Annotated in this window: 38 protein-coding genes; 28 read left to right on the top strand and 10 right to left on the bottom strand. The window is 71.7% G+C overall.

The window, feature by feature from the left end; genetic code table 11:
* Positions 1-558: 558 nt before the first annotated feature.
* The 15 genes from ACFVYN_RS17285 (at position 559) to ACFVYN_RS17215 (ending at position 26,084) form a co-directional block, all read left to right on the top strand.
* The gene (locus tag ACFVYN_RS17285; RefSeq protein ID WP_389998811.1) at positions 559-783 is read left to right on the top strand and encodes an MbtH family protein; all 225 of its coding nucleotides are present in this window, start codon (positions 559-561) and stop codon (positions 781-783) included.
* A 70-nt stretch (positions 784-853) separates the two neighbouring features.
* Positions 854-2,149, top strand: coding sequence for an MFS transporter (locus tag ACFVYN_RS17280; protein ID WP_389998808.1), 1,296 nt, complete (start codon positions 854-856; stop codon positions 2,147-2,149).
* Positions 2,150-2,232: 83 nt separating this feature from the next.
* The gene (locus ACFVYN_RS17275; protein ID WP_389998805.1) at positions 2,233-7,965 is read left to right on the top strand and encodes an amino acid adenylation domain-containing protein; all 5,733 of its coding nucleotides are present in this window, start codon (positions 2,233-2,235) and stop codon (positions 7,963-7,965) included.
* A gap of 23 nt (positions 7,966-7,988) precedes the next feature.
* Positions 7,989-15,608 carry an amino acid adenylation domain-containing protein gene (locus ACFVYN_RS17270; RefSeq protein ID WP_389998802.1) on the top strand — a complete coding sequence of 2,540 codons (7,620 nt, stop codon included), beginning with the start codon at positions 7,989-7,991 and terminating at the stop codon, positions 15,606-15,608.
* Positions 15,609-15,633: 25 nt separating this feature from the next.
* Entirely contained in the window at positions 15,634-16,191 is a 558-nt protein-coding gene (locus tag ACFVYN_RS17265) for a DUF6817 domain-containing protein (RefSeq protein WP_389998838.1), read from the top strand.
* Entirely contained in the window at positions 16,191-19,316 is a 3,126-nt protein-coding gene (locus tag ACFVYN_RS17260; protein WP_389998800.1) for an amino acid adenylation domain-containing protein, read from the top strand. Before ACFVYN_RS17265 ends, ACFVYN_RS17260 begins: the two co-directional genes overlap by 1 nt.
* Positions 19,310-20,329 carry a TauD/TfdA family dioxygenase gene (locus ACFVYN_RS17255; RefSeq protein WP_389998797.1) on the top strand — a complete coding sequence of 340 codons (1,020 nt, stop codon included), beginning with the start codon at positions 19,310-19,312 and terminating at the stop codon, positions 20,327-20,329. Before ACFVYN_RS17260 ends, ACFVYN_RS17255 begins: the two co-directional genes overlap by 7 nt.
* Entirely contained in the window at positions 20,326-21,612 is a 1,287-nt protein-coding gene (locus ACFVYN_RS17250) for a phenylacetate--CoA ligase family protein (RefSeq protein WP_389998794.1), read from the top strand. The genes ACFVYN_RS17255 and ACFVYN_RS17250 overlap by 4 nt, the downstream gene beginning before the upstream one ends.
* Positions 21,609-22,841 carry an aminotransferase class V-fold PLP-dependent enzyme gene (locus ACFVYN_RS17245; protein ID WP_389998791.1) on the top strand — a complete coding sequence of 411 codons (1,233 nt, stop codon included), beginning with the start codon at positions 21,609-21,611 and terminating at the stop codon, positions 22,839-22,841. Before ACFVYN_RS17250 ends, ACFVYN_RS17245 begins: the two co-directional genes overlap by 4 nt.
* Positions 22,842-22,868: 27 nt before the next feature.
* Entirely contained in the window at positions 22,869-23,615 is a 747-nt protein-coding gene (locus tag ACFVYN_RS17240; protein ID WP_389998788.1) for a thioesterase II family protein, read from the top strand.
* Between the two features lie 32 nt (positions 23,616-23,647).
* Positions 23,648-23,899, top strand: a complete 252-nt coding sequence (locus tag ACFVYN_RS17235) for a hypothetical protein (protein ID WP_389998785.1) — start codon at positions 23,648-23,650, stop codon at positions 23,897-23,899.
* Positions 23,900-24,188: 289 nt separating this feature from the next.
* On the top strand, positions 24,189-24,392 hold the full coding sequence (locus ACFVYN_RS17230) for a hypothetical protein (protein WP_389998782.1): 204 nt from the start codon (positions 24,189-24,191) through the stop codon (positions 24,390-24,392).
* Complete coding sequence (locus tag ACFVYN_RS17225; protein WP_389998780.1) at positions 24,389-24,883, top strand: cysteine dioxygenase; 495 nt, start codon at positions 24,389-24,391, stop codon at positions 24,881-24,883. Before ACFVYN_RS17230 ends, ACFVYN_RS17225 begins: the two co-directional genes overlap by 4 nt.
* Before the next feature lie 273 nt (positions 24,884-25,156).
* Positions 25,157-25,345, top strand: coding sequence for a hypothetical protein (locus tag ACFVYN_RS17220; protein ID WP_389998777.1), 189 nt, complete (start codon positions 25,157-25,159; stop codon positions 25,343-25,345).
* A gap of 166 nt (positions 25,346-25,511) precedes the next feature.
* Entirely contained in the window at positions 25,512-26,084 is a 573-nt protein-coding gene (locus ACFVYN_RS17215) for a GNAT family N-acetyltransferase (protein WP_389998774.1), read from the top strand.
* A gap of 346 nt (positions 26,085-26,430) precedes the next feature.
* Here the strand turns inward: ACFVYN_RS17215 and ACFVYN_RS17210 are convergent, their stop codons facing one another.
* Both ACFVYN_RS17210 and ACFVYN_RS17205 read right to left on the bottom strand, forming a co-directional pair.
* Positions 26,431-28,911, bottom strand: a complete 2,481-nt coding sequence (locus ACFVYN_RS17210) for an ABC transporter permease (protein ID WP_389998771.1) — start codon at positions 28,909-28,911, stop codon at positions 26,431-26,433.
* A complete protein-coding gene (locus ACFVYN_RS17205) occupies positions 28,905-29,672 on the bottom strand; it encodes an ABC transporter ATP-binding protein (RefSeq protein ID WP_389998835.1) in 768 nt (255 codons plus the stop codon). The genes ACFVYN_RS17210 and ACFVYN_RS17205 overlap by 7 nt, the downstream gene beginning before the upstream one ends.
* Before the next feature lie 351 nt (positions 29,673-30,023).
* Here ACFVYN_RS17205 and ACFVYN_RS17200 point away from each other — a divergent pair, with 351 nt between their 5' ends.
* The 5 genes from ACFVYN_RS17200 to ACFVYN_RS17180 all read left to right on the top strand — a co-directional run bounded on the left by ACFVYN_RS17200 (position 30,024) and on the right by ACFVYN_RS17180 (position 34,822).
* Positions 30,024-31,331 (top strand): sensor histidine kinase, encoded by a 1,308-nt coding sequence (locus ACFVYN_RS17200; RefSeq protein ID WP_389998832.1) that lies wholly within the window; start codon positions 30,024-30,026, stop codon positions 31,329-31,331.
* Entirely contained in the window at positions 31,331-31,963 is a 633-nt protein-coding gene (locus ACFVYN_RS17195) for a response regulator (protein WP_389998768.1), read from the top strand. The genes ACFVYN_RS17200 and ACFVYN_RS17195 overlap by 1 nt, the downstream gene beginning before the upstream one ends.
* A gap of 109 nt (positions 31,964-32,072) precedes the next feature.
* The gene (locus ACFVYN_RS17190) at positions 32,073-33,557 is read left to right on the top strand and encodes a DUF2252 domain-containing protein (RefSeq protein ID WP_389998765.1); all 1,485 of its coding nucleotides are present in this window, start codon (positions 32,073-32,075) and stop codon (positions 33,555-33,557) included.
* A 63-nt stretch (positions 33,558-33,620) separates the two neighbouring features.
* Positions 33,621-34,436 (top strand): hypothetical protein, encoded by an 816-nt coding sequence (locus tag ACFVYN_RS17185; RefSeq protein ID WP_389998763.1) that lies wholly within the window; start codon positions 33,621-33,623, stop codon positions 34,434-34,436.
* Positions 34,437-34,492: 56 nt separating this feature from the next.
* Positions 34,493-34,822 (top strand): rhodanese-like domain-containing protein, encoded by a 330-nt coding sequence (locus tag ACFVYN_RS17180; RefSeq protein WP_389998829.1) that lies wholly within the window; start codon positions 34,493-34,495, stop codon positions 34,820-34,822.
* A 263-nt stretch (positions 34,823-35,085) separates the two neighbouring features.
* On the opposite strand, the gene ACFVYN_RS17175 is transcribed toward ACFVYN_RS17180, so the two are convergent.
* From ACFVYN_RS17175 to paaA, 6 genes are all read right to left on the bottom strand, one after another.
* Positions 35,086-36,228 carry an acyl-CoA dehydrogenase family protein gene (locus ACFVYN_RS17175; protein WP_389998761.1) on the bottom strand — a complete coding sequence of 381 codons (1,143 nt, stop codon included), beginning with the start codon at positions 36,226-36,228 and terminating at the stop codon, positions 35,086-35,088.
* A gap of 136 nt (positions 36,229-36,364) precedes the next feature.
* On the bottom strand, positions 36,365-37,423 hold the full coding sequence (locus tag ACFVYN_RS17170) for a 2Fe-2S iron-sulfur cluster-binding protein (protein ID WP_389998759.1): 1,059 nt from the start codon (positions 37,421-37,423) through the stop codon (positions 36,365-36,367).
* Positions 37,423-37,947 (bottom strand): 1,2-phenylacetyl-CoA epoxidase subunit PaaD, encoded by a 525-nt coding sequence (gene paaD / locus ACFVYN_RS17165; RefSeq protein ID WP_389998756.1) that lies wholly within the window; start codon positions 37,945-37,947, stop codon positions 37,423-37,425. The genes ACFVYN_RS17170 and paaD overlap by 1 nt, the downstream gene beginning before the upstream one ends.
* Positions 37,941-38,648, bottom strand: a complete 708-nt coding sequence (gene paaC / locus ACFVYN_RS17160) for a 1,2-phenylacetyl-CoA epoxidase subunit PaaC (RefSeq protein ID WP_389998826.1) — start codon at positions 38,646-38,648, stop codon at positions 37,941-37,943. The genes paaD and paaC overlap by 7 nt, the downstream gene beginning before the upstream one ends.
* Before the next feature lie 74 nt (positions 38,649-38,722).
* Positions 38,723-39,010, bottom strand: coding sequence for a 1,2-phenylacetyl-CoA epoxidase subunit PaaB (gene paaB / locus ACFVYN_RS17155; protein ID WP_389998753.1), 288 nt, complete (start codon positions 39,008-39,010; stop codon positions 38,723-38,725).
* Positions 39,007-40,020, bottom strand: a complete 1,014-nt coding sequence (paaA, locus tag ACFVYN_RS17150) for a 1,2-phenylacetyl-CoA epoxidase subunit PaaA (RefSeq protein ID WP_389998750.1) — start codon at positions 40,018-40,020, stop codon at positions 39,007-39,009. Before paaA ends, paaB begins: the two co-directional genes overlap by 4 nt.
* Positions 40,021-40,543: 523 nt before the next feature.
* Here paaA and ACFVYN_RS17145 point away from each other — a divergent pair.
* From ACFVYN_RS17145 to ACFVYN_RS17135, 3 genes are read left to right on the top strand one after another with little or no spacing between them, the layout of a single operon-like run.
* A complete protein-coding gene (locus ACFVYN_RS17145) occupies positions 40,544-41,374 on the top strand; it encodes a DUF5819 family protein (RefSeq protein ID WP_389998747.1) in 831 nt (276 codons plus the stop codon).
* Positions 41,371-42,735, top strand: coding sequence for an HTTM domain-containing protein (locus ACFVYN_RS17140; RefSeq protein WP_389998745.1), 1,365 nt, complete (start codon positions 41,371-41,373; stop codon positions 42,733-42,735). The genes ACFVYN_RS17145 and ACFVYN_RS17140 overlap by 4 nt, the downstream gene beginning before the upstream one ends.
* A complete protein-coding gene (locus ACFVYN_RS17135) occupies positions 42,732-43,478 on the top strand; it encodes a TrmH family RNA methyltransferase (RefSeq protein WP_389998743.1) in 747 nt (248 codons plus the stop codon). The genes ACFVYN_RS17140 and ACFVYN_RS17135 overlap by 4 nt, the downstream gene beginning before the upstream one ends.
* Here the strand turns inward: ACFVYN_RS17135 and paaN are convergent.
* Positions 43,475-45,166: a phenylacetic acid degradation protein PaaN gene (paaN, locus tag ACFVYN_RS17130; protein WP_389998740.1), complete on the bottom strand. Its 1,692-nt coding sequence runs from the start codon at positions 45,164-45,166 to the stop codon at positions 43,475-43,477. The two genes, ACFVYN_RS17135 and paaN, sit on opposite strands and share 4 nt — an antisense overlap.
* A 160-nt stretch (positions 45,167-45,326) precedes the next feature.
* On the opposite strand from paaN, the gene ACFVYN_RS17125 reads away from it, so the two are divergent.
* Positions 45,327-46,844 (top strand): 3-hydroxyacyl-CoA dehydrogenase, encoded by a 1,518-nt coding sequence (locus ACFVYN_RS17125; RefSeq protein ID WP_389998738.1) that lies wholly within the window; start codon positions 45,327-45,329, stop codon positions 46,842-46,844.
* Positions 46,841-47,431 carry a TetR/AcrR family transcriptional regulator gene (locus tag ACFVYN_RS17120; protein WP_389998736.1) on the top strand — a complete coding sequence of 197 codons (591 nt, stop codon included), beginning with the start codon at positions 46,841-46,843 and terminating at the stop codon, positions 47,429-47,431. The genes ACFVYN_RS17125 and ACFVYN_RS17120 overlap by 4 nt, the downstream gene beginning before the upstream one ends.
* A 2-nt stretch (positions 47,432-47,433) precedes the next feature.
* Here ACFVYN_RS17120 and ACFVYN_RS17115 read toward each other — a convergent pair whose 3' ends face one another.
* The gene (locus ACFVYN_RS17115) at positions 47,434-47,934 is read right to left on the bottom strand and encodes an Lrp/AsnC family transcriptional regulator (RefSeq protein ID WP_389998733.1); all 501 of its coding nucleotides are present in this window, start codon (positions 47,932-47,934) and stop codon (positions 47,434-47,436) included.
* A gap of 174 nt (positions 47,935-48,108) precedes the next feature.
* On the opposite strand from ACFVYN_RS17115, the gene pdhA reads away from it, so the two are divergent.
* From pdhA to ACFVYN_RS17100, 3 genes are all read left to right on the top strand, one after another.
* The gene (gene pdhA / locus ACFVYN_RS17110) at positions 48,109-49,254 is read left to right on the top strand and encodes a pyruvate dehydrogenase (acetyl-transferring) E1 component subunit alpha (RefSeq protein ID WP_389998730.1); all 1,146 of its coding nucleotides are present in this window, start codon (positions 48,109-48,111) and stop codon (positions 49,252-49,254) included.
* Positions 49,251-50,255 (top strand): alpha-ketoacid dehydrogenase subunit beta, encoded by a 1,005-nt coding sequence (locus tag ACFVYN_RS17105; RefSeq protein WP_389998727.1) that lies wholly within the window; start codon positions 49,251-49,253, stop codon positions 50,253-50,255. Before pdhA ends, ACFVYN_RS17105 begins: the two co-directional genes overlap by 4 nt.
* The coding region (locus ACFVYN_RS17100; RefSeq protein WP_389998724.1) for a dihydrolipoamide acetyltransferase family protein at positions 50,255-51,155 on the top strand (901 nt) is incomplete at its 3' end. The genes ACFVYN_RS17105 and ACFVYN_RS17100, both read left to right, overlap by 1 nt.

Genomic DNA, 51,155 nt, shown 5'->3' with positions numbered 1-51,155 from the left:
TTGCCCCACCCACCCCCCCATCCCTGCCCTGGGTGTGGGGGGGGGGGCCCCCCGGTGACGCCGCCCCCCCCCACCCCCATGTCACCGACAGTTTGGCAGTTGCCAGAGCAATTGTCAATTTTTGGCAATGACCCATGAGTCGGGTGGCAATGCCCAGGCATCCGTTACGGATTTTCGATCATGTCGGCGGTCACGGCCAGTCGATTACCGGAGCACCCGAATGTGCCAGCGAGGCCGTCTGGACCGGACTGGTCGCCCCCGTCGCGGCCTGGCCGTGGCTGATGGTGAAGGTGAGCGCGACCAGAGCGAGAACGGCGCCAAGTCGGTGCAAACATCGCATTCGGTGGATCCCCTCGTAGGCATGGGAGAGCGTTGCTGCTGTGGTGTCCGAGCCGGACGTGACGTCAAGCTAGCGGCTAGGCACAGGATTTGACAAGGTGTTGCCAAAATTCCGAGCATTGTGGAAAGGTGATGCCATCAGCGTGACAATATGTGGTTGGCAAAGCGGTCCGCTGCGGCTCGCCGCTGGGGCGATCGGGCAATCCGAGGAGTGAACCGATGGTGAATGCGCTGGAAGATCCCGGGAGCCGTCTGGTCGTGGTGGTGAACGGCGAAGGGCAGCACGCGCTCTGGCCGGACCACTGCGCCGTGCCCGTCGGCTGGACTGCCGTACACGGCCCGGCGGACCGGTCGACATGCGTCGCCTACGTCGACGCGCACTGGACGGACATGAGGCCGCTGAGCCTCCGCTTTTCCATGGAGCGACGGCCACCCGTGGAGTGACGGCCACCAGTCCCGCCGCCCTCTCCGCCTCTCCCTCCCATCCCACTCCCGCCGAAACCGGAGGTACGCCGTGCAGGCACCCCATCCGCCCGGCCCCCTCTTCCGGAACAGGGCGTTCGCCTTGTTCTGGTCGAGCCAGTCGATCTCTTTCCTGGGCACACAGGTCACCTATGTGGCACTGCCCCTCACCGCGGTCGTCGTCCTGCATGCGTCACCGATGGAGGCCGGTCTGCTGAGCGCCCTGGAGACGCTTCCCTTCCTGCTGTTCGGGCTCTTCGTCGGTGTCCTGGTGGACCGACGGGCCCGGCGGCCCATCCTGATCACGGCGAACGCGATCAGGTTCGCCGCGCTCGCCTGGATCCCCGTGGCCTACTCGCTCGACGTGCTGACGGTCCCCCAGCTCCTCGTCGTGACCTTCCTCGTGGGCGTCATGACCGTCTTCTTCGAGATCGCCTACATGTCCTATCTCCCAGGACTGGTCGGTCGTGAGCGGCTGATGGAGGCCAACGGCAAACTTCAGGCCTCCGCCTCGACCGCCGAGGTCGCGGGTCCGGGCATCGCCGGCGGACTGATCGGCGTGATGAGCGCTCCCGTGGTGATCGCCATCGACGCCGTGAGCTATCTGATCTCGGCTCTCGCCCTGATCAGACTGCCTGCGGACGCCGCACCCCAGGCCGAGGGGGAGGCCGAGGGCAAACAGTCGGTCTGGGCCTCGCTCCGCGAGGGATTCGCCGTCGTCGGGCGCAGCCCCCTGCTCCGCTGGTGCACCGTCGCGGTCTTCTTCCTCAGCCTGTTCTTCAGCTCGATCATGGCTGTCTACTTCCTCTACCTCATCCGTGAGGTGGGACTCGCTTCGACGGCGGTGGGACTGATCGTGGCCGGCGGCAGCGTCGGCGGCCTCGTCGGCGCCCTGCTGTCCGAGCGGCTGAACGCCCTGCTGGGCATCGGCCCGACCCTGGCGGCAGCCGTGGCTTTGCCCGGCGTCGGCTTTCTCCTGCTCGCCACCGTGGACGGGGACTCCCTCGGTTCCGCCGCGCTGGCCGGAGTCGCCACCTTCATCGGGTTCTTCGGCATTCCCGTGTGGGACGTGACCGTGATCAGCTTCCGTCAGTCGATCACCCCCGAGCATCTGCAGGGCCGGGTGAACGCGACTGTGCGCTCGCTCTCGTGGGGAACCCTGTCACTGGGCTCCCTGATGGGCGGTGCCCTGGCCAGTGCCTGGGGCCTGCGCGAGACGGTCGTCGTGTCCGCGGTCGGACTGTTCGTGCCCTCCCTGGTCGTACTCCTGTCCCCGGTGCGCGCGATGCGGCACCTGTCCGAGCAGGTGGACGGGCCGGCGCAGCCGAGCCCGGTCAGCACCTCCTGAGAATCCCGTCCGGCGAGCAGGCCGGATCCGAATCCTCGGCTCCGTCCCCCGGTGAGCCATGTCCTTTGAAGGAGAAGCCCGACGTGGCGGACATCGCACACGAGCGGTACCGGTCCGACGAAGCGCCCTCGTTGCCCGGATTCCCCGCCGACCGCCCGCGGTCCTCGACGCGCCGTGAACCGCGCGACTCGGTGAGGGTCACACTCGGCGCCCTGATCGCACGGCGTCTGGGCCGGGTCGCCGCCGCCCACGACACCGACCGGTTCACCACGCTGACGGCGGTGTTCACCCTGCTGGCGGGCCGTTGCGCGGGAGTGGCCGACGTCTGCGTCGGTGTGCCGGTCGGGGCCCACCCGTACGACCCGCTGGTGCTGCGTTCCCGTTGGGAGGACACACGGACCTTCGGGGAGTTCCTGACGGAGGTCCGGGACGGCTTGCGGGACGCCGCCGAGCGCCCGCACGAGCGCGACGACTCCACCCGGACGGCGCCGTTCCGGCTGATGACGGCGATGCGGGACGCGTACCCCGCCCAGTCCCCCCGCCCCGCCCAGCCCTCGTCCCCCACCCCCACCTCCGACCTCACCCTGTTCTGGAACGGGCTGTCACCTGACGGCACCCTGTGCGGCACGATCGAGTACGACACCGCCCTCTTCGACCGGGCGACCGTGGAACGGTTCGCGGACCACTTCACGGCCCTGCTGGAGTCCGCCCTCGACTCGCCCGCGTCGCCCCTGTACCGGCTCGTGCACACGACCGCTGAGGAGCGGGCGCAGCTCGCCGCGTGGGGATCGGAACCGGTACGGACGGCCGCCGTCAGCGTGGTCGAGGCACTACGCGACCGGTCCCGGACCGCCCCGGACGCCGTGGCGTTGGTGTTCCGGGACGGAACCCTGACCTATGGAGAGCTCCATGCCCGGGCCGAGCGCATGGCGACAGCCCTCCTGGAACGCGGAGTACGGGCGGAGAGCGCCGTCGGACTCGCCATGGAGGCCTCGGCCTCGCTGGTCGTCGCGATGCTGGCGGTGCTGCTGGCCGGCGCCGCGTACGTGCCGCTCGACCCGGGGCATCCCGACGCACGGCTGGCCCACATGGTGGCGGACAGCCGTACCTGCCTGGTGATCGCCGACCGCGACGTCTCCTTCGGAGGCGACGTCCCCGTGGTCCCGGTCGGCGAACTGCGGGCGGGGCCTGTAGGAACGGCGCAACTCCCGCCGCCGCATCCCGACCAACAGGCCTGTGTGCTCTACACCTCGGGCTCGACCGGCCTCCCCAAGGGCGTCGCCATCACCCACCGCGGGATCGTGCGCCTGGTCCGCGACACCGACTACCTCGGCTGGGACTCCTCCGACGTGGTGGGCCAGGTCGCCAACACCTCGTTCGACGCGGCCACCTTCGAGATCTGGGGGGCACTGCTGAACGGCGCGCGGCTGGTGGGCGTCCCCAAGGACGACGTCCTCTCACCCCCGGCGCTCCGCCGGCGCATCGAGGCCGACGGACTCACCTCGATGCTGCTCACCACCGCCCTGTTCCACAAGTGCGCCGACGCGGACCCGGCGATGTTCCGGCCGCTGCGCACGCTCTTCTTCGGCGGCGAGGCCGCGGACGTGCGCAGGGTGCGGGCGGTGCGGAGCGCGGCTGAGGGCGTCCGGCTGGTGAACGCGTACGGCCCGACCGAGGGCACCACCATCGCGAGCTGCCACGACGTCGGCACCCCGCGCGCCGACGCCCGGGTCCCGATCGGCCGGCCGATCGCCGGAACCGACCTGTACGTCCTCGACCCCCATGGCGAGCATGCCGGCATCGGTCTGCCCGGTGAGCTCCACATCGGCGGTCCGGGCCTGGCCCGCGGATACACCGGACGCCCCGGCCTGACCGCGGAGCGGTTCGTCCCGAGCCCGTTCGGGAACGGGGAACGCCTCTACCGCACCGGGGACATCGTCCGCTGGCGGGCGGACGGCGTCCTCGAGTACCTCGGCCGCGCCGACTCCCAGGTGAAGCTCCGCGGGGTCCGTATCGAGCCGGACGAGATCGCGAACGTGCTCCGCGCCTGTCCCGGCGTGCGCGAGGCGGTCGTTGCGGTGAAGGGGGAAGGCGAGCGGCGCGCGCTGGCCGCGTATGTGGTCATGACGGACAGGGTGCGGGCCGAGCCCCGCGTCCTGCGGTCCTTCCTCGTGGAGCGGCTTCCCGCGGCGATGGTCCCGACCTGGTACGTGCCTCTTGACGAGCTGCCGGTCACACCGAACGGCAAGGCGGACCTGAAAGCGCTCCCCGAGCCGGACGAGCGGGACGGCGTCCGGTCCGGGACCCGGGTCCTGCCACGGGGCGCGACCGAGAAGCTGGTCGCCCGGGTCTGGTCGGAGCTGCTGCGGGTGGCGGAGGTCTCCGCGCACGACGACTTCTTCGTGCTCGGCGGGAACTCACTGCTCGCGGCTCAGGCGGTCACCCGCGTCGCAGCCGAACTCGGCGCCGAGCTCGGCATCCGGGACATTTTCGAGGCGCCCTCGGTGTCGGCGTTCGCGCGGCGCGCCGCAGCTGCCCGTTCCGTGCGCGCCGCCTCGCCCCTGGTCCCCGCCGGCGCGGGACCCCAGCCCCTCTCCTTCGCCCAGCGGCGCCTGTGGTTCCTCGACCGGCTCGACCCCGGCAGCCCGCTCTACAACGTCCCACTGGCCGTGACGCTCACGGGCGTCCTCGACCTGACGGCCCTGCGCCACGCCCTGCGGGCACTGGTGCGGCGCCACGCCTCGCTGCGCACCCGGCTGGTGGGAATCGCGGACGGCGACCCCGTCCAGGTGGTCGACGAGACCGGTGACGTCCGGCTGGTGGCCGAGGACCTCGGCCACCTGCCCGAGGCCGCACGGACCGCGACGGCCGCCGAGCGCGCCCGGACGGAGTCCCTGCTCCCCTTCGACCTCTCGGAGGGCCCGCTCGTCCGCTTCCGCCTGCTGCGTCTGCACGAGCGGCGGTCCGTGCTGCTGGTGACGATGCACCACGCCGTCTGTGACGGCTGGTCGGTCGGTGTACTCCTGCGCGACCTGGTGGCGCTGTACCGGGCGGGGCTCGACGGCGCGGGCGAACCGCCGGAGCTCCCGGTCCAGTACCCGGACTACGCCGTCTGGCAGTGCGCGCTCCTCGACGATCCCGACCAGAGCGGACGACTGGGCTACTGGACCGACTGTCTGGCGGGCGCGCCGCCTGTCCTCGACCTGCCCACCGACCGCCCTCGTCCCGCTTCCCCCCGCCACGTCGGCGACACGGTCGAGGTGCGGCTGTCGAGCGAACTGACGGCCCGGCTCGGCGAGGTGAGCCGACGCTTCGGCACCACCCGCTTCATGACCCTGCTCGCCGTCTTCACGCTGCTGCTGGGCCGGTACGCGGGGGTCCGGGACGTCAGCGTCGGCACGCCGGTGTCCGGCCGGACCCGTCCGGAACTCGAGGACATGATCGGGTTCTTCGTCAACACGCTGGTGCTGCGCTCCCGCTGGGACGAGGAGCAGACGTTCGCCGAGTTCCTCGCCGTCGTACGGGAGAGCGCGCTGAGCGCCTTCGAGCACCAGGACGTCCCCTTCGAACAGGTGGTGGAGGCCGTCCGGCCGCCCCGTGACCCCAGCTGGACGCCCCTGTTCCAGGTGATGATGGCGATGCAGAACGTGCCGGGGGACGCCGTCGTCGCGCCGGGGCTGTCCATGACGGTGGACGAGTCCGTCAGCCCGGTGGCGAAGTTCGACCTCACCCTGGTCTGGGAGGAGTCCTCGCTGGAGTCGGGGGCTCTGCGCGGTGCGATCGAGTATGACGTCGACCTGTTCGACCGAGCCACCGTGGAACGGCTCGCGGGCCACCTCACGACCCTGCTGGAGTCCGCGCTGGCCGCCCCCGAAGCTCGGCTCGACGAGCTGTCCCTGCTCGGCGCGGCCGAGCTGGAGGCCCTGGCGGCAGGCGCCGGTACGACGTCCGGGGCGGCGGCGGACACGCTGGTGCGGCTCCTGGCCGAGGCCTGCGCCCGCTGGGGCGAGCACACCGCGGTCAGTCAGGACGGCCGGTCCCTGACCTATGCCGAACTGGCCGCCCACTCGGACAGGATCTGCGCCCACCTGCGGGCCCGCGGCGTCCGGCCGGGCAGTACCGTCGTCGTGCGCATGGAGCGCGGACCCGCCTGGCCGGCCGCGCTGATCGGGGTCATGAAGGCCGGGGCCGCCTACGTCCCGGTCGACGTCGCAGCCCCGCAGGACCGGTTCGAACAGGTACTCGTGGACTCGCGAGCGGTCCTCGTAGTGGGCTCGTCGGAGACCGGTCGGCCCGGGTGCGGTGACCTTCCCTTCGTCTGTGCCGAAGAGGCGCTCCGCGCGGACGGGCCCGCCCCGGACGACGCGCCCTGCGCCACCTCCCCGACGGCGACGGCCTACGTCCTCTACACCTCGGGGACCACCGGCACCCCCAAGGGGGTGTGCGTGAGCCAGGGCAACCTCGCCCACACGCTGCGGGCGATCGCGGACCGCTACGGGCTGCACCCCGACGACCGGGTGCTCCAGTTCGCCTCCACCGCCTTCGACGTGGCGGCGGAGGAGCTCTTCGCCACCCTCATCCGGGGCGGCCAGGTCGTCCTGCTCCCGGCGGGACCGGTGCCCGGGATCGCGGAACTGACCGGACTGGCCCGACGGGAACGGCTGAGCGTGCTCAACCTTCCGGCGTCGTACTGGCACGAATGGGTGGCCGTGCTCGACCGGTACCCGGCGGGCGCCTGCCCCGCTCTCCGGCTCGTCGTGGTGGGCAGCGAACGGGTCGACGCCGGGCGGCTCGCGCAGTGGCGGGCCGCGGTGCCGGCCGGGGTGCGCTGGCTGAACGCCTACGGCCCGACGGAGACCACCATCACGGCCACCCTGCACGAACCGGGTCCGGGGCAGTCGTACGAGGGGACGACCGTGCCCATCGGCAGACCCCTCCCAGGGGTCCGCGCGTACGTGCTCGACGAGCGGCTCCGGCCCGTCCCGCCTGGCGTTCACGGCGACCTGTACCTGGCAGGCCCCGGAGTGGCCCTGGGCTACCTGGGAGACCCCGGGCGGACGGCGGCGTCGTTTCCGCCCGACCCGTGGGGACCGCCGGGCGAGCGCATGTACGCCACGGGCGACCGGGCCCGCGCCGCCGCCGACGGGACGCTCGAGTTCCTCGGTCGCGACGATCACCAGGTCAAGCTCCGCGGCTTCCGCATCGAACTCGGCGAGATCGAGGCCGCCCTGAACGCGCACCCGCGCGTCATGGACGCGGCGGCGGTGCTGCGCGAGGACGTTCCCGGCAGACCCGTACTGGTCGGCTACGCCGCCCGCTCCGGCGCCGTCACGGCGGCCGAACTGCGTGAGCACCTCGAACGGAAGCTGCCGGAGTACATGGTGCCCGGCCCGATCGTCCTCATGGACGCGCTGCCGCGGGGCGAACGCGGGAAGACCGACCGGCGCGCCCTGCCGCCTCCCGACCGGGCGGCAGACACCTCTGCCCGTCTACCGCTCGCCGGCGCGACGGAACGCCTTGTGGCCGCCGTGTGGAGCGAGGTCCTGGTGGTCGAACAGGTGGGCGCCGAGGACAACTTCTTCGAGGTCGGCGGGCACTCGCTGCTTCTGCTTCGGGTGCAGGCCCGGCTGACGGAACGGCTCGGACGGCAGATCCCGGTGGTGGACCTGTTCGCGTTCCCCACCGTCCGGAGCCTGGCTCGCCATCTCGCCGAGGAGGGGCGGGGCCCCTCCTCGACGGGTGACGCGGGACGCCGCCGGGCGGCCGCACGCAAGGCGCGTTCGCGCGCACAGACACCGCGGAGGACCGCGCGGTGACTTCCGACATCTTGGAGACAGGAATGACGAACGACATCCCGGACGACGGCGGAACGCCCGCCGGAGCGGTCGCCGTCGTGGGCATGGCCCTGCGATGTCCCGGCGCGGACACCCTGGACGCCTTCTGGCGGAACCTGAGCGACGGCATCGAGTCGGTCACCACGTTCACCGACGGGGAACTCCTCGCCGCGGGCGTCGCGCCGGACGAGGCCGCCCGGCCGGACTACGTGCGCCGGCTCGGTGTGCTCAGCGACATGGAGGGCTTCGACGCGGCCTTCTTCGGCTTCTCCCGGCGCGAGGCCGAGATGCTCGACCCGCAGCACCGGCTGCTGCTGGAGTGCGCCTGGGAGGCCCTGGAGCACGCCGGCAGTGCCCCGGGCGCCACGGACAAGGTCACCGGCGTCTACGCGGGCGTCGGCGAGAGCGCCTACCTGCACCGCAACCTGCTGCCCAACGGTGACCTGGTCGCACGAGTGGGTGAGTTCCAGACGGCCCTCGGCAACGACAAGGACTTCGTGCCGACGCGAGTCTCCTTCAAGCTGGACCTGCGGGGGCCGAGCGTCAGCGTCCAGACGGGGTGCTCGACGTCCCTCGTCGCCGTGCACATGGCGTGCCAGTCCCTGAACAACGGCGAGTGCGACGTGGCGCTGGCCGGCGGTGCCACTGTGATCCCGCAGCGGCGGGGACAGCTGCACGAGAAGGGCGGCATCAGGTCGTCCGACGGCCACTGCCGCGCGTTCGACGCCGCCGCGGACGGCACCGTGGCCGGCAGCGGCGCCGCCGTCGTCGCGCTCAAGCGGCTCGACGACGCCCTCGCCGACGGCGATGTGATCCACGCGGTGATCCGGGGGTCCGCCGTCAACAACGACGGCGCGCGCAAGGTCGGCTTCACCGCACCCAGCGTCGAGGGTCAGGCGGACGTGATCGCGGAGGCGCTCGCCGTCGCCGACGTCGACCCGTCCACGGTCTCGTACATAGAGACCCATGGCACCGGCACCCCGCTGGGCGACCCCGTGGAGGTGGCCGCGCTCAAGAGCGTCTTCGGCACGGACTCCACCGGCCCCTGCGCCCTCGGCTCGGTGAAGACGAACATCGGACACCTGGACACGGCGGCCGGTGCGGTCGGCCTCATCAAGGTGGTCCTCTCGCTCCGGGCCAGGAAGATTCCGCCGTCCCTGCACTTCACCGAGCCGAACCCGCGACTCGGACTGGACGACAGCCCGTTCCACGTCAACACGGCCCTGGTGCCGTGGGAGGGCGAGCGACTGCGGGCGGGCGTCAGCTCGTTCGGCATCGGCGGCACCAACGCCCACGTCGTCCTCGAAGAGGCCCCCGCGCGCACGCCCGCCGGCACAGGCCGTACCCGGCACGTCCTGCCGGTCTCCGCCGCGACTCCCACCGCGCTGGCGACGGCCGTCGACCGGCTCGCCGGTCACCTGCGGGCCAACCCGCACGAGCGCGTCGACGAGGTCGCGTACACCCTGCAGCGAGGCCGCCGCAGGCTCGCGCACCGCGGGTTCGTCGTCGCCGGCGGCGTCGACGAGGCCGTCGAGGCGCTGGCCTCCGGCGTCCCGGCGCGGCACGGTGCGGCCGGCCCGTCCCAGGACCGCGAGGTGGTCTTCGGCTTCCCCGGACAGGGCACCCAGCGTGCGGGCATGGGCCGGGCGGCCTACGCACAGGAGCCGGTGTTCCGTGCGGAGGCCGACCGGGCCGCGGCCCTGCTGCGGTCGCTGACCGACGGCGCCATCGACGTCCGGCCGGTCCTCGGTCTCGACGGCCCGGTGCCCGACGACGATGGAGCGACGGTCGACCGGACCTCGGTCGCGCAGCCGGCGCTCTTCGTCCTGGAGTACGCGCTCGCCCGGCTCTGGGAGTCCTGGGGCGTGCGCCCCGTCGCGATGGTCGGGCACAGCCTCGGCGAACTGGTGGCCGCCTGTGTCGCCGGAGTGATGTCCTTGGAGGACGCGCTGCGTCTGATCGCCGTGCGCGGCCGGCTGATGCAGTCCGCGCCATCCGGCGCGATGACGGCCGTCCCGCTGCCGGAGAGCGAGGTGGTGGCGCTGCTCGACGGTGTGGACCTCGCCGCCGTCAACGGACCACGCGAGTGTGTGGTCTCCGGCCCGGCCGACGCGATCACGGCCTTCGAGGCGCGGCTCGCCGGGCGCGGCATCGTCTCCAAGCGGCTGCGCACCTCCCATGCCTTCCACTCGCGCCTCATGGACGGCGCGGCGGCCGCGTTCGAGGAAGAGGCCGCCCGCGTGAGGCTCTCGCCTCCGCGCATTCCGTTCGTCTCCGACGTGACGGGCGACTGGATCACCGACGAGGAGGCCACGAGCCCGGCGTACTGGGCACGGCAGATCCGCGCCACGGTCCGCTTCGACGACGCCCTGAGCGCCGTCCGCGACACCGGGGCGGTGCTCCTGGAGGTCGGTCCCGGTCAGGTGCTGACCCGGCTGGCCCGGGCCGCCGGCTCCGCCGCGGTCGCGTGCCTGCCCGCCGGGGCCGGGACCGACGGGCCGCCGGAACTGCTGTCGGCCGTCGGCGAACTCTGGTGCGAGGGCGTCGCGGTGGACTGGGAGGTGCTGGCCGGCGGGGTCCGGCCGCACCGCACGGTTCTGCCGGCCTACCCCTTCGAACGCGAGCGGTGCTGGATCGACCCGCCGTCCGCCGACGCCACCGGCGGCTGCCGCTGCGGCGGCCGGACCGACCAGAGCGTGGCGGAGGAGCCCACGACACGGGAGCCGGCACAGACCGCCGCACCCGGCTACCAGGACCCGACCGAGCGGGAGGTCGCCGCGGTCTTCGCCGACCTCCTCGGCGCCCGCGCCATCGGCCCGGAGGACGGCTTCTTCGAGCTGGGCGGGCACTCGCTGCTCGCCACCCAGCTCGTCTCCCGGGTACGGGCCCTCTTCGGCGTCGACATCCCGCTGCGCACCTTCATCGAGTCGCCGACGATCCGCGGCCTGGCGCGTGCGCTGGTCGCCGCCCGCGACGAGTCCGGGGACGGCGCCCCCGCGGCACTGCCGGTCGCCGTGGCCGACCCGGCCGCCACGGCGGAGCCCTTCCCGCTGACCGATGTGCAGCAGGCCTACTGGATCGGCCGCACCGGGGTCTTCGACATCGGCAACGTCGGCATGCACGGCTACGAGGAGTTCGAGGTCACCGGCCTCGACCTGCCCCGGCTCGAGCACGCGTTCCGGCGGCTCGTCCGGCGGCACGGCATGCTCCGCGCGATCGTGCTGCCCGGGGGTGAGCAGCAGATCCTCACCGATGTACCCGACTACGTCATCGCCGCCCAGGACGTGCGGGGGCGACCGGACGACGAGGCGCGCGAGATCCTGGAGGCCACCCGCGACGCCATGTCCCACCAGGTGTTCGCGCCCGAGAGCTGGCCGCTGTTCGAGCTGCGCGCCACCCTCCTGGACGGTGACCGCACCCGCCTGCACTACAGCATCGACGGTCTGATCACCGACGCCCGTAGCTCGAACCTCCTGCTCCGCGAACTCGCCGACCTGTACCGGGACCCGGACCTCGACCTGCCCGAGGTCCAGCTCTCCTTCCGGGACTACGTCCTGGCCGAGCAGAGTCTGGAGGAGACCGACCTGTACCGCCGTGCGCAGGCGTACTGGTGCGAGCGGGTGCCGGAATTCGCCCCCGCCCCCGAGCTGCCGCTGGCCCGTGAGCCGCGCACCATCGACACGCCCCGCTTCAGCCGGGTGAGCGGAACGCTGGACGAGGAGCGCTGGAGCCGGCTCAAGGCGGTCGCGGCCCGCCGCGGCATCACCCCCACCGCGCTCACCATCGCTGCCTACAGCGAGGCGATGGCGACCTGGGCCACGCACCGCAGGTTCACGCTCAACCTGCCCATGGCCAACCGGCTTCCGCTGCACCCGGGCGTGGACGCCGTCGTCGGCGACTTCACCTCGGTGACGCTGTTGGAGGTCGACGCGGCCGGCACCGGCTCGTTCGGTGAGCGGGCGCGGGCGGTGCGGGATCAGCTGCTGACCGACATCGACTACCGCCTGTTCAGTGGTGTCCGTGTCCTGCGCGAGATCAAGAAGGTGCGCCCGGACGCGGCGATGCCGGCGGTGTTCACCAGTCTCTTCCTCGACCACGGCCAGGACACCGGCCTCGGCCGGGAGGTGTTCAGCATCTCCCAGACACCGCAGGTGTGGATCGACGCCCAGGTCTTCGAGTCGGAGGGCTCCCTGGCCCTGGACATCGACGCGGTCGACGAGCTCTTCCCCGACGGGCTGGTCGCCTCGATCCACGCCGCCACCCTGGACCTGCTGCGGTGGCTGGCCGACGACGAGGCACGGTGGAACCTGCCCCTGCCGTCGCTGCTGCCGGCCGCGGTCGCGGCGGCGCGGGATGACTACAACCGGACGGCGGGCCACCTGCCGTCGGGCCTGCTCCACGAGCCGTTCTTCGCCATGGCCGAGCGCGCTCCGGACCGTCCGGCCGTGATCACACAGACCCGGACGATGAGCTACGGCGAACTCGCCGGCCGCGCCCGGGTGATCGCCGCCCGGCTCACCGCGCTGGACATCCGGCCGAACGACCTGGTCGCCGTGGTCATGGAGAAGGGCTGGGAACAGAGCGCCGCGGTGCTCGGCATCCTGGCCTCGGGCGCGGCGTACCTGCCGGTGGACGCGGAGCTGCCCGAGGAGCGGATCCGCTTCCTGCTCGCCCAGGGGCAGGTCCGGGCCGTGCTGACCCAGTCGTGGATCGCCGGGCGGCTGACCGGGCCGCTGGGGCCGGACGGCACGGTGTTCCCCGTGGACACGCTGCCCTCCGACCCGGGCGCGCCGCCCGCCGTCCGGCCGGCCACGGAGGCCGGCGACCTCGCCTACGTGATCTTCACCTCGGGCTCGACCGGTGTGCCCAAGGGCGTGATGATCAGCCACCGTGGCGCCCTCAACACGGTCGTCGACGTGAACGACCGCTTCGGCGTCGGGGAGGACGACCGGACCCTGGCCCTGTCGTCGCTGAGTTTCGACCTGTCGGTCTACGACATCTTCGGTCCCCTGGCCGTCGGCGGCGCCGTCGTCGTCCCCGACCCGGCCTCGCACCGTGACCCGGCGGTCTGGCTCGACCTGGCCGAACGGGCCGGGGTCACCGTGTGGAACTCCGTACCGGCGCTGATGGAGCTGCTGGTCGAGCACATGACCGTGGGCGGTGCGCAGAGCGACGCGCTGCGGCTGGTGATGCTCAGCGGTGACTGGTTCCCCGTCACCTTGCCGGAGCGCATCCGACGGGTCCTGGGAACGCCGGAGATCGTGAGCCTCGGCGGTGCCACGGAGGCGTCCATCTGGTCCATCCTCCACCCTGTGGGCGAGGTGCCGGCGGACTGGCCGTCGATCCCGTACGGCCGCCCGATGCGCAACCAAACCCTCCACGTCCTCGACGAGGCGTTCGGGCCGCGGCCGACCGGTGTTCCGGGGCAGCTCTACATCGGCGGCGCCGGCCTGGCGGAGGGCTATCTGCGCGACGAGGCGAGGACCGCCGCGAGTTTCGTGCGCCACCCCGTGACGGGCGAACGCCTGTACCGTACGGGCGATCTGGGACGGTTCCTGCCCAGCGGCGAGATCGAGTTCCTCGGCCGCGAGGACTTCCAGGTCAAGCTCCAGGGGTACCGCATCGAGCTGGGCGAGATCGAGTTGGCGCTGCTCCAGCATCCCGCCGTGCGCGGCGCGGTGGCCGTCGTCCACGGCCGCCCCCAGGGAGCCAAGCGGCTGATCGCATTCGTCGTGCCCGAGGAGGGCCGGCAGGTCCCGTCGGACGTACGGGAGTTCCTCGGCGCGAAGCTGCCGGGCTACATGGTGCCCAAGACCGTCGTCGGGATCTCCGGGCTTCCGCTCACGGCCAACGGCAAGGTCGACCGGAAGGCCCTCGTGGTGCCGGACGAGCCGGACGAGCCGACGGTGTACGAGGCACCGGCCACGGTGGTCGAGAAGATCGTCGCGGACGTGTGGGTGAGCATGCTGAAGGTCGAACGGGTCGGTCGGCGGGACCACTTCTTCGAGCTCGGCGGCGACTCGCTCACTGCCATGCGCACGGTCGTGCGGCTACGCAAGGCCCTCGACGTCGAGATCCCCATCCGAGTGATCTTCGACAACCCTACGCTGGAGCGCATCGCGGCCGCGATCGACTCCGACTCCGCCCGCGCCTGTGCGGACGGCGGCGGCACGTCACGTCCGGTGGCCGGACCCGTCCGCGCGGACCACGGTGGGGCTCCGGTTCCCCTGACGTCCGCTCAGGCCCGCCTCTGGTTCCAGGACCAGCTCGTTCCGGGCAGCACCACGTACAACCTGGTCCAGCCGTTCCGCCTCGCGGGTCCGCTCGACGTCACCGCCCTGCGCGGCGCCTTCGAGATGTTCGTCGACCGGCACGACGTCCTGTCGCTGTCGTTCGAAGAGGCCGGGGACGCCCCCCACCAGATGCCCGGCACCGGCAAGCCGCTGGACTTCCAGCTCATCGACGTGTGCGACGACCCGGAGAAGCTCGCTCCGGAGCGGGTGATCACCGAGGAGGCACGCACCCCCTTCGACCTCGCGAGCGGACCGCACTTCCGGGTGAGGCTGCTGCGGATCGCACCGCGGGAGCACGTCCTGGTCGTCTCCGTGCACCACATCGTCTGGGACGCCTGGTCGACCTCTGTCATGGTCCGTGAGATCAGCGAGCTGTACCGCGGCGGGAACGCGTCCGTCCTCCCGGAACCCGGTGTGCGTTACGCCGACGTCGCTCTGTGGGAGGCCGAGCAGGCCGGCTCGGGCGAGTTCCGGCACCAGATCGACTTCTGGCGCCGCGAACTGGCCGCTCCGCTGCCCGTACTGGCCCTTCCCACCGAGGGGACGATCGAAGACTCCGAGGTCATCGAGGGGGCCCGCGCGCCGCTCGCGGTCGACCCCGTGGTGGCCGCCGGCTTCAGGGACGTCTGCACGGCCGAACGCGCGACCACGTTCATGGGGTACCTCGCCGCATGGAAGGTGCTGCTCCAGTGGTGGTGCCGCCAGCAGGACATCGTCGTGGGCGTTCCGGCCGGCCACCGCGCCCACCCGCAACTGGAGAACACGATCGGGTTTCTGGTCAACAGCCTCGCCATCCGGACGCGGTTCACGGGCGACCCCACCTTCACGGACGTGCTCAGGGAGGTCCGTGAGAAGGCGCTGGAGGCGTACGCGAACCAGGACGTGCCGTTCGACCACGTCGTCCAGGCCGTCAGGCCGGAACGCCGCTCGGGCGAGTCGGCCCCGGTGTACCGCACCTGGTTCCTGCTGGAGGACGTCCCGCTGTCCGACTGGGACATCCCCGGCGTACGTGCCGAGGAGATCGACGCGGAATTCCTTCTGTCGGTGCACGACATCAAGCTCACGCTCGTGGCCACCGCGGAAGGCGGAATGGAGGGCGGAATCGACTACCGCGTCGGCCTTTTCTCCGATTCCACCGTCCGCCGTCTGACGCACTGCCTGACTGAACTGGTGAAACTCCTGTCCACCGAACCGGACGCGAGGCTCAGCCTCGTCAACCGCACTCTGGAAAACCTGTGGGAAGGAAAGGAAGAGGCGCGGAAAAAGCGGTCATGGAACGACATCCGGTCGCAGCGGCGACCGCAGGACAACCGAGGAATGCTGAATGCTTGACGCCGAACGATATCGAAGCGATTTGGTGCAGCTGGGCCTGCACAAGATCGCGCACCAGGACGAGACCCTCCTGGATCACATGTTCCGGGCCTGCGCCATCCTCCAGGACATGAAGGCGGGGGAGCACGTCTGCCTCGCGGGACTGTTCCATGGCGTCTACGGAACGGAGGGGCTGCACAACGACAATGTCGAATCCATTCCCGAGGAAAGACGCGTCGAAGTCCGAGCGTTCGTCGGACCCCGGGTGGAGGAGATGATCCACACCTTCTCCGTCATGAACTACGGCTCCCTCGGCAAGAGCTTCCGCAACATCATGCGCCCGAAAGGGGAGCCGGCCCTGAAGGACCGGCGGACCGGTGAGGACATCCCGCTGGACCGGGACGAATTCGAGGACCTCCTCCGCATGAAACTCGGCGACGTCCTGGCGCATATGCCGCAGCAGGTCAGCCACTCCCATCTCAACCTCCCGGCCGAGTACGCGGGTTTCTGGCAGATCGCCGCCGAATACCTCGGTCCGGACGCAGTCAACACATGGAACACATTCACGAAGGGGCAGCTGTGGATCGAGCCGGAGCAGAACTGATGTCTCAGGCCTGGGAAGGCTTCCGTCTGTCGAAGCAGCAGGAGCATGTCCTGGGGCTCGTGGCGGGCGGACGGGCCGACCGTACGGTGGCCGTGGTGGGCCTCGGCACCCCGCTGGACCGCGAGGTGCTGGAGCGCGCGGTGCACGACGTGGTGTCGGCGCACGAGAGCCTGCGCACCGTCTACCGCAAGGTGCTCGGCGAGAACAGCACCGCGCTGATGGTGATCGAGGACCGTCCGCGGTTCCACGTGTCGGAGCGTTCCGGCGACGAGGCCGCGCTGACCGCCCTCGTGCGGGAGGAGGCGCGGGCGCGGACCAGCGAGGAGGACGCGGACCCGCTGCGCCTTACCCTCTTCACCCACGCCGGCGGCCGGCGGTCGCTCGTGGTGTCGGCGCCGCGGATGAGCATGGACGCCCTCTCGGCCGAGGTTTTCCTCCGGGACCTCCGGCAGGCCTGCGCCGCGCGGCTGCACGGCACCCCGTGGAGCCGCGACGGCATCGTCCAGTACGCCGACTACACCCAGTGGCAGGTCGAGGAGGGGTCGGCGAGCCCGCGCCAGAAGGAGCTCGCGGCCGACCGCGCGGCCCTGCTGACGGAGCTGCCTCCGCTGAACCTGCCGCTCGAACTCCTCTCCGACGACACCTCTCTCGCCGACCTGCGGTGGACTGTCCCCGCGCCCCTGGCACAGCGGCTTCGAAGCCTCGGCGACGACTGCGACGGCGGTCTGCGCAGCGTTCTGCTGACCGGCTGGTTCGTCGCCCTGTGGCACGCCGCCGGACGGCCGGACCGCCTGGCGGTCAACGCGCTGCTCACCCGTCGGCCGTTCCCGGAGCTCCGGACCTCGATCGGCCTGTTCGAGACTCCCGCGCCGGTGTTCGCCGCGGTCTCCGACGAGACGACGCTGACCGATCTGCTGCGCTCGGTGGACCTGGAGCTGGACGCCTTCGAGCAGGCGGACGAGAGCTCCATGGACCCGGCCGGGCAGCACGTCGTAGGCATACCGGGGTTCGCCTTCCACGACGTCACGGAGTTCGGCTCACCACAGGAGCCGGCCTTCCGCGACCTGTGGATCGAACCGTCCGACGACACGCGCAAGGTCGCGCTCTGTGCGCAGGTCCTGGACGGGGAGATCCGTCTCACCCTGCGCCACCAGGCCCTCGGCATGGCGGAGGGTGGCATCGAGGCGCTGCTCGCCTGTCTGCGCGCCGCCCTGGCGGCGCTGGGCGGCGATCCGGGGGTCGCCGTGCCCGACCTGGCCATGCTGGACGAGGACGCCGCGCGGGAGCTCGTCGCGGCCACGAACCCGGCGCAGCCGCCGGAGCGCCCCGCGGAGCACTGGCACCGCCAGGTCGAGCGGACCGCGCGGTTCGCCCCCGACGCCCCGGCGCTCAGGACGGCCACGCGCTCCTGGACGTACCGGCAGCTCGACGAGGCCGCAGGCCGGCTGGCCAACGAGCTGGTCGGGCGCGGGGTGCGCGGCGGCGAGCTGGTCGGTCTCTGCCTCGAACGCTCCGACCTGGCCGTCGTCGCCATGCTGGCGATCGCCAAGGCCGGGGCCGGGTATGTGCCGATCGACCCGAGCCTGCCCGCCAAGCGCCGGTCCGCGGTCATCGAGGCGGTCGGTCTCTGCCACGCCGTGGCGACCGAGGAGACGGCCCCGACTCTTCCGCGGGACTGCGACACCGTCCTCCTGGACGCGGACCTCACAGTGTGCGCCCACCACGCGAGCGACAGCCCTTTGGTGGCGACCACCGATGACGATCCGGCCTACGTGATCTTCACCTCGGGCTCCACCGGCGCGCCGAAGGGCGTCCTCGTCGGGCACGGGCACCTGGCGGCCTACCTCGACGGTGTGCTCGACCGGCTGCGCCTGACCGGCCCGGTCGACTCGGTCGCGCTGAGCACCCTGGGCACCGACCTCGGCAACACCGCGCTGTTCCCGCCGCTCGTCACCGGGGGCGAGCTGCTGGTCGTCGCGCCGGAGGTCTCCGCGGACGCGCAGGCGCTCGCCGAACTGCTCTCCCGCGAGAGCTACGACCTCCTCAAGATCACCCCCTCGCACCTGGAGGCCGTCTTCACCGTGGCCGAGGCACCGGAGCGGCTGATGCCGCACCAGGCCCTGGTCGCGGGCGGTGAGCCGTTCGGCTGGGGCTGGTACAACCTGTTCAAGGACTACCTCGGCGACTGCAGGCTCTTCAACCACTACGGCCCGACCGAGACGACCGTCGGCGTGCTCTGCGGGGAGGCCACCGCCTCCCACGACCTGGCCGCCCTGGCCTCCAGCGTCCCGCTGGGCACCCCGATGCGGCACGCCCGCGCCTACGTCCTGGACTCCCGGCGCCGGCCGCTGCCGGTCGGTGTGCCGGGCGAGCTCTGGATCGGCGGATCGTCCGTGTCGCACGGCTACCTGTCCCCGACCGAGGATCAGAGCGCCCGGTTCGTCGCCGACCCGTTCAGCCCGGACCCGTCAGGGCGGATGTACCGCACCGGAGACAAGGCGCGCCTCCTTCCCGACCGCACCGTCGAGTTCCTCGGCCGGGTCGACCGTCAGATCAAGCTGCGCGGCTTCCGCGTGGAGCTGGGCGAGATCGAGGCGGTCATGCGCCAGCACCCCCGGGTGACCGGCAGTCTGGTCGTGGAGGCTGGTGAGAGCACGGGCGCCCACCTCGTGGCATACCTCATCGACGCCGAGGGCGGCCGGGGCGGCGCGGAGTGGCTCCGCGAGTTCCTGGCCGAGCGCCTCCCGGACTTCATGCTGCCCGCCCACCTGGTGGCCCTGGACGCCTTCCCCCTGACCAGCACCGGGAAGGTCGACGCCTCGATGCTTCCCGAACCGGGCTTCTACACCCAGGGATCCACCGCCTACGTCGAGCCCCGGACCGAGACCGAGCAGCGGGTCGCCGACATCGTCGCGCAGCTCCTGCTGCTGCGTCAGGTCGGCGCCGACGACGACTTCTTCGAGGTGGGCGGGCATTCGCTGCTCGCGACCCAACTGGTCGCCAGGCTGCGGGACGACTTCAAGGTGAGTTTCAAGCTGCGCAACCTGTTCGAGTTCCCCGTCGTGTCGGAGCTCGCCGAGTTCATCGACCAGCTCCTCGAGAAGAAAGCGGCAGAGGCATGTTGACCCAGACGACCGGCACCGGCACGAACGGGCGCTTCACCAGGGCCCGGAGGTCCGTCGCGGTCAGCAGCGATACGCTGGTCCGCGTCGCCCCGCTGATCGACGGAACGCGCGCGGTGTCCTGCACACCGACCCTCACCGGCCTCGACGCACGGGAGTGGCTCGCGGGCTCGGGGAACGCCCTGGCCCGGCTGCGCGACGAGCACGGCGCCGTCCTGCTGCGCGGCTTCGCACCGATGGACGCCGCGGGCCTGGCCGAACTCGCCACCGGGCTCGACGGCGAGCTGCGCGACTACGACAACCGCTCCACGCCGCGCCGGCGGGTTGACGGCAACGTCTTCACGTCGACGGAGTACCCGGCCGACCAGACCATCCCCCAGCACAACGAGATGTCGTACACGGACTCGTGGCCGGCCACCCTGTTCCTCACCTGTGTCGTCCCGGCGGCCACGGGCGGCGAGACGCCCATCGCGGACAGCGCCCGCGTCCACGCCCGGCTGCCGCGCGCCACGCGTGAGCGCTTCGAACAGCACGGCGTGATGTACGTGCGCAACTTCGGCCATGGGATGGACCTGAGCTGGCAGGAGGCCTTCCAGACCGAGGACCGCGCACAGGTCGACGCCTACTGCGAGCGGCACGGCATCCAGGCGGAGTGGCTGGGCGGCGAGCGGCTGCGCACCCGGCACGTGGTGCAGGCCACCGTCAAGGCGAGGGCGACCGGGGAGACGGTCTGGTTCAACCAGGCGAACCTGTTCCATGTCAGCTCGCTTCCCGAGCACGTCGAGCGGGAGCTGCGCGAGAGCTTCGCCGAGGACGAACTGCCCCGCAACGCGCTCTACGGTGACGGCACGCCCCTGGACCCGGAGGATCTGGCGCAGATTCGCGCCGCCTACGCGGCGGAGGAGATCGCCCTGCCCTGGCAGACCGGCGACATCATGATCGTCGACAACGAGCAGTTCTCGCACGGAAGGAACCCCTACACCGGGTCCCGCACCGTCCTGGTGGCCATGGCATGAGCGACTTGACGACGTTCGAAGCCGTGCGGGAAGAGATCGCCTACGCGTTCGACAACACCGTCTTCTTCCGCAAGCACATGGAAGCCAGCGGTCTGCGGCCGGAGGACATCCGGGGCCCGGCGGACTTCCTGCGGCTGCCGCCCACCTCCAAGTCCAACTACCGGCGGAACTTTCCCGCGGGTGTACTGGCCAAGGGCTACACCCTCAACTCGCCGCACGTCATGCGCTTCCAGAGCTCCGGAACCTCCGGCGAGCGGCTGAACAGCGCCATCCTGGCCTACGACCTGGCGAGGAGGCAGGCGACAGCGCTCGGCGTGAACCGCCGCTTCGACGAGCTGTGGCGTCCCGGCAGCCGGCCCAGGATCTGCCGCTTCGCCCCGCCGAACTGCTCGGACGTGGAATGCGCCACGGGATTCTCGACCATGGAGGACCGGACGCTCGCGGACGGCACCCTGGTGCTGACCGTGGCCCACGATCTCCTGGCCACACCGGAGTGGCAGATCGTCAAGGCCCTCGACGAGATCGAGCTCTACGAACCCGATCTCCTGGTGGTGGACCCGACGCACTTCGCGTTCCTGACGAGGTGGGCGCGGCGGCTCGGCCGCAAAATCACCTCACCGCGCCGGCTGCACCTGGTGTGCGGATACACCCTCATGACACGGGTGGCGCGGCGCCAGATCGAGGACTTCATGGGCCCGGACCTGCCGATCGGCGACATGATCGGCATGTCCGAGCTCGGCTACCTCGGGTTCGAGTGCCACCAAGGGATGCGGCACATCAACGACCGGGACTTCCACGTGGAGTTCGTCCGCGACGGCGAGCCCGTCGCGGACGGCGAGACGGGCGAGCTGTACGTCACCACCAAGGACGACGCACTCGTCCCACGCATCCGGTACGCCACCGGGGACCACTTCACGCCCATGGGCAGCCCCTGCAGCTGCGGCAGCGAACTGCCGCTGGTGCGGATCGAGGGCCGCGCCACCCACATGATCCAGCTGGCGGACGGCCGTGTCGTCACCCCGGGCGCCGTCGACGCCGTGGTCGGCGACGCCCCCGGCATCGAGGTCTACAAGCTGGATCAGGACCGGACCGGAGCGTGCACCTTCCGGTACATCCCCGGCACCGACGCGCGGACCGACGGCATCGCCGCGCTCGCCCACCGCCTGACCGAAGCCCTGGCGCCGAATCCGGTGCGCGTCGAGGCCGTCGACTACATCGCCAGCGAGCGCAGCGGCAAGTTGCAGCCCTGCGTCTCCCAGATATCCGCGGAAGGTGCGCGATGACCGTTCGAGACAACCTCCGGGACGACTTCCCGGCCCTGCGGCGGAGGATCGACGGGCAGACGATCTCCTACCTGGACAACGCGGCCACGACCCTGAAGCCGCGGCCCGTCATCGAGGCGATCACCGAGTACTACGAGACCAACGGCGCGAACATCCACCGCGGTAAGCACCGCCTGTCCGAGGAGGCCTCCGACGCGTACGAGGCCTCCCGGGTGACGATCGCCGCTCACCTCGGCTCCGCGGCGAACGAGGTGGTCCTGACGCGGAACACGACCGAGGCCCTGAACCTGGTCGCCCAGGGACTGGGCCTGGAACCGGACGCCTACGTCGTGGGGTGCATGGACGCGCACCACTCGCAGACACTGCCGTGGCGGCGGGCCGGCCGCCTCGCGCTGACCCGGGTCGACGCCCACGGCAGAATCGACCGCGACCACTTCCGCGAACTGCTGCGCGGCCGGCCGAAAGTGGTCGCGCTCACGCACTGCTCCAACGTCACCGGTGTCGTCCACCCGGTGGAGGAGCTGATCGCCGAGATCCGTTCGGCCACCGACGCGGTCATCGTCCTCGACGCCGCGCAGTCCCTGCCCCATGAGCGCATCAACGTGCACGAGCTCGACGTCGACTTCCTGGCCTTCTCGATGCACAAGATGCTCGGCCCCACCGGGGTCGGCGTCCTCTTCGGCCGCAGCCGGCTCCTCGCCGGGCTGCGCCCCCTGTCGGTCGGCGGGGGCATGGTCGACTGGGTCGATCTTGACGGCAGTGTGGACCGGCGTACGCCCTTCAAGTTCGAAGCGGGTACGCCGGCCATCGCCTCCGTCATCGGGTCCGGCGCGGCGATCCGGTACCTGGAGTCGCTGGACGCCCCGGCGCTCCGACTGCGCGAGCGCGAACTCGCCGCGGCCCTGGTCGGCGGGGCGCTCACCCGCCCGGGGGTGCGTCTGGTCGGGCCGCCGGACCTGACCGACCGGATCGCGCTCGTGAGCCTGCGTCTGGAGCAGGGCGTCCCGACCGGCGAAGTCGCCCGCATGCTGAGCGACTCCTACGGCTTCATGGTGCGCAGCGGTCACATGTGCTCACAGCCGCTGGTCGCCGACCTGGCCGGCGGGGAGATTCTCCGCGTCTCCGCGTACCTCTACAACGAGGTCTCCGAGATCGAGGCCCTCTACGAGGCGCTGGACGAACTGCTGAGCTGGATAGGCCCGGCCGCGCTCGTCGCCACGCGCCGCTGAAACCACCGATCGACAGAAGGTGTTGATATGTCTGGCCTGCGGACCCTGACCCTGGTGTGCTTCCCGCACGCCGGCGGCGGGCTGGGGCGTTATCGGAGCTGGCGGGAAGACCTGCCGGACGGTGTCGAGGTGGTCCTGCCCGACCTGCCCGGCCGGGAGGGGCGGCTCTTCGACGAGCCCCTCCCGGACGTCGCCTCGGTGAGCGCGTACGCGATGCGCACGCTGGCCGCGGAGATCGCGCGCACCGAGCGACTGGTGTTCGCCGGGATCAGCTACGGGGCGCTCGTGGCGTACGACATGGCCGCGCGCCTGGAGGCCTCCGGGAAGCGGGTGGAAGCCGTGTTCGCGGCGAGCCAGCGGGCGCCGTCCACCCCCCTGCCACCGATCGACTGGCGCTCGATGGGCGACGCGGAACTGCTCGGTGAGCTCGCCGGGATCGGTGGGCTGAGCCCGGACCTGACGGACGAGGAGGAACTTCTCGAACTGTTCCTCCCCACCATCCGGGCGGAGCTCCACGCGAGCGAGAGCTATCTGAAGCCCGAGACCCACGACCGTCTGCGGTGCCCGGTCTTCCTCTACCACGGCACAGAGGACGCCGTGATCCCGGCGTCCTCGGCTCTTGCCTGGCGTGACGAGACCGACCGCCTCTCGTGGCGAAGCCTGAAGGCCGCGCACTTCCTGACCGGACCCGACGGCACGGACCTGTGGTACGAGGCGCTGCTCCAGGACCTGGCCTTGTGCACGCCCCGGCCCGCCCTCGACCGCACCCCGTGAAGCGGTCGCATTCCCTGAAGAAAGGATCAGCGATGAACGGAACACAGACCCCCGGCCTGCAGTTGCCACGCTGCTGCGCCCACCTGGTGTCATGGGACGACCGGCCCCGCACGGACCTCGCCTATGCCGTTGCCGACACCCGGGACCGCGGCGCGGAGGACCGGCAGCAGGCCACGGGGACGGAAGCGGCGGTGCCGACACCTCACGGTGCCGACACGTCATGCCGCGGCGGCGAGTCCGGTGGGGAACGCGGTGTGTTCGCCGAGCAGCTTGCGGTGCTGTAGGCAGTAGTGGAGTCGGCCGGTCATGCGGCTGAAGAGGCTGCGCATCTGAGAGCTGCCTGCGTTCCAGAGTGTCTGGAGTGCTGCTTCCGGGTGCCGGGCAGCAGACGGTGCTGTGGTACCGGACGGGCCAGTCCGCGCAACACTGCCGCACTGCCCGCAGCAGGGGTTCGGGATCGCAGGCGTGTACCGCGGACCGCGCTCCTGGACACGGTCCACACCGCGATCACGGCCACCGCCAGGGGAGTCGCCCGACCGACCTGGTGAACCGACACGAACGAAAGGAGCAGCGATGAACACAACAGAGACGCCTGGAGTGATGCTTCCCCGGTGCTGCGCCCACCTCATGACCTGGCACGAGGGTCCGCTCACCGCTCGCACGCCCGCCGTCGCCACCGGCGCCGGCCTCTGGGCCGAAGCCCTGGCCCCGGAGCCCGTGACAGCTTTCGACCTCGGCGTGCTCCGGCCCTCCGAAAGCCGGGTGGTCCGTACGTGAGCGACAGCGATCTGCAGATTGCCGGCGACATCATCGAAGTCCCGCACCTCCTGCCGCCCCCGCGTGAGCACCCGGCCACCGTCGCCGAATTCGTCGGTCTGGCCCGCTCCGTCGCCGCCGATCGCTCCCAGTGGGAGCATCTCGTCCGGTACGACGCCACGGCGCGCTGGTATCACCGGCTGCGCACCGGGCCTGGCTACGAGGTGTGGCTGCTGTCCTGGGTGCCGGGGCAGGGCAGCGGGCCGCACGACCACGGCCGCTCCTCCGGTGTGCTGACCGTGCTGGAGGGCATGCTGACCGAGCGGACGGAAAGAGGAAGGCGCGTGTTCGGGACGGGCACGCAGCGGGTGTTCGCGCCGGGGTACGTGCATCAGGTCGTCAACGACGCGCTGGAGCCGTCGGTGAGCCTGCACATCTACTACCCGGGCTTGAGCGAGATGCGGATGCACTCCGCCGCCCACTGCGAGGCGCGCACGCAGCTGGTCCGGTGACTGCCTGACGCGCTGGAGGTGGGCGCGTAGGCGGCCGGTGTCGTGCTGGTGGAGGGCGCCCGGTTTCACCAGGGCGGCAGGCCGGAACTTGCAACCGCCCTGGTTCGACCCGGGGCGGATGCGGACTACCCGCTACCGCTGCCGCGGGGCAGCGATTCCCACTCCGTGGGCGAGCACGATCTGAACTGTTCGGATGCCACCGGGTCTTGTGGAGCGCCCGGTGCCCGGAGACGGGCATGCCGGCTGCGGGAGTCGGTCCGGGGAAACCCACTGGTGGGAACACCAGCAGGGCGTCCCGGGCCGACCTCAGTGGACGGCCTCACCGCCGTCAGCGTCGAGCAGTGGCAAAAGCTTTCGGCAGACGGGATCGAACTGTTCGACCTCCAGGCGGTGACGGTCACCCGCTACCGCTACAGAGTCAACACGATCCTCAACCTCTGGACCCGCCTCAACCACGCCTGAAAGGCAGAGTGCGTGGAGATGGAGAGCACGGTACTCGGAGACGGGTACGCCGGGTTCGGCGAGCGGCACGGAGAAACGGACCGGTGGCACCGCGCTCCGGTGCCGGCTCAACAGGCACCCCCCAGTTATGCTGCCCGTTCCTGTCAGGCCAGGAAGGATCGGCACTATGAGCGGCACCCCGTTATCCTTTCCCGATCGGATCGAGCTCACAGGGGAGGGGCTCGTCCTGCGCGACTGGACGGAAGCAGACCTGGCTGCGATGCCAGATCTGTTCGACCATCCCGACGTCGCGTACTGGACGCCGATAGTCTCACCCTTCGACGAAGCGGCCGCTCGCGCACGGCTGGACCGGGACCGGCAGATGCGGGCGGAGGGCACGACCATCCTGCTCGCCATCACCGTTGACGGCTGTGCGCCGCTCGGCGAGGTGATGCTGCGGCGTGCTCCAGAGGGCACAGAGATCGGCTACGCGGTCGGCCCGGCGTACCGCGGCCAGGGGCTGGCCGCGCGGGCGGTGCGGGTGATGGCCGCATATGCCTTCGAGCAACTGGGCGTGGAACAAGTGATCCTGGAGCTGGAGGCCGAAAACGCCGCCAGCGTCGCCGTGGCCACCAAGGCGGGATTCAGCCTGCTTGACGTGCCGCTGATCGAGGGAGAGGAGAAGGGACGGCCCTATGCCCTGCAGACGTGGGGCCTGCGGCCGGCATCGTCAGGCTGTTCAGGGCGTGTCCGCCGCTGAAGAGGGCGTTCCGGTCTTGTTCGGAAAGGCGACGTGGAGGCCCTGAGAGCCGTGCTGGGGGGCGGGCTTCTCCACAATGGTGTGGCACCGCACGGTTCACAGCGAGCGTGGTGAGGGCAGCGGACTCCTGGTGTGGGCTTCCCCCGGTGCGCAGCTGACCAGGCAGACGGGAAAAGCGGGGGTACAGCGCGGGAAACGATCTTCAGATGCCCCGGTGCAGCCCCTGACCAGCGAGTTCCATCGGTGACCCACCACTGGAAGCCCCTCAGGTCCTGGACCTGGGGGGCTTTTTGGTGCCCTCCAAGGGGGGTGGGGTGGTGGCGCGGCTCACGCTGTGAGGTCTCTCTCACTCCCTCGTACCGGCCAGTTCCACGGCCCCGCGACGCATCACCCAGGCGGCAGAGGCCACCGAGAACGCCACGGCGAGGACCGCGCAGGCTCCGGTGACCGCGCCGAGCTCCGGCCAGGGGATCCGTATCGGGGCGTGCACCGAGAGCAGGCTCAGTGCGCTCTGCATCCCGGCCAGGTTGAGCCCGGCGACCAGGAGTCCGAGCACTCCCCCCACCGCCACGACCGTCAACGCCTCGGCGCCGACCAGCCGCAGCACCTGTCGGCGGGTGGCCCCGGCGAGGCGGAGCACGGTGAGGTCACGCACCCGGTCCGAGGTCGCCATGACCATCGTGTTGGCCAGCGAGATCCCGGTGTAGAGCAGGGCGATGCCGAGGACCAGCAGGAAGCCGTACCAGGTGGTCCGGTCGGTCCCGGGGTGACTCGCCCGCAGCCACTCGTCCCGGGTGCTGACGTGTCCGCCCGCCTCGCGCAGTTCACCGGCCACGACAGCGGGGTCGGCACCGGAGGCGAGGGTGACGTCCACGCGGTCGACAGGGGCGCCGGGGGCGTTGGCCGGGGTGACGTAGACGCCGTTGTCACCGGTGCCGGTCGTCATCACCGCGGCGATCCGCAGCGACTTCCTGGTGCCGTCGCCGAGCCACACGTCCACGGTCTGCCCCACGGTGTGCCGCTGCCACTCCTCGTTGACGATGATCGACCCGTCGTCGAGGTCGCTCACCTTCCCGGCGGCCAGGGGGAGATCGGCGGTCGCGGCGAGCGGCGCGGCCTCGGCGGCGCGGGCCTCGGACCTGATGAGGGCCACGCCGTCCTCCAGGACGAAGACGGCGCTCGGCGAGGTCGCGGAGGCTGTGGTGCCGGGGATCGTGCGCAGCTTCCGGAGTGTCTGCGCGTCGAAGCCCGTGGTCTCGGTGTCGGAGCCCGTGGTCCCGGTGGCGGCGGGGACGACCACGAAGTCGGCCGTGACCCGCTCGCGCGTCTCGGTGGCCCTGGCCTCGTTCAGGGTGGCGGTCGCGCCCAGCAGCGAGCCCGTGAGGGCGACGGTGACCAGGACGGGCGCCGCGACGGCTGCCGTACGGCGGACTGCCGCGGTGGCGTTCTCCCGCACCAGCATCCCTCCTGCGCCCGGCAGTTGGGCCGGCAGCCAGGAGAACAGCCGGGTCAGCGGACCCACCAGGAGCGGCGCGAGCAGCGCGATCGCGGTGATCAGCAGCGTCGGACGGCTCACGTAGGTCTTGCGGTGCAGCAACTCACCCGGATCGGTGACCAGGGCCACGGCCAGCGTCACCGCGGCGGTCAGCAACAGGCCGGTCCCGAACAGCAGGCGGCCCCAGGTCATCGCTCTGGAGTCCACGGAGGCCTCGCGCAGTGCTTGGGCGGCGCCGGTGCGGCCCGCCCGCCAGGACGCGGCGAGCACACCGAGCAGCGCGACGAGCAGACCCGTCCAGAAGGCCATGTGGTACGGCCACCTGGAGTCGCCGATGGTGAACCAGCCGGGTGCGAGGCCGACGTCGACCACCCGGTCGGCGAGGCGTGGAGCGGCGTACGAGCCGAGCACACAGCCGGTGGCCGAGGCGAGGACGCCGACCAGCAGTGCCTCCGCGCACACCGTCCGGCGGATCTGTCCGGGCGTGGCTCCCGCGGTGCGCAGCAGTCCGAACTCGCGGCGCCGCTGTGCGACCGCGAAGGCGAAGGTGGACGCCACGACGAACACGGACACGAACGCGGTGACTCCGCCGGCGGTGCCGAACAGGGCGTTCATCGCGGTGAGCGCCTTGTGGTCGCGGTCCGGGTCGGGGTCGGCGAAGCGGCGGGCGCTGCCGGTGAGGACGTGGACGGATTCGCCCTTTACTGCTGCTCGTACGTCTCGCGCATCCGCCTCCACCACGAGTTGCGTGCTCCTGGGGGACAACTCGGCGGCACGGGCGTCGGTGTGGAAGACGGCGGTCTCGAAGCCTCGGGAGCGGACGGTGCCTACGACTCGCACGGTGCCGTGGTCGGTGCGCAGCCGGTCGCCGGGACGCGTCCAGTCACCGGTGACGACCACTTCGTCCGCGGTGCGGGGGGCGCGGCCTTGTGTCATCTCGTACGGGGCGAACGCGGCGGTGGACCAGGGGTGGCCGACGAGATCGTGGGGGCCGCCCTCGGCGCGTACCGGGAAGGAGCGGTCCGGGACGACCGTGCCGAGCCTCCTCAACGTGGCCACGGTTGCCTCGGGCACTGCGCGGGGCTGGGTGAGCTTGCGTGTTTCACGTGAAACATGGGCGCCGATCGCGGTCGGCACGCTCAGGGTGTTCTGGCCCTGGACGACGACCGGTGCGGTGGCGAATCGCTCGGGCCTTCTCTCCGGCGCGTCCAGCGAGGAGGCGAGGGTCAGTCCCATCACGGCGAGCAGGGCGACGCCGAGGGAGAGAGCGACGAACGTGCCCAGGAAGGTGGACCAGCGGGTGCGGAGGGTGTGGAGGGCGATGGTCAGCACGGCCGGCCTTCCGGGTGGGTGCCTGTGGCGGTGGCGGGTGTGGAGTGGGGCGCGCGGTGGAGTGTGTGAGGGGTGGTGGGCCGGGCTGGTGATGTGACCTCCAGCGTGGCCAGGTGGGTGGCGATGGCGTTCGTGCCGGCTCCGGCGAGCTCGCCGCTGACCCGGCCGTCGACGAGGAAGATCACGCGGTCGGCACAGGACGCGGCCACCGGGTCATGGGTGACCATGACGACCGTCTGGCCCTCGCGGTCGACCATGGCCCGCAGCAGGTCCAGTACCTCGCGGCCGGTCTGTGAGTCCAGGGCGCCGGTCGGTTCGTCGGCGAAGAGGACCTCGGGACGGGTGACCAGGGCACGGGCCAGGGCGACGCGCTGCTGCTGGCCGCCGGACAGCTCCGTCGGCCGGTGCCGGGCGCGCTCGGCGAGGCCGACCTGCTGGAGCACCTCGCGGATCCGCGCCCTCGGGACGCGTCGGCCGGCCAGCCTGAGGGGCAGGGCGACGTTCTGCTCGGCGGTGAGCGAGGGCAGCAGGTTGAAGGACTGGAAGACGAACCCGATGCGCTCACGCCGCAGGAGGGTCAGTTTGGTCTCGCTGAGCGTCGTGAGCTCGGTACCGCGCAGGGCCACCGAGCCCGAGGTGGGCCGGTCCAGGCCCGCGGCGCACTGCAGCAGGGTCGACTTGCCGGAGCCGGAGGGGCCCATGACGGCGGTGAAGCTGCCGCGGGGGAAGGCGAGGGTGACGTCGTGGAGTGCGGTCACCATGGTGTCGTCGGGTGAGGCGCGTCTGCCGTTGGTGTCGCGCGTCCTGCCGTATGCCGTACGGAAGGTCCTGCCGTGTGTCCTGTCGTGTCTCCGGTCGTGTGTCCTGCCATACGTCTTGGTGACGGATCGCAGGCTGATGGCGTCGGTGGTCAGCGTGGTCATGGGTCCCCCACTCGTCCGGTCTCTTCGGTGCTCAACGAAACCGTTCGGAGGGGCTCGGGCGCAGTGCGGCGGGACCGAGACCTGGGGTAGGGCCTGCCATACCCTCACTTCTCCGTCCTGCCCCATGGCCCGGTCCCGCACCGCGCTTCTACGGTGATCCGCATGCATCCTCGGAATGTGTGGCAGGCCATGTCCCGGCCGGGCTTCCTGCTGTCGGCGTGGCCCTGGCGCTCGGTCGGTTATCTGCTGAGCGGTGCGGTGGCCGGTGTGGTCGCACTGGCGGGGATCGTGACGCTGGCGGTGGTCGGCGGGGCGCTCACCGTCGTACTCGTGGGAATGCCGTTGCTCGTCATGCTGGCGCTGTCCGGTGTCGTGGTCGCCCGGATGGAACGGCGCCGGCTGCGCCTGGTCGACGCGGACCCCGTACCCGATCCCCATCGGGCGCCCACCGCCACCGGGCTGTGGGCCTGGCTGACGACGCGGCTGAGAGAACAGTCGACCTGGCGTGAACTCGGGTACACCCTGCTGTTCGCCGGACTGCTCTGGCCCGTCGACGCCCTCGCGGTCACCGTCGCCGTGCTCTTTCCGGTCTCCGTGGCCGCCGCCCCGCTGCTGATGGCCACCGTCGGGGACGGCCGGGAGGTGAAGGTGCTCAAGCAGTGGACGGTCACCACCTGGCCGACGGCCTTCGCGGTGGCCGTACTCGGGCTGCTGCTCCTGGCGGCCGGCCTGTACGCGCTGGGAGTCGTGGCGGGTGCCCGGGCCGGGCTGACGCGGTCGCTGCTCGCCTCGCGCGACGGCGACCTGGACGCCAGGGTGGTCGAACTGAGTCGTTCGCGTGTGCGGTTGGTGGACGCCTTCGAGGCGGAGCGCAGGCGCATCGAACGCGATCTGCACGACGGCGCCCAACAGCGCCTGGTCGCCCTGACGATGGCCATCGGCCTGGCCCGTCTCGACGCTCCGCCAGGCCCCCTCGCCGACCAGCTCGCCAAGGCCCACGACGAGGCGGGCAAGGCCCTGGCCGAACTGCGTGAGCTCATTCAGGGCATCCACCCCAAGGTCCTCGCGGACTACGGCCTGGCCGCCGCCGTCGCCGACGCCGCGGACCGTTCCTTCGTCCCGGTCGACGTCGATCTGTCGGTGCCGGGGCGGCTGGACCAGGCCGTGGAGGCGGCCGCCTACTTCGTGGTCTGCGAGGCCCTGGCCAACGTCGCCAAGCACAGCGGGGCGAGCCGGGCCGAGGTGCGCGGCGGCCACTCCCACGGTCGACTGCTGCTGGAGGTGCGGGACGACGGCCGCGGCGGCGCGGACCCCTCGGCGGGCAGCGGGCTGACCGGACTCGCCGACCGGGTGTCGGTCCTGGATGGCACACTCTCCCTGTCCAGTCCGCCGGGCGGTCCGACCCTGTTGCGTGTGGAGTTCCCTTGCGAGGTCATCGAGTCGGCCCAGGCCCGCGGGACGGACGGGGCGACGGCGGAACGCGATCGCTGCGGGTAGTGCTCGCCGAGGACAGCGTGCTGCTGCGCGAGGGGCTCATCGGCCTGCTCGGCCGGTGCGGCCACGAGGTCGTCGCGGCGGTCGGCGACGCCGAGGCGCTGCTGGTCGCGGTCGAGGAGCACAGCCCCGACATCGTCGTGACGGACGTCCGTATGCCGCCCGGCTTCCAGGACGAGGGCCTGCACGCGGCGGTCCGCCTGCGAGGGCGGCGCCCCGGCCTGCCGGTGCTGGTCCTCAGCCAGTACGTGCAGCGGGCGTACGCCTCCGAACTCCTCGACTCCGGAGACGGCACGGGTGTCGGCTATCTGCTCAAGGACCGGGTGGGCCAGGTCGAGCAGTTCGTCGACGCCCTGTGCGAGGTCGCGGACGGCGGCACGGTCGTGGACCCCGAAGTCGTACGGCAGTTGCTGCGCCGTCGCCGTGACCCGCTGGAGCGGCTCACCCCGCGCGAGCGCGAGGTCCTCGCGCTGATCGCCGAGGGGAAGTCCAACGGGGCGATCGCCCGGGAACTGGTGGTCTCCGAGGCCGCGGTCGGCAAGCACGTCGGCGGCATCCTGACGAAGCTGGACCTGCCGCCGGCGGAGGAGACACATCGGCGGGTGCTGGCGGTGCTGGCGTACCTGCGGGCGTGACGGGCGGCCGTAGGGCAGGGCCTTTTCTCCACGGAGTTTTCCACAGCTGTGGAGTTGTCCACAGGGTCTGACGCGTTGTGGCCGGTGGTTGTACGGTCGGCACGAGTTGATGTTCTTGCGAGTCACGGGGGAGGCGGTCGCGGTGACCGAGGCCGGTGTGGAGACGACGGCCGCGGCGCCGGGCGGTGAGACGTCCGGCACTGCGGCCGGGGCCCGGCGGCCCCGGGTGCGCGGCTTCGCCCAGTGGCCCGTCGAGGGCTCGCCCAAGAAGGAGGGCAAGGCCCTGCGGGAGAGGGTCCCGCGCAGTGCCCATGCGGCGCTCGACCTCGACATCTCCCGTCCCGGCGCGGTCGAGGCCGTCGAGGAGTCGAGCCGGGGCCGCATCCCCGAGCTGACCCCGCTGCGGGTGGGCCGGATGGCGGCCACGCCGTTCGCCTTCCTGCGCGGCTCGGCGGGCCTCATGGCGTACGACCTCGCCGGCACCCCGATGACCAGGATCCGCGCCCAGATCTGCGGCGACGCGCACGCGGCGAACTTCGGCCTGTACGGCGACGCCCGCGGCGACCTGGTCATCGACCTGAACGACTTCGACGAGACGGTGTACGGCCCCTGGGAGTGGGACCTCAAGCGGCTCGCCGCCTCCCTGGTCCTCGCGGGCCGGGAAATCGGCGCCGACGAGGACACCTGCCGGGCGGCGGCGCACGGGGCGGTGGGCGCGTACCGGCGCACCATGCGGCTGCTCGCCAAGCTCCCGGTGCTGGACGCGTGGAACGCGATCGCGGACGAGGAGCTCGTCTCCCACACCGACGCCCACGACCTGGTCGGCACGCTGGATCGGGTCTCGGAGAAGGCGCGGGCCAACACCAGCGGCCGCTTCGCGGCGAGGTCGACGGAGCTCACCGAGGAGGGCGGCCGGCGCTTCGTGGACGCACCGCCGGTGCTGCGCCGGGTGCCCGACGAGGAGGCCGCGGCGGTGGCCGCGGCCCTGGAGCACTACCTGAGCACGCTCTCCGAGGACCGCCTCCCGCTGCTGGCCCGGCACGCGGTGCACGACGTGGCGTTCCGTGTCGTCGGCACGGGCAGCGTGGGCAGCCGCTCCTACGTCGTCCTGTTGCTTGACCACCGCGGCGAACCGCTGGTCCTCCAGGTCAAGGAGGCCCGGGCCTCGGCCCTGCTGCCGCACCTGGTCACCGCGGGCTTCGACGCCCCGTCGGTCGACCACGAGGGGCGCCGGGTGGTCCTGGGCCAGAAGCGGATGCAGGTAGTGAGCGACATCCTGCTGGGCTGGACGACCGTCGAGGGCCGTCCCTTCCAGGTCCGCCAGTTCCGCAACCGCAAGGGCAGCGTCGACCCGGCCGCCCTCTCCGCCGACCAGATAGACGACTACGGCCGGATGACCGGCGCCCTCCTGGCCCGCGCCCACTCGCACAGCGCCGACCCCCGCCTCCTCTCCGGCTACTGCGGCAAGAACGACGAACTCGACGAGGCGATCGCCACGTTCGCCGTCACCTACGCCGACCGCACGGAGGCGGACCACGCGGACCTGGTGGCGGGGATCAGGGCCGGGAGGGTGGCAGCGGAGACGGGCGTGTGAGCCCGGCAACCGCGGGGCACATCCGATGACGCCCGGGCCGGTCGGCGCGGCTACGCTGTTCGGATGACGTCCCCCGAAGCTGACCCCCACGGCACCGCCGCCGCAGGTACGGAGCGGTTGGAGCGGGCCGTGCGGGCCGCCGAGCAGGCGCTCATCGAGTACGAGATCGCGGTGGAGACCTTCCGCATCGAGGTGGAGAACTTCTCCCGCCTGCACCACCAGAAGCTCGGCCCCATGTACACCCGCCTCGACGAGCTGGACGCGCAGATCGCGGAGATCCGGGCCGCCCGCAGCGGCGACCCCGAGGATCTGCGCAAGGCGGAGGAGGCCCGCGAGCGGGTGCTGCCGATGCCCGGCGTCGAGGAGCTGTTCCACGGCTGGATGGACGGGGAGGGACTGTTCCCGGAGGCCGCCGCGATGCTCACCGACCAGCCGGTGCGGCCCCCGCAGCGGGTGCGGCCCAGTGACGAGGCCCGCAAGCTCTACCGCGAGCTCGCCCGCAAGGCCCACCCGGACCTCGCCCAGGACGAGACCGAGCGGGCGCGGCGCGAGGAGTTCATCACCCGGGTCAACGGGGCCTACTCGCGCGGCGACGAGCCCCTCCTGCGGGAGCTGTCCGAGGAGTGGGCCGCCGGCCCCAAGCCGCCGGAGCAGGGCCCCACACCCAGCGAGGAGCTCTACGCCCGCCTCGAATGGCTCGCCCGGCGCAAGGAACTGCTCTCGGTGGTGGCGCGGGAGCTGGAGGAGAGCGCGATCGGCTCGATGCTCCGGATGGCACCGGACGACCCGGACCGTCTCCTGGAGGAGATCGCCGAGAAGCTCCTGGCCGACGTCTCCACCCGTGAGGCGGAGCTCGCGGAGCTGCTCACGCAGGAGTGACCGGCTCCGTCCCCGGGGCGTCAGGTAGCGTCGGCTCCATGAATTTCGGTGCTGGTGTGCCCACGGTCCAGGTCACGGACCTCAAGGACGGCGATTTCCTGCTGGATGTCCGTGAGGACGACGAGTGGCAGGCGGGTCACGCCGAAGGGGCGCTGCACATCCCCATCAGTGAGTTCGTGGCCCGCTACGGCGAGCTGACCGAGGCCGCCCCCCAGGACGGCCGGGTCAACGTGATCTGCCGCTCCGGCGGCCGTTCGGCCCAGGTCACGATGTACCTGGCCCAGCAGGGCATCGACGCCGTGAACGTCGACGGCGGAATGCAGCTGTGGGCCGAGGTGGGCCGCCCCGTGGTGACCGACGACGGCCGACCGGGTTTCGTGCTCTAGCCTTCGGCAGTCGAGGGCGGCTGGGCTTCGGGGCGGGTGCGGTGCCGGGCGGCGGGGCCCGGTGGTGGATGTCAGGCGGCCATGCCTGGTGGTGGCTGCCCAGTCGTTGCCCCCCGCTCGGTCGCCGCGGCCACCACGCGCCTCCGGCGGCCGCCGAGCAGACGCAGACACATCTCCGACGGGGTCAGCATGAGGACGCCGGACGGGACAAGCACCGGCATGTCCAGCCCCTGCTGCTGTCGCGTCCGCTGGTGCGGTTCGCGTCAGCCCAGGGGATGCGCCGCCAGCAGATCCCCCAGCGCCTCCTCGTGCGCCGCCGCCGGACCGAGCGACAGCTCCAGGTGCTTGGCCCAGGCGTGGTACCGGTGCAGGGGGTAATCGGTGTCGGCACCGAACCCGCCGTGCAGATGCTGTGCCGTCTGCACCACCCTCCGTACCCCCTCCGATGCCCAGATCTTCGCCACGGCGACATCCCCCGCGACCGGCAGCGCGCCCCGCGCTCCCGAGGTGAGCCGCCACGCGGCCTGCCACAGCGTGACCTCCATCGCGCGCAGGTCGATGTAACGGTCGGCGGCCTGCACGGCGACGGCCTGGAAGGTGGCCACCGGGAACCCGAACTGCTCCCGCTTGCTGGTGTATTCACTGCTCATCCGCAGCACCCGCTCGCCCAGCCCGAGCGCCAGCGCACAGGTCCCCGTGGTCAGCAGATCCCGCAGCCACTCCCACGCGCCCTCGACGTCGATCACGTCCCGCGCGGCGATCCGCACCGACTCCAGCCGCAGCTCGCCCAGCCGCTCCCCGCTGGTGGAGAACTGCTCGCCGAGCGCGACCCCGTCATGGACCCGGGGCACCAGTGCGAGGACGGTCCGGCCCGCGGCCGTATGCGCCGGTACGACGACGAGGTCCGCGTCGTACACCCACGGCACCGCCGTCTGCACCCCGTCCAGGATCCAGTCGGTGCCCTCCCCCTCCTCCTGTCGCGCGGTGACGGCGAGTTCGGCGGGGTCGTGCCCGGTCCGGCCGCTGGCGGCGACGGTCAGCACGACCTCCCCGTGCCCGGCCCGCTCCAGCAGTTCCCCCCTCAACTCCGGCCCGCCGTAAGCCTGTACGGCCGCCATGGCCGCGCTGCTCTCCAGTAGCGGCACCCGCGCCAGCACCTTCGCCGACTCACGCAGCACCAGGCACAGCGCGACGGCGTCCAGGGCCGCTCCGCCGTACTCCTCGGCCGACAGCAGGCTCAGCAGGTCCGCGTCGGCGAGCCTGGCCCACAGCGCGCGGTCGAACTCGTCGGCCACGGCACCGGTGGTCAGCGCCGGAGACGGCACCGCGTCCGGCGCGACATCGGCGAACACCCCCCGCGCCGCCTCGGCCGCCGCCTGCTGCTCCTCGCTGAAGGTGAAGTCCACGGTCCCAGTCCTTCCGACGGGTCGGCAGATCGGGTCAGCTGATCTGACGGTCCGTCAAGATAGAACAGGTTCTAGAAGAAGGGAACGGGCTCCCCGAGCGGACTCTCCCCGGAACCAGCCTCCCCCTGTCTACCGCCTACCTGTCGAAGTCCAGCTCCACCTTCTCCGTCACCGGATGCGACTGGCACGCCAGTACATAGCCCGCCTGCGTCTCCTCCGGCTCCAGGGCGAAGTTGCGGTCCATGCGCACCTCGCCGGAGACCAGGAAGGCCCGGCAGGTCCCGCACACCCCGCCCTTGCAGGCGTAGGGCGCGTCGGGCCGGTTGCGCAGCACCGTCTCCAGCAGTGACTCGCCGTCCTGGACGGGCCAGCTGCCGCCGCGCCCGTCGAGCCGGGCGGTCACCGTGCTGTGCGTGGGTGCGGGAACCGTCCGCGCCGGAGCAGCCCCCGCGTCCACATGGAAGATCTCCTCGTGGATCCGGGTACGGGCCACCCCGAGCTCCCGCAGCGCCTTCTCCGCGCCCTGCACCAGTCCGAACGGTCCGCACAGGAACCACCCCGCCACCCGGTCCACCGGCAGCAGCGCCGGCAGCAGTCCGGTCAGCCGCTGCCGGTCGAGCCGCCCGGACGGCAGCCCCGCCTGCTGCTCCTCCCGGGAGAGGACCGTGACCAGCTGGAACCGCTCGGGGTAGCGGTCCTTCAGGTCGGCGACCTCCTCCAGGAACATCGTCGACGCGGACGTACGGTCGCTGCGGATCAGACAGAACCGGGCCTCGGGCTCACGCGCCAGCAGTGTCGCCACGATCGACAGCACCGGGGTGATGCCACTGCCACCGACGATCGCCGCGTACAGACCGGGCGCCGGGTCGAGGGTGAACCGGCCCGCCGGCGTCATCACCTCCAGCACATCGCCGGCGTTGATCTCCTTGAGCGCGTACGTCGAGAAGGCGCCGCCCTCCACCAGCCGCACGCCGACCCGCAGTTCGCGAGGTCCCTCTGCGTCGGGCGCCGGGGAGCAGATGGAGTAGGTCCGGCGTATCTCCTTGCCGTCGGCCGTGCGGCGCAGGGCCAGATGCTGGCCCGCGGCGTGCCGGAACTCCTCGCGCAGCTCGGGCGGAACGGTGAGGGTCAGGGCCACGGAGTCGTCGGTGGGGCGGTCGACCGCGGCCACCAGGAGCGGGTGGAAACGGGCCATCACAACTCCTTGAAGTGGTCGAACGGTTCACGGCAGTCCAGGCACCGCCGCAGTGCCTTGCATGCGGTGGAGGAGAACCGGCTGAGCAGCTCGGTGTCGGCGGAACCACAGTGCGGGCAGAGCACGGCTTCGGTCTCCGCGTCGAGCGTGCGCGTCGGCCCCAGTCCCACCGTGACCGGTCCTGCCGCCACCGCGCGGGGTGGTGCTATGCCGAACTCCCGCAGTTTGCGGCGCCCTTCGGCCGTGATGTCGTCGGTCGACCAGGCGGGCGCGAGCACGGTGCGGACGGTGACCTCTCGCACGCCGTGTTCACGCAGCACCCGCTCTATGTCCAGGGACATCGCCTCGATGGCAGGGCAGCCGGTGTACGTCGGGGTCAGTTCGACCTCGACCAAGTCCGCGCCCCGGACGTGCACCGCGCGCAGCACACCCAGTTCGCGCAGGGTGAGCACGGGCAGTTCGGGGTCGGGCACCGACCCGGCGAGCGCCCACAGCTCGGTCTCCAGCGGGGTGAGCGTCACCATGACGCCCCCGGGTGACTGCGGTGCAGGTGCTGCATCTCGGCGAGCATCCGCCCGAAGGACTCGGTGTGCAGGCCCTGCCGTCCCGCCCCGGCGGCCCATGCACCCGAGCGCGGCCCTCCGGGAACGCTCAGGGTGGCCCGGCGCAGGACCTCTCCCACGGACGCGAGCCAGGCGGCCTCCATGCGCTCCCCGTCGACCTCCACCCCCTCCACCGGCTGGAACATCTCGCCGGTGAACCGCCACAGAGCCTCACACGCCCGCAGCATCCGCGTGCGGCTCTCCTCGGTGCCGTCGCCGAGCCGCAGGGTCCACTGCTCGGCGTGGTCGCGGTGGTAGGCGACCTCCTTGACGGCCTTCGCGGCGAGCGGGGCGAAGGGGCCGCCGCCCGCCGCCAGTTCGGCGTAGAGCAGGTGCTGGTAGGTGGAGAAGTACAGCTGGCGGACGATGGTGTGGGCGAAGTCGCCGTTCGGCTGCTCCACCAGTTGGAGGTTGCGGAAGGCGCGCTCCTCGCGCAGATACGCCAGTTCGTCCTCGTCGCCGGCCATGGACAGCAGCACCCGGGCCTGGCCGAGCAGGTCAAGGGCGATGTTGGCGAGGGCGACCTCCTCCTCCAGGACGGGGGCATGGCCCGCCCACTCGCCGAGGCGGTGCGAGAGCACCAGCGCGTCGTCGCCGAGGGCCAGGGCCGCCGCCGTTTGAATCGGGGAGGACGCGGAGGCCGGGGACGGCGTGGAAGCTGGGGGCGGCGTCGGAACGGCCGTCGTCTCTGGTGCGGTCACAGGTGCATCACCCCCTCCGGGATCTCGTAGAACGTCGGGTGCCGGTACGGCTTGTCGGCGGACGGTTCGAAGAACGGGTCCTTCTCGTCGGGCGAGGAGGCCGTGATCGCGGACGAGGGCACCACCCATATGGAGACGCCCTCGCCGCGCCGGGTGTACAGGTCGCGGGCGTTGCGCAGGGCGAGCTCCGCGTCCGGGGCGTGCAGGCTGCCGGCGTGGGTGTGGGAGAGTCCGCGGCGCGAGCGCACGAAGACCTCCCACAGGGGCCAGTCGGTGTTCGTCATGCGCGCGTCGCTCCTGTCTCGCCGGTGTGCTTCGCCGCGTGGGCCGCGGCCGCCTCCCGCACCCAGGCGCCCTCGTCGTGGGCCCGGCGGCGCTGGGTGATCCGCTGTTCGTTGCACGGGCCGTTGCCCTTGAGGACCTCCCGGAACTCCGTCCAGTCGATCGGGCCGAAGTCGTGGTGTCCCCGCTCCTCGTTCCACTGCAGCTCCGGGTCGGGGAGCGTGAGGCCGAGGGACTCGGCCTGGGGGACACAGATGTCGACGAAACGCTGGCGCAGCTCGTCGTTGGAATGGCGCTTGATCTTCCAGGCCATCGACTGCGCGGAATGCGCGGACTCGTCGTCGGGCGGGCCGAACATCATCAGGGACGGCCACCACCAGCGGTCCACCGCGTCCTGGGCCATCGCGTGCTGCTCGGGCGTGCCGTTGCTCAGGGCCAGCAGCAGCTCGTACCCCTGGCGCTGGTGGAAGGACTCCTCCTTGCAGATGCGGACCATCGCGCGCGCGTACGGGCCGTAGGAGCAGCGGCACAGGGGGACCTGGTTGGTGATCGCGGCGCCGTCCACCAACCAGCCGATCGCGCCGACGTCCGCCCAGGTCAGAGTGGGGTAGTTGAAGATCGAGGAGTACTTCTGGCGGCCGGAGTGCAGCTTGTCGAGGAGCTCGTCGCGGCCGGTGCCGAGGGTTTCCGCCGCGCTGTAGAGGTAGAGGCCGTGCCCCGCCTCGTCCTGGACCTTGGCCATCAGGATGGCCTTGCGGCGCAGGGAGGGCGCGCGCGTGATCCAGTTCGCCTCCGGCTGCATGCCGATGATCTCGGAGTGGGCGTGCTGCGCGATCTGGCGGACCAGGGTCGCGCGGTAGGCGTCGGGCATCCAGTCGCGCGGCTCGATGCGCTCGTCGGCGGCCACGGTGGCGTCGAAGACGCTCTGGTACGCGGTGGTGTCGTCGCCGACGGCGCCCTGAGCGCCGTACGTCCGTGTGCTCGCCGTCTGATGCGCGGCTGCTGTCGTCATGAGGCCCCCTCGCCCTGGGCTCCGCCGGAACCTGCTCCCGACCGATCGTTCGGTTCGTGCGATTCCATGGTGTGCCGGGCGCCGTATGGTGTCAACCGCTGTGGAAAACCCACCGGGCAGCCTGTGGATAACCGGGCCGGGAGTGAGAACGGCCACGGCGGGACCGGCCGACAGGGGCTGTGCGAGGCGGTCGGGCGTGAGTACCGTGCCGTGCGAGCCACCGCGGCGAGGCGGGTGCGGGCACCGGCCACCGGGCGCCGCCGCCCCCTGCGGCTGGTGCACGGACCGGAATCGGGAACGGGGCGGAATGGACGCGTACGACGGAGGCTCGAACGCCCGGCGACGACCACCGGGCCCCGCGAGCGAGCCGGGCGATGGCGCTGAGCCCCGGGGGGCCGAGGGATCTGAGGGGTCAGACGGGTCAGGGGTTCACAGGGCGCTTCCGGCGCCAGGCGAGTCCGACGGGACCGCCGAGTCACGAGCGTCGGCGCCGGCCCCCGCCCCGGATCGTGAGCCCGGCGACGTGCGGCCGGCCACGCCCGACCTGTCCGCCGAGCCCACCGACGCCGGCGCCTCCTTCGGCGCCCGCCCCACCGACTCCCGCTCCTCCTCCGACAACCGCCCCACCGACACCGCCGCGATACCCCCCACCGCCCCGGCCCCAGCCCCCGCCCCCCACCGGAACCCCGCCTCCGACCCCGCCCCCCGTACCGGCGTGGCCGCCCTCTCCCTCCGCTATCAGATCGGTGTCGTCCTGGCGCTCGCCGTCGTCGCTGTCGCCGTCTGTGTGCACATCGGGATGGTGTTTCTGCACGTCGCGCCGTCGAACACGGTGACCAAGCAGCACGGCAGGGCGGTCGACGACTGGGTCTACCCGGAGTTCGAGCAGAACTGGAAGCTCTTCGCCCCGAACCCCCTCCAGCAGAACATCGCGGTGCAGGTCCGGGCCCGGATACGGACCGTCGACGGCGGCAGCCGTACGACCGGCTGGTACGACCTGTCCGCCCAGGACGGCCGGGCCATCGACGGCAATCTGCTGCCCAGCCACACCCAGCAGAACGAGCTGCGCCGCTCCTGGGACCTCTTCGTCACCACGCACGACGCCGACAACCGCCCGGTCGGCCTGCGCGGCACCCTGTCCGAGACGTATCTCCGCCGCATCGTCGTGCTGCGTCTGGAGCGCGACCACGCGACCGCGCGGGACGATGTCCTCGTGAGCGTCCAGGCCCGCTCCAGGACCGCCACCGTGCCCCCGCCGAAGTGGAGCGAGGAGAAGGTCTCGGTGCAGCCGGTCTACCGCGAACTGCCCTGGTGGGCCGTGACGGCGGACGACACCGAGGGGAGCGCCCGGTGAACCGATTCGCCCTGGCGGTGTCCACCGGCATCGCCCGCGTCACCGAGGCCGCACTCGGCCCCTACCAGAGCGCGATGGTCCGTATCGGCTTCAGCGCGACCTGGCTGCTCTTCCTGCTCCGCGAGCTCCCGCACCGCCAGGAGCTGTACGGCCCGGACGGACCGTGGAGCTGGAACCTCGCCGACCAGCTGATCTCGCTCAACGGCGCGTTCACGGCCCTGATGTGGTCGGACGGCCAGTTCTGGTTCGAGACGGTCTATGTGCTCGCTGTCCTGTCGAGCCTGCTGCTGCTGCTCGGCTGGCGCACCCGTGCGATGTCCGTGCTCTTCATGGTCGGCGTGCTCTCGCTCCAGAACCGCAGCATCTTCATGGGCGACGGCGGCGACAACGTCCTGCATCTGATGTGCATCTACCTCGTCTTCACGCGCTGCGGTCAGGTCTGGTCGCTGGACGAGCGGCGGGCCCGGCGCACGCGGGAGGCACGCGCGCGTGGAGAGCACGTCGTGGACCGCGTCGGCCCGGCCCTGTGGGGCGTCCTCGGGCTCGTGCTGGTGTCGGCGGCCTTCCTGGACAGGCTGAACGGCGACTGGGTCGTCCCGGCGCTCCTGTGGGCCCTGTGGCTGGCGCAGGCCCTGTGGTGGGCGGTCGGACGGTTCTCCCGGTCCGGACAGTCGCGGATCATGCTCGATGTCGTCGCCAACATCGTCCACAACGGCGCCCTGCTCGTGATCATGGCGGAGGCCTGCCTGATCTACGCGACGGCGGGCTGGTACAAGATCCAGGGCTCCCGCTGGCAGGACGGCACCGCCGTCTACTACCCCCTGCACCTGGAGTCCTTCTCGCCGTGGCCCGCTCTCGCCGACCTGCTGTCGGCGAACGGCGTCATGGTGATGCTGGTGACGTACGGCACGGTCGCCGTACAGGTCGCCTTCCCGTTCACGCTGTTCAACCGGCGGGTCAAGAACGTCCTTCTGGCGGCGATGATCACCGAGCACGCGGTGATCGCGGTCGTCCTCGGCCTGCCGTTCTTCTCGCTGGCGATGATCGCCGCCGACTCGGTCTTCCTGCCGACGTCGTTCCTTCGCCGACTCGGCGAGGGGGCCGCACGCGCGCGTACGCGGCTGTGGGCGCGCCTGGCGGGCGGTCAGACGGCGCAAGGCGGCCCGAAGGAGCAACGCGGCCCGACGGGGCACGAGGCACCCGAGAAAGGCCAGGCCCCCACGGGGCACCGGCTCCCCGGGCAGCCAGGCCCACCGGCGGAGCCGGGTTCCGCGGAGCCCCCGAGGCCCGCCCACGGCCCTGGTGACAACCCCGGCGACCCCGAGAACCCCGGTCACCGGCACGTAGGCTTCCCGGCATGACCGGTCCCGATCCCGTGAGCCTGTGGCACCGGCTCGCCGACACCTCTGTGCTGCTCGACGGCTTCCACGCCCTCAAGCACGCCGTGCGCTTCGGGGCCGAGGTCCCGGTGGCGGTCGCCGTGGACCGGGGCGCCGCGCTCGCCCTGGCCGAAGAGCTGGCGCCGGACGTACGAGGCACTCTGGACGCGCTGCTGGCGCAGATCCCGGAGTCGGCGTACGCGTCCCTCGTGCCGCGCCCGCATCCCACGGCGGTGGCGGCTCTGGCCGTACGACCGCCCCGAGCCGCGAACCTCCGGAAGCTGGCGCACATCCCGCGTACCGCGCCCGTCGTGGTCCTGGACCATCCGCGCAACCTCGGCAACGCCGGGGCCGTGATCCGGCTGGCCGCGGGCTTCGGAGCGACGGGTGTGGTCACCACGGGCACGCTCGACCCCTGGCATCCGACGGTGGTCCGCGGTGGGGCGGGCCTGCATTTCGCGACCGCGGTGGAGCGCCTGACGGTCGCCGAGCTGCCGCCGGGGCCGGTGTTCGCCCTGGATCCGGAGGGCGACGACATCCGGGGCGTGAAGCTCCCGGACGACGCCGTCCTCGCCTTCGGCTCGGAGCGCAGCGGGCTGTCGACCGAACTGCGCGCGCATGCCGACCATTTGGTCGCCCTCCCGATGCGCCCCCAGGTCTCCAGCTACAACCTGGCGACGAGTGTGGCGATGGCCCTCTACCACTGGAGCCTCGGCGGGTCCTAGGCCTCCCGGCGCACCTCGACCACCCGGAACCGGTTGGCGACGAACGCCCCATCGCACAGTGCGGAGTTGGCCGCCGGGTTGCCCCCCGATCCGTGGAAGTCGGAGAAAGCGGCCGTCTGGTTGACGTACACCCCGCCGACGAGGTTCAGCGACAGCTGCGCCGCCTCCTCCAGGCAGACCTCCTGGACGGCCTGCTCGACCTCCTCGTCGGTGGTGTAGGCGCCGACCGTCATCGCGCCCTTCTCGCGGATCGTGCGCCGCAGCAGCTCCACCGCGCCGGCCGCCGAGTCGACCGCCACGGCGAAGGAGACAGGGCCGAAGCACTCGCTCATGTAGGCGGCCTCGTCGTCCGGCTTGGCCCCGTCCAGCTTGACGACGACGGGTGTGCGCACGACCGCGCCCGGGAACTCCGGGTTGGCGATCTCCCGCGAGGCCAGGGCGACTTCGCCCAGCCCGGCCGCGGCCTCCAGGCGCGCCTTCACGTCCGGGTTGACGATCGCACCCAGCAGGGCGTTCGCGCGCGCGTCGTCGCCGAGGAGGCCGTCGACCGAGCGGGCGATGTCCGAGACCACCTCGTCGAAGGTCTTGGGGCCTTCGTCGGTGCGGATGCCGTCCCGGGGGATCAGCAGGTTCTGGGGGGTCGTGCACATCTGGCCGCTGTACAGGGACAGCGAGAAGGCCAGGTTGGAGAGCATCCCCTTGTAGTCGCCGGCCGACTCCACGAGCACCGAGTTGACGCCGGCCTTCTCCGTGTAGACCTGCGCCTGGCGGGCGTTGGCCTCCAGCCAGTCGCCGAACTCAGTCGAGCCGGTGTAGTCGATGATGCGGATCTCGGGGCGCGTGGCCAGGGTCTTCGCGATGCCCTCGCCGGGGCGCTCGGCGGTGAGCGCCACCAGGTTCGGGTCGAAGCCGGTCTCGCTCAGGACGTCCCGCGCCACCTGGACCGTGAGCGCCAGCGGCAGCACCGCGCGCGGGTGCGGCTTCACCAGGACCGCGTTGCCGGTGGCCAGGGAGGCGAACAGGCCCGGATAGCCGTTCCACGTCGGGAAGGTGTTGCAGCCGATGACCAGGCCGATGCCCCGGGGGACCGGCGTGAACTGCTTGGTGAGCGCGAGCGGGTCGCGCTTGCCCTGCGGCTTGGTCCACTCCGCGGTGTCGGGGGTGCGGACCTGCTCCACGTACGCGTACGCCACCGCCTCCAGGCCGCGGTCCTGCGCGTGCGGGCCGCCCGCCTGGAACGCCATCATGAAGGCCTGGCCGCTGGTGTGCATGACCGCGTGCGCGAACTCGTGGGTCCGGTCGCTGATGCGCTTGAGGATCTCCAGACAGACCACCGCGCGGATCTCCGCGCCCGCGTCCCGCCAGGCCTTCTGGCCGGCCTTCATGGCGGGCAGCAGTGCGTCGATGTCCGCGTGCGGGTAGGTCACGCCCAGCTCGATGCCGTATGGGGAGACCTCGCCGTCCACCCAGTCGTCGGTGCCGGGCTGGCCGAGGTCGAGGCGGGTGCCGAGGAGGGCGTCGAAGGCGGCCTTGCCCGCCGCCATGTCCAGGCTGCCGTTCTCGCCGTAGGCCTTGGGGTGCTCGGGGTGCGGCGACCAGTACGCGCGGGTGCGGATCGCTTCCAGCGCCTGGTCGAGGGTGGGCCGGTGCGCGGCGATCAGATCGCGCGCGGTGAGTTCGGCGGCCATACGGGACCAACTCCTCGTCTCAAGAACTCTTCGTCGAGCTCATGACCTGGGCAGAATCCTGGGCAGGAACGGACAGTCAGAGTTAGAGTAACCGAACGATCGGTCGGGACAAGGGGGTCCGCCGCATCTGTGGAAAACCCCGTGCGGGAGGATCGCGCACATGACAGGACTCGACCTCAGCAGCCCCGTGGCCGTCGTCGGCACCGGCACCATGGGCCAGGGCATCGCCCAGGTCGCGCTGGTCGCCGGGCACACCGTGCGGCTGTACGACGCCGTACCCGGTCGTGCCCGGGAGGCGGCCGACGCGATCGTTGCCCGCCTCGACCGGCTCGTCGAGAAGGACCGGCTCACCGCCGCCGACCGGGACGCGGCGCGCACCCGTCTCGTGGCCGCCGAGCACCTCACCGACCTCGCGGACTGCGCCCTGGTCGTCGAGGCCGTCCTGGAGCGACTGGACGTCAAGCAGGAGCTGTTCCGGGAGCTGGAGGACATCGTCGGCGAGGACTGTCTGCTCGCCACCAACACCTCCTCCCTGTCGGTGACGGCCATCGCCGGCGCCCTGCGCCACCCGGGCCGCTTCGTGGGCCTGCACTTCTTCAACCCCGCGCCGCTGCTGCCGCTGGTCGAGGTCGTCTCCGGGTTCGCCACCGAGGTCTCGTCGGCCACGCGCGCGTACGAGATGGCACGCGCGTGGGGCAAGACCCCGGTCGCCTGCGCCGACACCCCCGGCTTCATCGTCAACCGGATCGCGCGGCCCTTCTACGCCGAGGCGTTCGCGGTCTACGAGGCCCAGGGCGCCGAGCCCGCCACCATCGACGCGGTCCTGCGCGAGTGCGGCGGCTTCAAGATGGGCGCGTTCGAACTGACCGACCTGATCGGACAGGACGTCAACGAGTCCGTGACACACTCGGTGTGGCGCGCCTTCTTCCAGGACGTGCGCTTCACGCCCTCGCTGGCCCAGCAGCGTCTGGTCGAGTCGGGCCGGCTCGGCCGCAAGAGCGGGCAGGGCTGGTACGACTACACGGACGGCGCAGAGCGCGACGAGCCGCACACCGCGGAGCGGGCCCAGGCGCCCGCGTACGTCGTCGCCGAGGGCGATCTGGGCCCCGCGTCCGAACTGCTCGCGCTGATCCGCGAAGCGGGCATCCAGGTCCGCGACGACGAGGAGGACCACGGCACCCGTCTGGTCCTGCCGAGCGGCGGGCAGCTCGCGCTCGCCGACGGGCAGACCTCGGTGGAGTTCCGGGACGTCGTCTACTTCGACCTCGCGCTCGACTACCGCAGGGCCACGCGCATCGCGCTGTCCGCCTCCCAGGACACCTCGCAGCAGACGCTCGGCGAGGCCGTCGGGCTCTTCCAGGCGCTCGGCAAGGACGTCAGCGTCATCGGTGACGTGCCCGGCATGATCGTCGCCCGTACGGTCGCCCGGATCATCGACCTCGCGCACGACGCCGTCGCCAAGGGCGTCGCCACCCGCGAGGACATCGACACCGCCATGCGGCTCGGGGTGAACTACCCGCTGGGCCCCTTCGAGTGGAGCCGCAGGCTCGGCCGCAACTGGGCCTACGCCCTCCTCGACGACCTGCACCTGCGCGACCCGTCCGGACGGTACGCGCCCTCCCTCGCGCTGTACCGGCACGCGTACGCCTCCGACAAGCGGGAGGGCAGTACCTCATGACGACCGCCAAGCGCGACACGTACACCCCGGAGACGCTGCTGTCCGTCGCCGTCCAGGTCTTCATCGAGCGCGGCTACGACGGCACCTCCATGGAGCACCTCTCCAAGGCGGCCGGCATCTCCAAGTCGTCGATCTACCACCACGTCTCCGGCAAGGAGGAGCTCCTGCGCCGGGCCGTCAGCCGGGCCCTGGACGGCCTCTTCGGGATCCTCGACGAGGAGCACGCACGCGTGGGCCGTGCCTCGGGCCGCCTGGAGTACGTCGTGCGGCGCATGGTCGAGGTGCTGATCGCCGAACTCCCCTACGTCACCCTGCTGCTGCGGGTGCGCGGCAACACCGGCACCGAGCGGTGGGCCCTGGAGCGCCGCCGCGACTTCGACCACCGGGTCGCCGAGCTCCTGAAGGCGGCGGCCGCGGACGGCGACGTGCGCGGTGACGTGGAGGTACGCCTGGCGACCCGCCTGGTCTTCGGGATGATCAACTCCATCGTGGAGTGGTACCGCCCGGACGGCCGGGGCATGAACGAACGCGAAGTGGCGGACGCGGTGGCCCAGTTGATCTTCGGCGGGTTGCGGCAGGCTTCCTGAACTCAGCCCTGCGGTTCCAGGTCCTCCTCCTCGAAGACCAGGAGGGTGCGGGTGCTGAGGACCTCCGGGATCGCCTGGAGGCGGGTGAGGACCAGTTCGCGCAGGGACCTGTTGTCCGGGGTGTGGACGAGCAGCAGGACGTCGAAGTCGCCCCCGACCAGCGCGATGTGCGAGGCCCCGGGCAGCTGTCTGAGCTGTTCGCGGACCGTGCGCCAGGAGTTCTGGACGATCTTCAGGGTGATGTAGGCCGAGGTGCCCTGACCCGCGCGCTCATGGTTGACCCGGGCGCCGAAGCCGCGGATCACGCCGTCCTCGACGAGGCGGTTGATCCGCGCGTAGGCGTTGGCGCGCGAGACATGCACCCGTTCGGCGACCGACCTTATCGACGCGCGGCCGTCCGCCTGGAGCATCTGGAGGATGTCCTGATCGATGGCGTCGAGCGGACGCGGGGGCGAAACGGGGACGCCGCCCTCCACGCCTTCGGCCATTTGTTCAGGTGCCATGTCCCCCCGCCTCCCTACCATGGACGTACTGCGTCCATCTCAGGCTGTGGAGAACCGTTTGTCCACAGCCTGAGGGGGCCTGTAGCCAAAATGTGCCGGCGACCGAACAATCGGTAGGTGAGGCGCCTCACACCCGTGGTGCGCCACCAGCCGCTCCCACGAGGAGGTGCCGTCATGACGGTCATGGAGCAGCGGGGCGCGTATCGGCCGTCGCCGCCGCCCGCCTGGCAACCCCGCACGGACCCCGTGCCCCTGCTGCCCGACGCGCAGCCCCATCGCGTCCTCGGCACCGACGCGGCCGCGCAGGCCGACCCGGCCCTGCTGCGCCGGCTGTACGCCGAGCTGGTGCGCGGCCGCCGCTACAACACACAGGCCACCGCCCTCACCAAGCAGGGCCGCCTCGCCGTCTACCCCTCCAGCACCGGCCAGGAGGCCTGCGAGATCGCCGCCGCGCTGGCCCTCCAGGACCACGACTGGCTCTTCCCCAGCTACCGCGACACCCTCGCCGCCGTCGCCCGCGGCCTGGACCCCGTCCAGGCGCTGACCCTCCTGCGCGGCGACTGGCACACCGGCTACGACCCGCGCGAACACCGGGTGGCCCCCCTCTGCACCCCCCTCGCCACCCAGCTCCCGCACGCCGTCGGCCTCGCGCACGCCGCCCGTCTCAAGGGCGACGACGTGGTGGCGCTCGCCATGGTCGGCGACGGCGGCACCAGCGAGGGCGACTTCCACGAGGCGCTGAACTTCGCCGCCGTCTGGCAGGCCCCGGTCGTCTTCCTGGTCCAGAACAACGGCTTCGCGATCTCCGTCCCGCTCGCCAAGCAGACCGCGGCCCCCTCGCTGGCCCACAAGGCCGTCGGCTACGGCATGCCCGGGCGGCTGGTCGACGGCAACGACGCGGTCGCCGTGCACGAGGTCCTCACCGCCGCCGTACGCCACGCGCGCGCGGGCGGCGGACCCACCCTGGTGGAGGCGATCACCTACCGCGTGGACGCCCACACCAACGCCGACGACGCGACCCGCTACCGCGGCGACGCCGAGGTCGAGACCTGGCGCGGGCACGACCCCATCGCCCTCCTGGAACACGAACTGACCGAGCGCGGACTGATCGACGAGGCCAGCATCGAGGCCGTACGCGAGGACGCCGAGGAGTTCGCCGCCGGGCTGCGCCAGCGCATGAACCAGGACCCGGTCCTCGACCCCATGGACCTGTTCGCCCATGTCTACGCCGAGACCACCCCGCAACTGCGTGAGCAGCAGGCCCAGTTGCGCGCCGAGCTCGAGGCCGAGCTCGACTCTCACGGGGGGACGCACCGATGACCACCGTCGCCCTCAAGCCGGCCACCATGGCGCAGGCCCTCACGCGCGCGCTGCGCGACGCGATGGCGGCCGACCCCACCGTGCACGTCATGGGCGAGGACGTCGGCACCCTCGGCGGTGTCTTCCGGGTCACCGACGGACTGGCCAAGGAGTTCGGCGAGGACCGCTGCACGGACACCCCGCTCGCCGAGGCCGGCATCCTCGGCACGGCCGTCGGCATGGCGATGTACGGGCTGCGGCCGGTCGTGGAGATGCAGTTCGACGCCTTCGCGTACCCGGCGTTCGAACAGCTGATCAGCCATGTGGCGAAAATGCGCAACCGCACGCGCGGGGCGATGCCCCTCCCGATCACCATCCGGGTCCCCTACGGCGGCGGCATCGGCGGGGTCGAGCACCACAGCGACTCCTCCGAGGCCTACTACATGGCGACGCCGGGGCTCCACGTCGTCACACCCGCGACCGTCGCCGACGCCTACGGACTGCTGCGCGCCGCCATCGCCTCCGACGACCCCGTCGTCGTCCTGGAGCCCAAGCGGCTCTACTGGTCGAAGGACTCCTGGAACCCGGACGACCCCCAGGCCGTTGAACCGATAGGCCGTGCGGTGGTGCGGCGCCCCGGCCGGAGCGCCACACTCATCACGTACGGGCCGTCCGTGCCCGTGTGCCTCGAAGCCGCCGAGGCCGCGCGGGAGGAGGGGTGGGATCTCGAAGTCGTCGACCTGCGCTCGCTGGTGCCGTTCGACGACGACACGGTCTCGGCCTCGGTACGGCGGACCGGACGAGCGGTCGTCGTGCACGAGTCGGGTGGGTTCGGCGGTCCGGGCGGGGAGATCGCGGCCCGGATCACGGAGCGCTGCTTCCACCATCTGGAGGCGCCGGTGCTGCGCGTGGCCGGGTTCGACATTCCTTATCCGCCGCCGATGCTGGAGCGTCACCACCTGCCCGGCGTGGACCGGATCCTGGACGCCGTCGGGCGTCTGCAGTGGGAGGCGGAGAGCTGATGGCGCAGGTGCTGGAGTTCAGGCTGCCGGATCTCGGCGAGGGCCTGACCGAGGCGGAGATCGTCCGCTGGCTGGTGGAGGTCGGCGACGTCGTCGCGGTCGACCAGCCGGTCGTCGAGGTCGAGACGGCCAAGGCGATGGTCGACGTCCCCTGCCCCTACGCCGGCGTCGTCACGGCCCGATTCGGCGAGGAGGGCAGTGAACTCCCGGTGGGGTCACCGCTCATCACGGTGGCGGTGGGGGCACCGGCGTCCGACCCGGATGCGCGGGCCGAGGGCTCGGGGAACGTCCTTGTCGGGTACGGCACCTCGGAGGCACCCGCGCGCAGGCGCAGGGTGCGGAGGGAGCAGCAGGTCCCCGTGCCGGTGAACGTGCCGGTGAACGGCAGTCCGGCATCTCCCGAGGTGGTCGAGGGCCCGGTCCCCGTGATCTCCCCGCTGGTCCGCCGCCTCGCCCGCGAGAACGGCCTCGACCTCAGGGAGCTCACCGGTTCCGGCCCCGACGGACTGATCCTCCGGGCCGACGTCGAGTACGCCCTGCGTGCCGCCGCCTCGCACGGACGCCCGGCAGCGATCGTCGCCCCGGAAGCCCCGGAAGCCCCGGAAGCCCCGCGAAACCCGGCGACGACCTCGGCCGCCACCCCCGCAGGGACCCGTGTCCCCCTCAAGGGCGTCCGAGGCGCGGTCGCCGACAAGCTGTCCCGCAGCCGGAGCGAGATCCCCGACGCCACCTGCTGGGTGGACGCCGACGCGACGGAACTCATGCGCGCGCGTGCCGCGATGAACGCGACCGGCGGCCCGAAGATCTCCCTGCTCGCGCTGCTCGCCCGGATCTGCACCGCCGCCCTCGCCCGGTTCCCCGAGCTCAACTCCACCGTCGACATGGCGGCCAGGGAGATCG

This window comes from Streptomyces sp. NPDC058307 (genome assembly GCF_042880295.1).
Taxonomy (GTDB): Bacteria; Actinomycetota; Actinomycetes; order Streptomycetales; family Streptomycetaceae; genus Streptomyces.
The sequence above is the reverse complement of the archived record's forward strand: the minus strand, read 5'-3'. Positions and strand labels throughout refer to the sequence as shown.

Bases quoted from the DNA above. Each gene is read 5' to 3' on its own strand.
- ACFVYN_RS17190 (WP_389998765.1), top strand. From the start codon at position 32,073: ATGTTCTTGCGAGTCACGGGGGAGGCGGTCGCGGTGACCGAGGCCGGT.
- ACFVYN_RS17105 (WP_389998727.1), top strand. From the start codon at position 49,251: ATGACCACCGTCGCCCTCAAGCCGGCCACCATGGCGCAGGCCCTCACG.
- ACFVYN_RS17125 (WP_389998738.1), top strand. From the start codon at position 45,327: ATGACAGGACTCGACCTCAGCAGCCCCGTGGCCGTCGTCGGCACCGGC.
- ACFVYN_RS17250 (WP_389998794.1), top strand. From the start codon at position 20,326: ATGAGCGACTTGACGACGTTCGAAGCCGTGCGGGAAGAGATCGCCTAC.
- ACFVYN_RS17115 (WP_389998733.1), bottom strand. From the start codon at position 47,934: ATGGCACCTGAACAAATGGCCGAAGGCGTGGAGGGCGGCGTCCCCGTT.
- paaB (WP_389998753.1), bottom strand. From the start codon at position 39,010: ATGACGAACACCGACTGGCCCCTGTGGGAGGTCTTCGTGCGCTCGCGC.
- paaD (WP_389998756.1), bottom strand. From the start codon at position 37,947: ATGGTGACGCTCACCCCGCTGGAGACCGAGCTGTGGGCGCTCGCCGGG.
- ACFVYN_RS17255 (WP_389998797.1), top strand. From the start codon at position 19,310: ATGTTGACCCAGACGACCGGCACCGGCACGAACGGGCGCTTCACCAGG.
- ACFVYN_RS17235 (WP_389998785.1), top strand. From the start codon at position 23,648: ATGAACGGAACACAGACCCCCGGCCTGCAGTTGCCACGCTGCTGCGCC.
- ACFVYN_RS17170 (WP_389998759.1), bottom strand. From the start codon at position 37,423: ATGGCCCGTTTCCACCCGCTCCTGGTGGCCGCGGTCGACCGCCCCACC.
- ACFVYN_RS17120 (WP_389998736.1), top strand. From the start codon at position 46,841: ATGACGACCGCCAAGCGCGACACGTACACCCCGGAGACGCTGCTGTCC.
- pdhA (WP_389998730.1), top strand. From the start codon at position 48,109: ATGACGGTCATGGAGCAGCGGGGCGCGTATCGGCCGTCGCCGCCGCCC.
- ACFVYN_RS17270 (WP_389998802.1), top strand. From the start codon at position 7,989: ATGACGAACGACATCCCGGACGACGGCGGAACGCCCGCCGGAGCGGTC.
- ACFVYN_RS17260 (WP_389998800.1), top strand. From the start codon at position 16,191: ATGTCTCAGGCCTGGGAAGGCTTCCGTCTGTCGAAGCAGCAGGAGCAT.
- ACFVYN_RS17285 (WP_389998811.1), top strand. From the start codon at position 559: ATGGTGAATGCGCTGGAAGATCCCGGGAGCCGTCTGGTCGTGGTGGTG.
- ACFVYN_RS17245 (WP_389998791.1), top strand. From the start codon at position 21,609: ATGACCGTTCGAGACAACCTCCGGGACGACTTCCCGGCCCTGCGGCGG.
- ACFVYN_RS17135 (WP_389998743.1), top strand. From the start codon at position 42,732: ATGACCGGTCCCGATCCCGTGAGCCTGTGGCACCGGCTCGCCGACACC.
- ACFVYN_RS17240 (WP_389998788.1), top strand. From the start codon at position 22,869: ATGTCTGGCCTGCGGACCCTGACCCTGGTGTGCTTCCCGCACGCCGGC.
- ACFVYN_RS17230 (WP_389998782.1), top strand. From the start codon at position 24,189: ATGAACACAACAGAGACGCCTGGAGTGATGCTTCCCCGGTGCTGCGCC.
- ACFVYN_RS17205 (WP_389998835.1), bottom strand. From the start codon at position 29,672: ATGGTGACCGCACTCCACGACGTCACCCTCGCCTTCCCCCGCGGCAGC.
- ACFVYN_RS17185 (WP_389998763.1), top strand. From the start codon at position 33,621: ATGACGTCCCCCGAAGCTGACCCCCACGGCACCGCCGCCGCAGGTACG.
- paaA (WP_389998750.1), bottom strand. From the start codon at position 40,020: ATGACGACAGCAGCCGCGCATCAGACGGCGAGCACACGGACGTACGGC.
- ACFVYN_RS17215 (WP_389998774.1), top strand. From the start codon at position 25,512: ATGAGCGGCACCCCGTTATCCTTTCCCGATCGGATCGAGCTCACAGGG.
- paaN (WP_389998740.1), bottom strand. From the start codon at position 45,166: ATGGCCGCCGAACTCACCGCGCGCGATCTGATCGCCGCGCACCGGCCC.
- ACFVYN_RS17200 (WP_389998832.1), top strand. From the start codon at position 30,024: ATGTCCCGGCCGGGCTTCCTGCTGTCGGCGTGGCCCTGGCGCTCGGTC.